This is a genomic window from Epibacterium sp. ABV4_022, assembly GCF_056159345.1.
On the sequence record NZ_JBSWVA010000001.1, the window covers coordinates 412501 to 470171 of the forward strand.

Annotated in this window: 49 protein-coding genes, 2 tRNA genes and 2 rRNA genes (2 of these 53 only partly in view); 24 read left to right on the top strand and 29 right to left on the bottom strand. The window is 61.3% G+C overall.

From position 1 onward, the window contains the following. The 5 genes from ACXAF5_RS01965 to ACXAF5_RS01985 form a co-directional block, all read left to right on the top strand. Positions 1–2178: ribosomal RNA gene (locus ACXAF5_RS01965) — 23S ribosomal RNA — on the top strand; it begins 653 nt to the left of the window's first position. Between the two features lie 239 nt (positions 2179–2417). Then, positions 2418–2532: ribosomal RNA gene (rrf, locus tag ACXAF5_RS01970) — 5S ribosomal RNA — on the top strand. 55 nt (positions 2533–2587) lie between these two features. Next, positions 2588–2664 (top strand) — tRNA-Met (locus tag ACXAF5_RS01975). A 484-nt stretch (positions 2665–3148) separates the two neighbouring features. Further along, the gene (locus ACXAF5_RS01980) at positions 3149–4261 is read left to right on the top strand and encodes an aminotransferase class I/II-fold pyridoxal phosphate-dependent enzyme (protein ID WP_474945341.1); all 1113 of its coding nucleotides are present in this window, start codon (positions 3149–3151) and stop codon (positions 4259–4261) included. 56 nt (positions 4262–4317) lie between these two features. Next, positions 4318–4926 carry an acyltransferase gene (locus ACXAF5_RS01985; protein WP_474945342.1) on the top strand — a complete coding sequence of 203 codons (609 nt, stop codon included), beginning with the start codon at positions 4318–4320 and terminating at the stop codon, positions 4924–4926. A gap of 581 nt (positions 4927–5507) precedes the next feature. Here the strand turns inward: ACXAF5_RS01985 and ACXAF5_RS01990 are convergent. From ACXAF5_RS01990 to murA, 8 genes are all read right to left on the bottom strand, one after another. Then, positions 5508–6107 carry a GNAT family N-acetyltransferase gene (locus tag ACXAF5_RS01990; protein ID WP_474945343.1) on the bottom strand — a complete coding sequence of 200 codons (600 nt, stop codon included), beginning with the start codon at positions 6105–6107 and terminating at the stop codon, positions 5508–5510. Continuing rightward, positions 6107–6502 carry a ketosteroid isomerase-related protein gene (locus ACXAF5_RS01995; protein WP_474945344.1) on the bottom strand — a complete coding sequence of 132 codons (396 nt, stop codon included), beginning with the start codon at positions 6500–6502 and terminating at the stop codon, positions 6107–6109. The genes ACXAF5_RS01990 and ACXAF5_RS01995 overlap by 1 nt, the downstream gene beginning before the upstream one ends. Beyond that, complete coding sequence (locus tag ACXAF5_RS02000) at positions 6503–6958, bottom strand: arsenate-mycothiol transferase ArsC (protein ID WP_239325634.1); 456 nt, start codon at positions 6956–6958, stop codon at positions 6503–6505. It lies immediately after the preceding gene. Positions 6959–6961: 3 nt separating this feature from the next. Then, entirely contained in the window at positions 6962–7441 is a 480-nt protein-coding gene (locus ACXAF5_RS02005) for a UPF0262 family protein (RefSeq protein ID WP_239325636.1), read from the bottom strand. A 281-nt stretch (positions 7442–7722) separates the two neighbouring features. Next, complete coding sequence (gene hisD / locus ACXAF5_RS02010) at positions 7723–9027, bottom strand: histidinol dehydrogenase (RefSeq protein WP_474945345.1); 1305 nt, start codon at positions 9025–9027, stop codon at positions 7723–7725. A gap of 73 nt (positions 9028–9100) precedes the next feature. Beyond that, on the bottom strand, positions 9101–9643 hold the full coding sequence (locus ACXAF5_RS02015) for an N-acetyltransferase family protein (RefSeq protein WP_474945346.1): 543 nt from the start codon (positions 9641–9643) through the stop codon (positions 9101–9103). Continuing rightward, positions 9640–10116, bottom strand: a complete 477-nt coding sequence (locus tag ACXAF5_RS02020; protein ID WP_474945347.1) for a DUF2948 family protein — start codon at positions 10114–10116, stop codon at positions 9640–9642. The genes ACXAF5_RS02015 and ACXAF5_RS02020 overlap by 4 nt, the downstream gene beginning before the upstream one ends. Next, positions 10116–11387, bottom strand: coding sequence for a UDP-N-acetylglucosamine 1-carboxyvinyltransferase (murA, locus tag ACXAF5_RS02025; protein ID WP_474945348.1), 1272 nt, complete (start codon positions 11385–11387; stop codon positions 10116–10118). Before murA ends, ACXAF5_RS02020 begins: the two co-directional genes overlap by 1 nt. Before the next feature lie 244 nt (positions 11388–11631). Here murA and ACXAF5_RS02030 point away from each other — a divergent pair. Beyond that, positions 11632–11706: transfer RNA gene (locus ACXAF5_RS02030), tRNA-Thr, on the top strand. Positions 11707–11838: 132 nt separating this feature from the next. After that, entirely contained in the window at positions 11839–14214 is a 2376-nt protein-coding gene (locus tag ACXAF5_RS02035) for a methyl-accepting chemotaxis protein (RefSeq protein ID WP_474945349.1), read from the top strand. Positions 14215–14241: 27 nt separating this feature from the next. Here ACXAF5_RS02035 and betI read toward each other — a convergent pair whose 3' ends face one another. The 8 genes from betI to ACXAF5_RS02075 all read right to left on the bottom strand — a co-directional run bounded on the left by betI (position 14242) and on the right by ACXAF5_RS02075 (position 22828). Next, positions 14242–14823 carry a choline-binding transcriptional repressor BetI gene (gene betI, locus ACXAF5_RS02040; protein ID WP_474945350.1) on the bottom strand — a complete coding sequence of 194 codons (582 nt, stop codon included), beginning with the start codon at positions 14821–14823 and terminating at the stop codon, positions 14242–14244. Positions 14824–14926: 103 nt separating this feature from the next. Next, positions 14927–16441 carry a choline-sulfatase gene (gene betC / locus ACXAF5_RS02045; RefSeq protein ID WP_474945352.1) on the bottom strand — a complete coding sequence of 505 codons (1515 nt, stop codon included), beginning with the start codon at positions 16439–16441 and terminating at the stop codon, positions 14927–14929. Positions 16442–16605: 164 nt separating this feature from the next. Further along, positions 16606–17601, bottom strand: coding sequence for an ABC transporter ATP-binding protein (locus tag ACXAF5_RS02050; RefSeq protein WP_474945353.1), 996 nt, complete (start codon positions 17599–17601; stop codon positions 16606–16608). After that, on the bottom strand, positions 17598–18632 hold the full coding sequence (locus ACXAF5_RS02055) for a Gfo/Idh/MocA family protein (protein ID WP_474945354.1): 1035 nt from the start codon (positions 18630–18632) through the stop codon (positions 17598–17600). Before ACXAF5_RS02055 ends, ACXAF5_RS02050 begins: the two co-directional genes overlap by 4 nt. A 160-nt stretch (positions 18633–18792) precedes the next feature. Beyond that, a complete protein-coding gene (locus ACXAF5_RS02060; RefSeq protein WP_009175934.1) occupies positions 18793–19632 on the bottom strand; it encodes a carbohydrate ABC transporter permease in 840 nt (279 codons plus the stop codon). 12 nt (positions 19633–19644) lie between these two features. Further along, positions 19645–20559 carry a carbohydrate ABC transporter permease gene (locus tag ACXAF5_RS02065; RefSeq protein WP_474945355.1) on the bottom strand — a complete coding sequence of 305 codons (915 nt, stop codon included), beginning with the start codon at positions 20557–20559 and terminating at the stop codon, positions 19645–19647. Between the two features lie 84 nt (positions 20560–20643). After that, positions 20644–21897, bottom strand: coding sequence for an ABC transporter substrate-binding protein (locus ACXAF5_RS02070; RefSeq protein ID WP_474945356.1), 1254 nt, complete (start codon positions 21895–21897; stop codon positions 20644–20646). 40 nt (positions 21898–21937) lie between these two features. After that, complete coding sequence (locus ACXAF5_RS02075) at positions 21938–22828, bottom strand: N-acetylmuramic acid 6-phosphate etherase (protein WP_474945357.1); 891 nt, start codon at positions 22826–22828, stop codon at positions 21938–21940. A 191-nt stretch (positions 22829–23019) separates the two neighbouring features. Between ACXAF5_RS02075 and ACXAF5_RS02080 the strand changes: the two genes are divergently transcribed. The 4 genes from ACXAF5_RS02080 (at position 23020) to nagA (ending at position 26891) form a co-directional block, all read left to right on the top strand. Beyond that, positions 23020–23907: a glucosamine kinase nucleotide-binding domain-containing protein gene (locus tag ACXAF5_RS02080; protein ID WP_474945358.1), complete on the top strand. Its 888-nt coding sequence runs from the start codon at positions 23020–23022 to the stop codon at positions 23905–23907. Continuing rightward, complete coding sequence (locus tag ACXAF5_RS02085; RefSeq protein WP_474945359.1) at positions 23894–24649, top strand: GntR family transcriptional regulator; 756 nt, start codon at positions 23894–23896, stop codon at positions 24647–24649. The genes ACXAF5_RS02080 and ACXAF5_RS02085 overlap by 14 nt, the downstream gene beginning before the upstream one ends. Positions 24650–24723: 74 nt before the next feature. Further along, on the top strand, positions 24724–25752 hold the full coding sequence (locus ACXAF5_RS02090) for an SIS domain-containing protein (RefSeq protein WP_474945360.1): 1029 nt from the start codon (positions 24724–24726) through the stop codon (positions 25750–25752). Continuing rightward, positions 25749–26891 carry an N-acetylglucosamine-6-phosphate deacetylase gene (gene nagA, locus ACXAF5_RS02095; RefSeq protein WP_474945361.1) on the top strand — a complete coding sequence of 381 codons (1143 nt, stop codon included), beginning with the start codon at positions 25749–25751 and terminating at the stop codon, positions 26889–26891. Before ACXAF5_RS02090 ends, nagA begins: the two co-directional genes overlap by 4 nt. A gap of 83 nt (positions 26892–26974) precedes the next feature. Here the strand turns inward: nagA and fdhD are convergent, their stop codons facing one another. From fdhD to ACXAF5_RS02110, 3 genes are read right to left on the bottom strand one after another with little or no spacing between them, the layout of a single operon-like run. Beyond that, a complete protein-coding gene (gene fdhD / locus ACXAF5_RS02100; protein WP_474945362.1) occupies positions 26975–27808 on the bottom strand; it encodes a formate dehydrogenase accessory sulfurtransferase FdhD in 834 nt (277 codons plus the stop codon). Beyond that, positions 27805–28140 (bottom strand): hypothetical protein, encoded by a 336-nt coding sequence (locus ACXAF5_RS02105; protein WP_474945363.1) that lies wholly within the window; start codon positions 28138–28140, stop codon positions 27805–27807. Before ACXAF5_RS02105 ends, fdhD begins: the two co-directional genes overlap by 4 nt. Further along, positions 28137–30440, bottom strand: coding sequence for an FdhF/YdeP family oxidoreductase (locus ACXAF5_RS02110; RefSeq protein ID WP_474945364.1), 2304 nt, complete (start codon positions 30438–30440; stop codon positions 28137–28139). Before ACXAF5_RS02110 ends, ACXAF5_RS02105 begins: the two co-directional genes overlap by 4 nt. A 351-nt stretch (positions 30441–30791) precedes the next feature. Here ACXAF5_RS02110 and ACXAF5_RS02115 point away from each other — a divergent pair, with 351 nt between their 5' ends. From ACXAF5_RS02115 to ACXAF5_RS02160, 10 genes are all read left to right on the top strand, one after another. Next, the gene (locus tag ACXAF5_RS02115; protein ID WP_474945365.1) at positions 30792–31250 is read left to right on the top strand and encodes a (2Fe-2S)-binding protein; all 459 of its coding nucleotides are present in this window, start codon (positions 30792–30794) and stop codon (positions 31248–31250) included. Positions 31251–31253: 3 nt separating this feature from the next. Then, the gene (locus ACXAF5_RS02120; protein WP_474945366.1) at positions 31254–33506 is read left to right on the top strand and encodes a xanthine dehydrogenase family protein molybdopterin-binding subunit; all 2253 of its coding nucleotides are present in this window, start codon (positions 31254–31256) and stop codon (positions 33504–33506) included. Positions 33507–33519: 13 nt separating this feature from the next. After that, positions 33520–34134 carry a hypothetical protein gene (locus ACXAF5_RS02125; RefSeq protein WP_474945367.1) on the top strand — a complete coding sequence of 205 codons (615 nt, stop codon included), beginning with the start codon at positions 33520–33522 and terminating at the stop codon, positions 34132–34134. Between the two features lie 412 nt (positions 34135–34546). Continuing rightward, positions 34547–36127: an ABC transporter substrate-binding protein gene (locus tag ACXAF5_RS02130; RefSeq protein ID WP_474945368.1), complete on the top strand. Its 1581-nt coding sequence runs from the start codon at positions 34547–34549 to the stop codon at positions 36125–36127. A gap of 108 nt (positions 36128–36235) precedes the next feature. Then, a complete protein-coding gene (locus tag ACXAF5_RS02135; protein WP_474945369.1) occupies positions 36236–37813 on the top strand; it encodes an ABC transporter substrate-binding protein in 1578 nt (525 codons plus the stop codon). A gap of 63 nt (positions 37814–37876) precedes the next feature. Beyond that, positions 37877–38857: an ABC transporter permease gene (locus tag ACXAF5_RS02140; RefSeq protein ID WP_474945370.1), complete on the top strand. Its 981-nt coding sequence runs from the start codon at positions 37877–37879 to the stop codon at positions 38855–38857. Further along, positions 38857–39798 (top strand): ABC transporter permease, encoded by a 942-nt coding sequence (locus tag ACXAF5_RS02145; RefSeq protein WP_065323262.1) that lies wholly within the window; start codon positions 38857–38859, stop codon positions 39796–39798. Before ACXAF5_RS02140 ends, ACXAF5_RS02145 begins: the two co-directional genes overlap by 1 nt. Continuing rightward, positions 39798–40772, top strand: coding sequence for an ABC transporter ATP-binding protein (locus ACXAF5_RS02150; protein WP_046002536.1), 975 nt, complete (start codon positions 39798–39800; stop codon positions 40770–40772). The genes ACXAF5_RS02145 and ACXAF5_RS02150 overlap by 1 nt, the downstream gene beginning before the upstream one ends. Continuing rightward, positions 40772–41737 (top strand): ABC transporter ATP-binding protein, encoded by a 966-nt coding sequence (locus ACXAF5_RS02155; RefSeq protein WP_239318406.1) that lies wholly within the window; start codon positions 40772–40774, stop codon positions 41735–41737. Before ACXAF5_RS02150 ends, ACXAF5_RS02155 begins: the two co-directional genes overlap by 1 nt. 24 nt (positions 41738–41761) lie before the next feature. Next, positions 41762–42553, top strand: coding sequence for a pyrroline-5-carboxylate reductase family protein (locus tag ACXAF5_RS02160; protein ID WP_474945371.1), 792 nt, complete (start codon positions 41762–41764; stop codon positions 42551–42553). On the opposite strand, the gene ACXAF5_RS02165 is transcribed toward ACXAF5_RS02160, so the two are convergent. Then, on the bottom strand, positions 42550–43170 hold the full coding sequence (locus tag ACXAF5_RS02165) for a TetR/AcrR family transcriptional regulator (protein WP_474945372.1): 621 nt from the start codon (positions 43168–43170) through the stop codon (positions 42550–42552). The two genes, ACXAF5_RS02160 and ACXAF5_RS02165, sit on opposite strands and share 4 nt — an antisense overlap. 93 nt (positions 43171–43263) lie before the next feature. Between ACXAF5_RS02165 and ACXAF5_RS02170 the strand changes: the two genes are divergently transcribed. After that, entirely contained in the window at positions 43264–45309 is a 2046-nt protein-coding gene (locus ACXAF5_RS02170) for an FAD-dependent oxidoreductase (RefSeq protein WP_474945373.1), read from the top strand. 23 nt (positions 45310–45332) lie between these two features. On the opposite strand, the gene ACXAF5_RS02175 is transcribed toward ACXAF5_RS02170, so the two are convergent. Together ACXAF5_RS02175 and ACXAF5_RS02180 are read right to left on the bottom strand one after the other, a co-directional pair. After that, entirely contained in the window at positions 45333–47435 is a 2103-nt protein-coding gene (locus ACXAF5_RS02175) for a putative bifunctional diguanylate cyclase/phosphodiesterase (RefSeq protein ID WP_474945374.1), read from the bottom strand. Between the two features lie 10 nt (positions 47436–47445). Beyond that, positions 47446–48438, bottom strand: a complete 993-nt coding sequence (locus ACXAF5_RS02180; protein WP_474945375.1) for a cytochrome-c peroxidase — start codon at positions 48436–48438, stop codon at positions 47446–47448. A 558-nt stretch (positions 48439–48996) separates the two neighbouring features. Between ACXAF5_RS02180 and ACXAF5_RS02185 the strand changes: the two genes are divergently transcribed. Continuing rightward, positions 48997–49842, top strand: coding sequence for a flagellin N-terminal helical domain-containing protein (locus ACXAF5_RS02185; RefSeq protein ID WP_239318415.1), 846 nt, complete (start codon positions 48997–48999; stop codon positions 49840–49842). A gap of 94 nt (positions 49843–49936) precedes the next feature. Here ACXAF5_RS02185 and ACXAF5_RS02190 read toward each other — a convergent pair whose 3' ends face one another. From ACXAF5_RS02190 to ACXAF5_RS02220, 7 genes are all read right to left on the bottom strand, one after another. Continuing rightward, positions 49937–50326: a RidA family protein gene (locus ACXAF5_RS02190; RefSeq protein ID WP_239318417.1), complete on the bottom strand. Its 390-nt coding sequence runs from the start codon at positions 50324–50326 to the stop codon at positions 49937–49939. A 26-nt stretch (positions 50327–50352) separates the two neighbouring features. Continuing rightward, positions 50353–51279, bottom strand: a complete 927-nt coding sequence (locus ACXAF5_RS02195; RefSeq protein ID WP_474945376.1) for a sugar kinase — start codon at positions 51277–51279, stop codon at positions 50353–50355. Next, positions 51276–52331, bottom strand: a complete 1056-nt coding sequence (locus ACXAF5_RS02200; protein WP_474945377.1) for a D-TA family PLP-dependent enzyme — start codon at positions 52329–52331, stop codon at positions 51276–51278. Before ACXAF5_RS02200 ends, ACXAF5_RS02195 begins: the two co-directional genes overlap by 4 nt. Then, positions 52331–53797: a M81 family metallopeptidase gene (locus ACXAF5_RS02205; RefSeq protein ID WP_474945378.1), complete on the bottom strand. Its 1467-nt coding sequence runs from the start codon at positions 53795–53797 to the stop codon at positions 52331–52333. The genes ACXAF5_RS02200 and ACXAF5_RS02205 overlap by 1 nt, the downstream gene beginning before the upstream one ends. A 63-nt stretch (positions 53798–53860) precedes the next feature. Continuing rightward, complete coding sequence (locus ACXAF5_RS02210; protein ID WP_474945379.1) at positions 53861–54904, bottom strand: TRAP transporter substrate-binding protein; 1044 nt, start codon at positions 54902–54904, stop codon at positions 53861–53863. Positions 54905–54954: 50 nt separating this feature from the next. Further along, a complete protein-coding gene (locus tag ACXAF5_RS02215; protein WP_474945380.1) occupies positions 54955–56241 on the bottom strand; it encodes a TRAP transporter large permease in 1287 nt (428 codons plus the stop codon). Beyond that, entirely contained in the window at positions 56238–56759 is a 522-nt protein-coding gene (locus tag ACXAF5_RS02220; RefSeq protein WP_065325328.1) for a TRAP transporter small permease, read from the bottom strand. Before ACXAF5_RS02220 ends, ACXAF5_RS02215 begins: the two co-directional genes overlap by 4 nt. A 175-nt stretch (positions 56760–56934) precedes the next feature. On the opposite strand from ACXAF5_RS02220, the gene ACXAF5_RS02225 reads away from it, so the two are divergent. After that, a protein-coding gene (locus ACXAF5_RS02225; RefSeq protein ID WP_474945381.1) for a MurR/RpiR family transcriptional regulator crosses the window boundary here: on the top strand, positions 56935–57671 show its 5' portion. The gene runs 169 nt beyond the window's last position; the window shows 737 of its 906 coding nt (coding positions 1–737); it begins with the start codon at positions 56935–56937; its stop codon lies beyond the right edge, outside the window.

The following is a 57671-nucleotide window of genomic DNA, read 5'->3' on the forward strand; positions in this document are numbered from 1 at the left end:
GAAAGCGAGTCTTAATAGGGCGCATGAGTTCGTGGGATCAGACCCGAAACCGAGTGATCTAGGCATGACCAGGATGAAGGTGCGGTAACACGCACTGGAGGTCCGAACCCACACCTGTTGAAAAAGGTCGGGATGAGTTGTGCCTAGGGGTGAAAGGCCAATCAAACTCGGAGATAGCTGGTTCTCTGCGAAATCTATTTAGGTAGAGCGTCATCCGAATACCCCGGGGGGTAGAGCACTGGATGGGTAATGGGGCCCCACAGGCTTACTGATCCTAACCAAACTCCGAATACCCGGGAGTACTAGATGGCAGACACACTGCGGATGCTAACGTCCGTAGTGGAGAGGGAAACAACCCTGACCTCCGGCTAAGGCCCCTAATTCATGGCTAAGTGGGAAAGCAGGTGGGATGTCCAAAACAACCAGGAGGTTGGCTTAGAAGCAGCCATCCTTTAAAGATAGCGTAACAGCTCACTGGTCTAAATAAGACGTCCTGCGGCGAAGATGTAACGGGGCTCAAGCCATGAGCCGAAGCCGAGGATGCACATAGTGCATGGTAGCAGAGCGTAGTGTGACATAGAACAGCTCCTCCTTAACGCCTTCGGGCGTATTGGAGGAACAGTTCTTTCGATGAAGCGGGCGCGTGAGCGATCCCGTGGAGAGATCACTAGCGAGAATGATGACATGAGTAGCGACAAAGAGTGTGAGAGACACTCTCGCCGAAAGTCCAAGGGTTCCTGCTTAAAGCTAATCTGAGCAGGGTAAGCCGGCCCCTAAGCCGAGGCCGAAAGGCGTAGGCGATGGGAACCAGGTTAATATTCCTGGGCCAGGAGGATGTGACGGATTGCGAAGGTAGTTTGCTCTTATCGGATTGAGCAGGCTGCTGAGCAGTCCCTGGAAATAGCCCTCCATCAGACCGTACCCTAAACCGACACAGGTGGACTGGTAGAGAATACCAAGGCGCTTGAGAGAACGATGTTGAAGGAACTCGGCAAAATACCTCCGTAAGTTCGCGAGAAGGAGGCCCGGGTTCAAGGCAACTTGGATCCGGGGGCACAAACCAGGGGGTGGCGACTGTTTATTAAAAACACAGGGCTCTGCGAAGTCGCAAGACGACGTATAGGGTCTGACGCCTGCCCGGTGCCTGAAGGTTAAAAGGAGGGGTGAGAGCTCCGAATTGAAGCCCAGGTAAACGGCGGCCGTAACTATAACGGTCCTAAGGTAGCGAAATTCCTTGTCGGGTAAGTTCCGACCTGCACGAATGGCGTAACGACTTCCCCGCTGTCTCCAACATCGACTCAGCGAAATTGAATTGCCTGTCAAGATGCAGGCTTCCCGCGGTTAGACGGAAAGACCCCGTGCACCTTTACTACAGCTTCGCACTGGCATCAGGATTGTGATGTGCAGGATAGGTGGTAGGCATCGAAACTGAAACGCAAGTATCAGTGGAGCCAACCTTGAGATACCACCCTTCGCACTCTTGATGTCTAACCGCGGTCCCTCAACGGGATCCGGGACCCTGCGTGGCGGGTAGTTTGACTGGGGCGGTCGCCTCCTAAAGCGTAACGGAGGCGCGCGAAGGTGGGCTCAGAGCGGTCGGAAATCGCTCGTTGAGTGCAATGGCAAAAGCCTGCCTGACTGCGAGACTGACAAGTCGAGCAGAGACGAAAGTCGGCCATAGTGATCCGGTGGTCCCGAGTGGAAGGGCCATCGCTCAACGGATAAAAGGTACGCCGGGGATAACAGGCTGATACTGCCCAAGAGTCCATATCGACGGCAGTGTTTGGCACCTCGATGTCGGCTCATCTCATCCTGGGGCTGGAGCAGGTCCCAAGGGTACGGCTGTTCGCCGTTTAAAGAGGTACGTGAGCTGGGTTTAGAACGTCGTGAGACAGTTCGGTCCCTATCTGCCGTGGGTGTAGGATACTTGAGAGGAGTTGCCCCTAGTACGAGAGGACCGGGGTGAACGATCCACTGGTGGACCTGTTATCGTGCCAACGGTAGTGCAGGGTAGCTATGATCGGAAAGGATAACCGCTGAAGGCATCTAAGCGGGAAGCCCCCCTCAAAACAAGGTATCCCTGAGGGCCGTGGAAGACCACCACGTCAATAGGCCGGAGATGTAAGCGCTGCAAGGCGTTCAGTTGACCGGTACTAATCGCCCGATTGGCTTGATCTGATCCAGTAAAAGACAGCCAAAACCAAAAACGCATACAATAAACTTGGACAACACGTTGATGATAAAATCGTCAACCCGTTGATCTCCTGAAAAGGACGATCAACACGTTGATGATCTCGATCCTGGAGTGCGCCATAAACCGGCAAGCCATCCGGAGGCTTACGAGACTTGATACTCAAGTCTCTCACAGCCGACCGAATAACCTCCTCAGGATCGAAGATTATGGGATGATTATTCGGTTTGGTGGCCAGAGCACAAGCGAAACACCCGGTCCCTTCCCGAACCCGGAAGTTAAGCGCTGTTGCGCCGATGGTACTGCGTCTTAAGGCGTGGGAGAGTAGGGCACCGCCAAACCTAATAATCACCCCAAAAACAAAATCCTCTCTAAACAAAACACAAAAACAAACACCGCGGGATGGAGCAGCCAGGTAGCTCGTCAGGCTCATAACCTGAAGGTCGTAGGTTCAAATCCTACTCCCGCAACCAAACATACATATAAATATAAAGACGTTACAGCCGCCCAATGGGCGGCTTCTTTAGTTCGCGACCGCCTCAACCCCCAAAACACAGCGACAGAATAAGCCCGGCCGAATGCCGCCGGAAACCCGCGGCACAGGTCGATTGCCGAATTGTATAAAATCACGCCGGAAGCGGTGGTCAATTCGAGTTGAATCACCTTCAAGCTGCGGACATTTCAGCGGAGTACGTTAAAAGGACATGGGCATCCAGCCGAAGGTGAGATCGTCCAATTGAACGGTTCAAGTCTTTTTAACCAACTCTGCGTTAAGTTTGCTATGGCCAAGGAGAAACTTGGCTAACTCTGGGCCAGTCGCCCAGCGAGAGCGAGACATAGCTGATGACGCGAAAGATAATCCGCACAGAGACCGATCTGGCCGTAAATGGAGCGCCCCCTGCGCTAGAGCACCCAACCCATGTCGGGCGCCCAAATATCGCCGACCGGGACAAGTTCATGTGGTATGTCGATGATATTCTGGAGCGGAACTGGCTGACGAACAATGGCCCGCTGGTGTGTGAACTGGAGCGCAGGATCGCCGAATATCTAGGCGTCCGGCACTGTGTAGCCATGTGTAACGGAACCATCGCGCTGGAGGTGGCAATTCGCGCGGTTGGAATGTCTGGCCAGGTGATCGTTCCCTCCTACACCTTTGTTGCCACCGCGCACGCCGTATCCTGGCAAGGGTTGCACCCGGTTTTTGCTGACGTTCGTCGGCAGGATCATTGCATCGACCCCGAGGCCGTGCGCAGGGCGATCACGCCGCGCACAACCGGAATCGTTGCCACGCACCTCTGGGGCGGAACCTGCGACATTGCCGCGTTGCAAGAGATTGCACATGAGCATGGCCTGAAGCTTGTCTTTGATGCGGCGCATGCCTTTGGCTGTTCATATAATGGTCAGCGTATCGGCGGCTTTGGCGACGCCGAGGTCTTCAGTTTCCATGCCACCAAGTTTTTTAACACGATAGAGGGCGGGGCGGTCACCACCAATGATGACGCGCTTGCAGATCAGCTCCGCCTGATGCGCAACTTTGGATTTGCCGGTCAGGATAAGGTGATCCACCCAGGAACCAACGGCAAAATGACGGAAGTGAACGCCGCAATGGGATTGGTCAATCTGGATGCCGTGGACGCCGTCATGGCCACCAATAAGGCACGTCACGCTGCATATTCGAATGCGCTGGAGAGTATTGCCGGGCTCCGGTTGACCCCGGTTACGCCAGATGAAGAGCGCAATCACCAGTATGTGGTGCTGGAGGTCGACGCCAGCTTTCCCCGCACCCGGGATGAGGTCCTGGATGCGCTCACTGCAGAAAACATCCTTGCGCGTAAGTACTTCTGGCCGGGCTGCCATCGCATGGAGCCATATCGCTCACTGCAGCCCAACGCCGGGCGCTCTTTGCCGGTTACGGAGGATCTTGCCGAACGGGTGATTGTTTTGCCCACCGGTCCGAATATGCCACGCGAGGCGATCAGCGTGGTGCGTGAGGTATGCCAGGTGTTGTCAGGGCAGGTCATTGGCCGGACATCGCCCTATGTGAGTCCACAGATGCGGAGCGTGTCATGAACTGGGATAGTCATGGGCGCGGCAGTTCCCGGTTTAGATTGGCAGGATGAAGAACTGTGACAAAGGCCAACCCATTTAATCCAGGATTCTACTCTTCCAGTGAACTCCAAGGTATGGGGTTCAAACATGTTGGTCAGGATGTACAGATCGCCAAAAACTGCACGATCCTTGGTCTGGAAAACATCTCTATCGGAGACAATGTACGCATAGATGGTGGGGCCACCCTGGCTTGTGCAACCGGCGACCTTACCATCGGCAGTTACATCCACATCGGAGGGTACTGCCACCTCACGTGCTCCGGCGGTATCAGGTTGGGCGACTTCAGCGGGCTGTCTCAGGGCGTGCGCATCTATTCTGTGAGTGACGACTACTCCGGAGACTGCCTCACCAACCCGACAGTCCCACGTGCTTTCCTGAATGTCACAACCGCAGCTGTCGACATCGGAAAACATGTTATCATTGGCTCAGGAAGCGTCGTGCTGCCTGGTGCATCAATCGGCGACGGCGCATCCGTTGGTGCGCTGTCTTTGGTCAACAAGCCCTTGGAACCTTGGGGGGTTTACTGCGGTGCACCTGCACGCAGGCTAAAAGCACGCAGCAAGGCCTTGCTGCAGCAGGAAGAAGAGCTTTTGCAAGCAAGAGGGCGCGCGCTGCCGGTTCTGTAGAGGCAATCAGGCGCTTCGGCATTCAGGCAAAGACCGGAAGATCAAACAGGCCTCCTTAGGCCTAAGGGGGGACGCAATAACTGACGCCGTCTGCCCGGTGCGCTGAACACATCACAATGTCAGAATGACACATATATCCCTACCGGGGCAAGAGATCGACCTCTGCATTTTCGAAACTGATCCTCAGAACGGTCTTGTCAACGGCCATCCCTGTATCAGCGAAGCTGACTTTCTTGACCTGGATTGTGATGAGAGCTTCTACCACATTGCCATAGGAACAACGGTGGCGCGCAGAGACATTCACCAGCGTGTTCAGGGCGGGAATTGTACGCTATTTGCCAGTTTTGCTCTGACGTCTATCATATATGACGCCAATACCATCTGCGCTGGGACTGTGGTTGGTATGGGGGCGGTCGTCACCAAGAGCGTGCCCCCGAATACGACAGTTGTCGGAAATCCGGCAGCAGAGTTGAAACGTCGGACCTGAAATGTTGACTGCCAGACCACGGCGAGCCTGGTCTGGCGGGCTTCGAGGCACATCTCGGGATCTGGAGTGTCGCGACTTGACGCGCGGGCGAGGGTTATGCGCGCGCCGGCAGGTCTCGTATCCAGAATTGCAGATCCTTTTTTGTCTCGTCGGCCTGATCTATGTCTTTCCAGGAGAATTCCGCCCTGACGCCGGGCAGGGGCACGTATCCGCGTTTCTGCCAGAATGGATCAAGCGGCGCATAGTTGCGTGGGCGCAGCGGATGGGTGTCGGGGCGCAGGACGCTACAGAACGCCGATTTGGAAAACCCGAGCGCGAGAGCATGCGCCTCGCGCAGGTCAAAGAACCCATGCCCTGCGCCCTGACCACGATAGGCCGGAAGCAGAACCGACTCTGCGCAATAGAAGATCTCCCTCAGATCCAGCCCGCTGCCTGCAAAAGCGGCGGCAAAGTCATCCGCGTGATCGGTCAAGGGGGTTCCGGTTGCCGCTCCGACCAGGCGATCCCCATCAAATGCGCCGACAACCACCGCGCCTGCGCTGTCGCGATAGCTCTGCAGGTACTCACGTTCGTAAGCGAGATCGCCATCATAGAGATAGGGCCAGGCGCGAAACACCTCGATCCGCAGGCGCGCCACATCGTCCAGCGCGGCTGCAAGTGCCGCGCCGGTCAGGGTCTCAATCCGCAGGACCATCAGGCAGAGACCTGTTTGATCCAGTCAGAGAGGTTGTAATAGGTGGTGACGCGGGTGATGAGGCCGTTGCGCAGGTCAAAAAATGATCCCGCGGGCAGTTTGTAGGTTTGCTGATGCGCCTCCGGCAGGCCCTCGTCTGTCTGCAAATAGGTGCCATTTACGGAGTATTCCGCTGCCGCCCGTGTCGCGTCCGGGGTGGCAAAGATGACCATGTCGGTCAGCTTTTCACGGTAGCAGTGGCTCATATGCGCGCAGAACTCGGCGAATTTTTCCTTGCCGACGCGGATATTCCCCTCGTTGACGTGATGGGCCACATCATCGGCGAGGCAGGCAAGCATGCCATCGGTGTCACCGGCGTTGAAGGCGTTGAAGTAGCGCGCGATCGTGTCGTTCATTTATGTCTCCGTCGGATTGCCCCAGCGTGCAATCAGCCGCTCGAGGATCTGGTCTCGGGTTTGCCTGTAGCTCTCTAACTTGGCATTCCGTGACTCGCCGAGCCCAGTTGGGTCCATAATTGGCCAATATTCGACATCGAGGTGAAAAAAACGGGTGAGTTCCAGCGCGCGGCGCTGGCTCGCCGGCGAAAGCGCAATCACCAGATCATACGAAGAGATGTCATCGCCCCACTGCTCCATCTCGTCAAAGGAGCGCGAGCGATGCCGGGACAGTTCCACGTCGATCTCCTGACAGACTGCGATGCAAAACCCGTCAATCTCCAGGTCGTTCTTGACCCCGGCGGATTGCACATAGGTTCCGGTGCCATAGAGTTTTTTCATGATCCCCTCGGCCATCGGGGATCTGACCGCGTTGTGGTCACAGCAGAACAAAATGGACTGCGGCAGCTCCGTCACGCATCAGCCTCCGAAGTGCAGAACGCAGATCAGGGTGAACAGGCGACGGGCGGTATCCGTATCCACCTCCGCCTTGCCTTCAAGGCGTTCCTGCAGGACGCGGCTGCCTTCGTTGTGAATGCCCCGGCGGGCCATATCGATGGTCTCGATCTGGCTCGGAGGCAGGGTTTTGACGGCGGTGAAGTAGCTTTCGCAGATCTGGTAGTAATCCTTGACCACCTGACGAAACGGCGACAGCGACAGGTGGAACTCCGCCGCCTTGTCGCCGCCTTCGGTCTGGACGTCAAACACCAGACGCTTTTCGCGGATCGACAATGCGAGGTGATAGGGCCCCTCCGGCGTGTCGCGCTCTTCGCGGTTGGGCAGCACAAAGCTATTGTCCTCGATCAAATCGAATATCGCGACTTTGCGTTCCTGCTCGATCTCCGGCGTTGGCGGCGGCAGGTTGCGATCGTCTAGTTCAATTTGGCTGATCCGGCTCATGGCTCTGGTCCCAGTACTGTCTCCCTTCATGACCTAGCGGATCGCTTCCCGTCGCACAATCGCGCGGAGGGGCTGACCCTGCGCAATCATTTCGCAAGTGTGACGTCATCGCTGCGTTAATTCAGGCGGGGAAGAGCAAAAGGCGTGCTGTCGCGCCTTGGCGTCAATATTCTGTTAACCCTGAGTGGGTTTCATAGTGACATGCTCGAAACTCAAGGGTTTCGGCCAGCAACAGGCTCAGCGCGGCGGAGGGCAGCCCTCCGCGCTGAGCCTTAGCTGTTTTATTGGTTGAGTGCCTCAAGCCGCGCTAGCACCGACAATCCATGCGCTTCGAGGCTTTCGCTCTCTGCAAGCGTCGCAGCCGCGGGGCCGATCGCGCGCAGCGCATCCGGAGTCATCTGGCTGAGCGTGGTGCGCTTGATGAAATCCATCACCGACAGGCCGGAGGAAAACCGGGCGGAACGGGCGGTGGGCAGGACGTGGTTGGGGCCGCCGACATAGTCGCCGATAGCCTCTGGAGTATACTGCCCCATAAAGATCGCACCGGCGTGGATGGTTTTCTCGCTCAGATCTTGGGGATCGGCGACGCACAGCTCCAGATGCTCCGGTGCAATCCGGTTGGACAGCGCGGCCGCCTCATCCAGATCCCGCACCACGATGACGGCACCAAAATCGCGCCAGCTCGCCCCCGCGATGGCGCGGCGATCCAGCGTCTCCAGCCGTTTGTCCACCGCAGCCGCGACGGCCTTGCCGAAGTCTGCATCATCCGTGATCAGAATGGATTGTGCGCTCTCGTCATGCTCCGCCTGGCTCAGGAGGTCGAGCGCGATCCAGTCGGGGTTGTTGTCCTTGTCGGCAATCACAAGGATTTCCGAAGGCCCCGCAATCATATCGATGCCCACTTTACCGAACACACGGCGCTTGGCCGCCGCGACAAAGGCATTGCCGGGGCCGGTGATCTTGTCGACAGGCGCGATGGTTTTGGTGCCATAGGCCAGCGCGGCCACGGCCTGCGCGCCCCCCACGCGGTAGATTTCGTCCACGCCAGAGATGCGGCAGGCCAACAGAACCAGCGGATTGATTTGCCCGTCCGGGGTCGGCACGGTCACCGCAAGGCGCGCGACACCTGCGACCTTGGCCGGAATGGCGTTCATCAACACGGACGACGGGTAGCTTGCCAGACCTCCGGGCACATAGAGCCCCGCCGCAGACACCGCCGACCAGCGCCAGCCCAGCGTTGCACCGCTCGCATCGGTCCAGGTCTTGTTCTCGGGCATCTGCTCGGCATGATAGGCGCGAATGCGGTCTGCCGCGAGTTCGAGTGCGCTGCGTTCCTCGTCTGATACAGTTGCGATGGCCGCATCGACCTCCGCAGCCGAGATCCGCAGCGCGTTTGCATCCTTGAGGGCGAGCCGGTCGAATTTTTCCGTCAATTCCAGCAGCGCGGCATCCCCCCGGTGGCGCACGTCAGCAATGATATCTGCAACAATTGCGTCCACATCCGGGCTGTCCTCACGCTTTGCGCCCAGCAGCGCGGTGAAGGACTGTTCGAAGTCGGCATCGGAAGAGGTCAGAAATACGGGCATTACGGCACTCCTTTGTGCGGAGCCTTACCCTGCCTGTGCGTCTGCCTCAAGTTTGATTGGCAGCAGGTTGAATTCAGTCAACAGCGGCGCGCGCCATTTGCGCAATCCGTTCGGGGTCAATGGCCGCATCCAGCATTCGGATCATGAGAAGATCGTGGCGTGCTTCGCCGTCGAGTATCACCGATCGTGGGCGCATCCCAAAAGGCACAAAACCGCAAGCGCGATAAAGCCTGATCGCTGCTGCATTCTGTTGATCTACGCACAGCTCCATCTGTTTCAGATCCAGTGATTGCGCGTGTTGAATGACTGCAGACATGAGTGCGCGCGCAATGCCCTTGCCTTGATATTCCGGAGCGACATAGAGCGGGCCGAGATCACACGTGTGGCGCAATCGCTCCGGCCCACCCTGGTGGATCTTTGCAAATCCCGCAAGTTCCGTTCCGATAAAGGCTCCCCAGTACTGCCCCGCCTCGCATCCGGTTGCCAATGCGGCATCAGAGGTTGCGCGCGCTTCTGCGGGCGTCAGCAGGAACGCGCTTGGGAAGCGCTCAAGCCCATCCAGCCACAGGCGGCGAAGGGCGACGACATCCCCCTTCGAGAGTGCGCGTGGCTTCATGTATCGTGCTGTGGCATGTGTTTGGACGGTGCGCGGTAGGGGCGTGTCACGTCCTTGAGCGTGACCTCAAGTGCCTCCACGGACAGGCGGATCGCTCCGTCCCCCGCGAGCGTCAGCAACAGATGCCCGGCGCCATCTTCGCCCGGCTCAAAAGTAACCGACAGCACCGACAGGATCATGTCCTTCTCGGTGCGATCAATCCCCTGAGAGGCCACGTTCAGGACGTTTTCGGCAACCAGCACAGATTGTACCCGCTCATAGGCACGCCCGCGACGCTCGGCTGCGACGCGGTCTTCCCAGCGAAACCGGTTCAAGAGAATGGCGAAGCGGCGCGCAGAGGCGCGCCAGCTCATTTCCGTGACAGGAAACACGGCATCCTGAACAAGCGAGGAGATGACCTCAAGATCCTCAGCCTCATAGGCGCCGAGGTTCAGGGGGCGTTCGCGGCCGTCTTCAAAGCTGGCATCGGACATCAGTCTTCCTTGATGCGTTCGATCTTGGCGCCAACAGCAGAGAGCTTGCGCACCACATGTTCATAGCCGCGATCCAGGTGATAGACCCGGCTGACGCGCGTCTCGCCTTCTGCCGCCAGCCCTGCAAGGATCAGCGACACGGAGGCGCGCAGATCCGTCGCCATCACGGGCGCACCCTTGAGGCGCTCAACGCCGGTGACCTTGGCGGTGCCGCCATGGACATCGATCTGTGCCCCCATCCGCATCAGCTCCGGGGCGTGCATAAAGCGGTTCTCGAAGATCTTTTCTTCCAGCACCGATTCACCCTCGGCGGTGCACATCAATGCCATCATCTGCGCCTGGAGGTCGGTCGGAAAGCCGGGGAAGGGCTCCGTGACCACATCGACGGCTTTGACGCGGCCGGATTTATGGCTCACTTTCAGGCCCGCATCGGTTTCCGAGATCTCCACGCCGGCCTCTTCGAGCTTGGCGCAGAAGGCCCCCAAAAGATTGCGCCGACCGCCCAGCAGTTCCACCTCGCCGCCGCAGATCGCGGGCGCCAACATATAAGTGCCCAGTTCAATCCGGTCGGTGACCACCGGGTGCGTTGCCCCGTTCAGCCGATCAACGCCCTGAATGGTAATGGTGCTGGTGCCGTGGCCCTCGATCTGGGCGCCCATCTTGATGAGGCATTCGGCCAGGTCGATGATTTCGGGTTCCCGAGCGGCATTCTTCAGAACCGTGGTCCCCTTGGCCAGGGTCGCGGCCAGCAGCGCGTTTTCGGTCGCCCCGACCGAGACGATGGGGAAGTCGACGGTGCCGCCCTTGAGCCGCCCACCGGGGGCCTTGGCGTGCACGTAGCCATCACGCAGATCCATTTCCGCGCCAAGCGCTTCGAGTGCCTTGAGGTGCAGATCAACGGGGCGCGCGCCAATTGCACAGCCGCCCGGCAGTGAGACGACCGCGTGACCTTCACGCGCCAGCATCGGCCCCAGCACGAGGATCGAAGCGCGCATCTTGCGCACGATATCGTAATGCGCCGTGTGATTGTCGAGACCATGGCTCGACATCGCCAACACCTGGCCCTCCTGCAACGCGGACACCTCAGCGCCCAGCGATTGCAGCAGTGCGGTCATGGTGCGGATGTCGCTGAGGCGTGGCGCGTTGGTCAGCGTCAGCGGGTCTTCGCTCAACAATGTGGCCGGCATCAGCGTCAGGCACGCGTTCTTGGCCCCGGCAATCGGAATCACTCCGTTCAGCGGGCCGTTGCCAGTTACCAGAATCGAATCCATCTGCTCTATCCTTTTGCGTCGCCCGGGGCGTCGTCTTTTTGTGCGGACCGTGCCTTGGCTTGCGCCTTGCGCCGGGCCATATTCGCTTTCAGGGCCGCTTTCAGGCGGTCCTCGCGAGCGGCCTCGGATCGGTTGCCGGAGGGTTTCTTTTTGTCTGCCATAGAGAGTGTCTAACTTAGTCCAAAAAAACCGTCCAGATCCTCTTGCGCTCTTCAGCGAATATGCATAGAAGCCCCTTCACGGCGCTGCTGTAGCTCAGAGGTAGAGCACTCCCTTGGTAAGGGAGAGGTCGAGAGTTCAATTCTCTCCAGCAGCACCATTTTCCAGCATTTTGCGCCAAGCAACCAACCACACCATCAGTGTTAAGCGTTGCTCAAGCAATTTTCGGCAAGCTTTCCTGCGTTCGGCGATCTGCGCCGTGATTCCAATTGTTGGAAAAGGAATGCGCCTGATGCCCGTGTTTAGCCGCCTCTGGAAAACCACTGCGATGAGTCTCAAGTTGCCGGTGATCATCGCGATCCCGGCTATTGTCCTGTTGCTTGCGGCGGGCAGCGTTGTCACGTTTCGGGCGGTCACGGAGTTCGGCAATGAGCGCAAGGCGGCGTATGAGACCCTGCTGCGCGAACGTTCAAACGCGTTGGAAACCTGGCTGGACGATGTCGCAGCCGAGGTCAGTGCGCTAGCTTTGAACGGATCAGTCGCGCTTGGGGTCAAGGACTTCGGCCGCGGGTGGATGCCGGTCAAGGACGAAGAGCCCGGCGACTATCTGCGCCGTCTATACCTGGATGAGAACCCGCATCCGGTTGGTCAGAAAGACGAATTGCTAAGCGCGGGCGACAAATCTGTCTGGACCCTGCGCCACAAGAAATACCACGAGGGATTTCGCGCCTATCAGCGGGCGCGCGGCTTTTATGACATGTTCCTGTTCGATCCGAGTGGGAACATGATCTACTCGGTGTTCAAGGAAGACGACTTTGCCACCAACTTTGTCGACGGGCCGTACAAGGACAGCGGCTTGGGGGAAGCCTTTCGGGCCGCGGTCGATCTGGAGGCCGGGCAGGTCTATATGACCCGGCTGTCACCCTATGCGCCAAGTCAGGACGCCCCCGCGATTTTTGTGGCTGCGCCGGTCTACAATGGCATGTCGGTCTTTGGTGTTGTGGCGGTGCAGGTTCCGATCAATCGTCTCAACGAGATTTTGGCGCAGTCGGATCTTCTGGGTGAAACCGGGCTTGTCTATACCGTGGCGTCTGATGGGTCCGCGACATCCTCTTCGCCGCATGAGGAAGGGCATCGCGTTTTTGACCAGTTGGCCTCGACCGCAGCGATATCGGCCGCCCTCGGTGGTGAACGCCAGTATTTTGAACATACAACAGGCCTGGAAGGTGGGGATGTCATTGCGGTGACGGACAGCATCCAGGTGCCCAACGGGGAAACCTGGGGCATCGTGCTGGAAATCGACCACGCCGAAGCCTCTGCCAACAGTGCAGAACTGGTGCGCAACTCCCTGATTACCGCTGTGGTCGTGTCGATCGGCGTACTGCTGTTCTCCTGGCTTGCGGCGCGCACAGTGACGGGACGTGTGCAAGTTCTGAGCGAAGACATGGGGGCGGTGGCGGATCGTCAATATGATACCGATGTGCGGGGCACGGACTACCGTGACGAGATCGGCGGGATTGCCCGCGCGCTGGAAGTCTTCCGCGGCGATCTCAAATCTGCCGAACTGGCCGAGCAGGATCGCATGCGCAAGCAGGAAGAGCAGAACCTCGTTGTGAGCGCGTTGAGCCGCGGCCTGGTGCAGCTTGCCAAGGGGGATCTGACACATGAGATCTCCGAGCCATTCCCGGAGCCGCACGAGCATTTGCGGCAGGATTTCAACACTGCGATCTCCCAACTGAGAACGCTGGTCACAGATGTGGTCGAGGCCGCGCAGAGCATTCGCAACGGTGCCTCGGAAATCAGTACCTCCTCGGGGGACCTCTCACAGCGGACCGAGGCACAGGCGGCCACGTTGGAGCAAACGGTCGCCGCGCTTGATGAATTGACGGCCAGCGTCAAATCCTCGGCCGATGGGGCGCAGAGTGTCGAAACCATCGTCAAGGAAGCGCGGGCGGAGGCCGAATCGAGCGGCACAGTGGTGCAGAATGCGGTGTCGGCGATGTCCGAGATCGAACAGTCCTCGCAGCAAATCGGCCAGATCATTTCCGTGATCGATGACATTGCCTTCCAGACCAATCTACTGGCGTTGAATGCGGGGGTGGAAGCCGCGCGCGCCGGTGAGGCCGGTCGCGGGTTTGCTGTCGTGGCCAGCGAAGTTCAGTCCCTCGCACAACGATCAGCGGGGGCGGCGAGCGAGATCAAGACGTTGATCGGAAACTCTGGCGAACATGTTGAGCGTGGCGTTGATCTGGTCGGCAAGGCCGGCGCGGCGCTGTCCAGCATCGTCGAGCGGGTGACCCATATTTCCACCTTGGTGTCGGAGATTGCCGAGGGTGCTGCGGAGCAGTCCACCGGGATCTCTGAAATCAATACCGGGATGACGCAACTGGATCAGGTGACCCAGCAGAATGCCGCCATGGTCGAACAAGCCACCGCAGCCAGCCAGCTGCTGAATGGCGATGCCGACAACCTCGCCGCTCTGGTGACCCGGTTCGAGACCGGCTCTGCTCACTCCGCCGCGGCACCGGCGGCCCCGAGCACGTCTGAGAGGCAAGATGCCGGACCGGCGGCAACGGCGCATGGAGAGGACTGGCACGACATCACGCCGGTGGCGGCGCAGGCCGCCACGGATGGAAATGCCGCCAAGGCGCTTTGGGACGACTTCTGATCCGCACAAGCGCGCGGTGCAGATGGATCAGCCCGGTTGAGACTGGTCCAGAAACACCGCAAGGGCATGGGAGACCGTGCCAAAGGCCGCGTCACTGCGCGCCCCGTCCGTCAGCGCTGCGCGCAAATAGACCCCATCGATCAGCGCCGCCAGGGTGTCGGCCACCCGCTCGGCGTCGGGGCTCAGTTTGCGGAGGTCAAACAGCAGATTGCTTCTCAGGCGGCGCTGGTAGACTTGCATCAGATGAGAGGCGTCCGATTTCGACTGCGCAAGGGCGTAGAAGCTGAGCCAGGCAGAGGTCTTGCGCGGATCAAATACATGTGGCGCAAAGTTTGCACGCAGGATGGCCTCCAGGCGGGCACGTGGCCCTTCGGCGTCGTGCAGGCCGGCCCGAACCTTGGTGGAAAATTCCGACAGGATGTGCCGCATGGCGGCGATCAGCATCTGTTCCTTGCTGCCGAAATAATGATGTGCAAGGCCGCTGCTCATGCCGGCCCGACGCGCGATCTGCGCAACCGTCACGTCGAGAGAGCGGGTCTCGCCAATCTCGTCGATCACGGCCGATACCAGCGCCGCCCGGCGCTTGGGCTCCATCCCCAGTTTGGGCATTGCTCTCTCCTGTCTTGCGCCCCTTGGCTCATGGCAAGCAGGGGGAGGCGGGTCAACTGAATTCGCCGGCCCGCTGATCGCAGGCCGGCCTGAGGGAAGTGTACTACTCGCCCCGGGGGAACCGCGCCTGTTCCTCGACGATGTTGAGATCCATGTGGTTTCGCATGTATCGCTCAGAGGCCTTTTGCAGCGGCTGGTAATCCCAGGGGAAATAGCCGCCCTGGCGCAGGGCCTCGTAGACCACCCAGCGGCGGGCCTGGCTGGCGCGCACCTCGGCGTCGAAACGGTCCAGATCCCAGCGCGCGGCGGCGATCGCCTTCAGCGCCGCATAGCCCTCGGCATGGGCGGGATCCCCGGCCAGGTTGGTCAGCTCGTGCGGGTCGGCCTCCAGATCGAACAGCTGATCGGGGTCCAGCGCGCAGAGGTTGAGCTTGTAGCGCCCCTGCCGCAGCGACACCATCGGCGCATAGGAGGCCTCGGCGGCGTATTCCATCGCCACCGGGCTCTGCCGCTCTGCGCCCTGGCCCAGCGGCACCACGCTCTCGCCCGCGGTCCAGGGCATCACCTCGTCCATGCTGACCCCGGCCAGATCGCAGAGCGTCGGGCAGACATCGATGTTGGAAACCGGATCGGTGACCAGCCCCGGCGCCATCTGCGGCGCCGACACCATCATCGGCACCCGCGACGAGCCCTCGTAAAAGCTCATCTTGAACCACAGCCCGCGCTCGCCCAGCATGTCGCCGTGATCGGCCACAAACAGGATGATGGTGTCCTGATCCTGACGGGTGCCGCGCAGCGCCTCCATCACCTCGCCGATCTTGTCGTCGAGATAGGAGATATTGCCGAAGTAGGCCCGGCGGGAGCGGCGCACGTCCTCTTCGGAAATGTCGAAGTTGCGCCAGTCGTTGGCGTCGAAGATCCGTTTGGAATGGGCGTCCTGATTGTCATAGCCCAGATCGCCCACCTCGGGCAGCAGATGGTCGCAGTCCTCGTAGAGATCCCAGTATTTCCTGCGGGTCACATAGGGGTCATGCGGGTGGGTGAAGCTGACGGTGAGGCACCAGGGCCGGTCGTCCTTGCCGCGCGCCAGATCATAGATCTTCTGGGTGGCGTGAAAGGCGACCTCGTCGTCGAATTCCATCTGGTTGGAGATCTCGGCCACCCCGGCGCCGGTGACCGAGCCCATGTTGTGATACCACCAGTCGATGCGCTCGCCCGGTTTGCGATAGTCGGGCGTCCAGCCGAAATCGGGCGGGTAGATGTCGGTGGTGAGCCGGTCCTCAAAGCCGTGCAGCTGGTCGGGGCCGACGAAATGCATCTTGCCGGAGAGGCAGGTGTAATAGCCGGCGCGGCGCAGGTGGTGGGCGTAGGTCGGGATCGAGGAGGCGAATTCGGCGGCATTGTCATAGACGCCGGTGGCGGAGGGCAGCTGTCCGGACATGAAGCTGGCCCGCCCCGGCGCGCAGAGGGGGCTGGCGGTGTAGCAGTTGCGGAACCGGGTCGAGCGCTCCGCCAGCGCCTTCATGTTCGGCGCGTGCAGCCAGTCTGCCGGACCATCCGGAAACAGCGTCCCGTTCAACTGGTCAACCATGAATATCAATATGTTAGGCGATGTCATAAGCACTGTCCCTCACGTCGGTGCGCCGGGTCGATAGGTGAGAGCCGAATCGAGCGCCGGGTAGCTGTGCGCTAGGAGTAGTGCGTTATTGACGCGTCAGACAATAAAAAAATCGTCGCGGCTCACGGCCTCTGCGCGCCCGGGTCGGCGCGCAGAGGGGCAGGTCAGGACAGCCGCGCACCGGTGCTGTCAAAGAGGTAGGATTTGCCCGCCGAGATACTCAGATTCAGGCTTTGGCCGGAACGGATCGCGTGCTGGCCGAACAGGCGCACGGTGATCTGGTGGCCGTTGCAGTCGGCAATGACGTTGGTGTCGCCGCCCAGATGCTCCACATGTTTGGTGGTGATCTGGAGCGGGCCTGCGTCATCCAGCATGAGGTCTTCGGGGCGCACCCCCAGCGTGTTGGGGTTGCCGTCCTCCAGCAGGGCAGCGGGGAGGAAGTTCATCGCCGGAGAGCCAAGGAAGCCTGCCACAAACTGATTGGCCGGGTTGTTATACAGCTCCATCGGAGAGCCGATCTGTTCGACGCGGCCATCGCGCAGCACCACGATTTTATCCGCAAGCGTCATCGCCTCGGTCTGGTCGTGGGTGACGTAGACCATCGTTGCGCCCAGTTGTTCATGGAGATTGGCGATCTCCAACCGGGTGTTCATCCGCAGCGCCGCATCGAGGTTCGAAAGTGGCTCATCGAACAAGAACAGTTTGGGGTGGCGCACAATGGCGCGGCCAATGGCAACCCGCTGGCGCTGCCCGCCCGAGAGTTCCGACGGGAAGCGGTCGAGATAATCGCCAAGGCTCAGCATGCGGCTGGCTTCGGCCACGCGTTCCTCGATGGTTTCCTTGCTTTCCTTGGCCTGTTTCAGGGCCAAGGACATATTGCCCCGCACATTGAGGTGCGGATAAAGCGCGTAGGATTGAAATACCATGGCGATGCCGCGCTTGGAGGGCGGCGTCTGGTTGACCACATTGCCTGCGATGCAGACCTCGCCAGAGGTCACATCCTCAAGTCCCGCGATGGTGCGCAGGAGGGTGGATTTGCCACAGCCCGACGGGCCGACAAAGACGACAAACTCGCCCTCGTTCACCTCGATGTTGATGTCCTTGAGGACATGCACGTTGCCGAAGGATTTGTTCACATTGGTCAGGGTCAGCGCGGTCATGGCGTTACCTCTTTCAGTTTGACAGGGGCGCCGGTGCGGACGCTTTCATCCGCCGCAAGGCAGATGGCCAGCGACTGGACGGCGTCTCGTGCGTGGCGGGAGAGGTCGAGATCCTCACGGATGGCGCGCAGCATGTAGGCCTGCTCCGCGTCGCAAAGCTCCTGATGGCCGGGTTCGTCGGGCAGGTCGATCAGCTGGTCGCCCTCGGGGCGGTGCACCAGCAGCCCGCCGACGCGGGTGTGGCCGTCCACATCCGAGGAGCCGGATTTGTCGGCCTCGGTGATTGAGACGGAGCCTTTGGGAGAGATCACATCTTTGACGAAGAAGGCGGTCTCCGACATCATCGGCCCCCAGCCCGCCTCATACCAGCCGACAGAGCCATCATCGAATGTGACCTGAAACTGGCCGTAGTTATACATCTCGGGCGCGATCTCGTCCGAGAGGCGCAGGCCCATGGCGTTGACCTGAACAGGTTTTGCATCGGTGATCTGGCACCAGACATCCACGTAATGCACGCCGCAATCGACGATGGGCGCGGTGGTCTGCATCAGCGCCTTGTGGGTGTCCCACTCAGCGCCCTTGCTTTGTTGGTTGAGGTTCATACGGAACACGTAAGGTCCGCCAAGTGCGCGGGATTCTTCAATCAGTCGCACCCAAGAGGGGTGGTGGCGCAGGATATAGCCTACCACGAGCTTGCGTCCTGTCGCCTCGGCGGTGGCGACCACCCGGCGGGCGTCCTTCACCGTGGTGGCGAGGGGTTTTTCGACAAACACATGCGCGCCTGCCTCCATCGCGGCCACGGCATAGTCGGCGTGGCTGTCAGAGTAGGTGGCCACGACCACCAGATCCGGTTTTGTGTCCTCGAGGGCTGCGTGAAAGTCGGTGAAGACCGGATAGCCCTGAAGGTTGGGGTGGTCGACCTGGCCTGAGCGATTGACGAGGCCGACAATCTCGGCGTTGTCCTGTTTGTGATGCGCGAGCGCGTGGGAGAGGCCCATGTTTCCGAGGCCAGCGATCAGAACACGGGTCATGATGTGGCTCCTTTGCGGTTTGGGTCTTCAGACCGGGGCGTTTGCGGCCCGGTCAGCGCCGTGCCGGAGGCATACTTCCAGCATGACCCGCCCCCCCGGGCGGGCGCTTCACGCCCTCCCGCGGCCGGGCACTGACCTTCTGTGGTGAGAAGAAAAACCATCATTTCACCGCCCCCGACGTGATGCCGCGAATGAGCTGGCGGGAGAAGATCACATAGAGGATCAGCACCGGCAGGATCGCCATCGACAGCGCCGACAGAACCGCGTTCCAGTCGGTCACGAACTGGCCGATGAACACCTGACTGCCAAGCGTCAGCGTCTTGGTTTCCTCGGCCGGGGCGAGGATCAGCGGGAACCACAGGTCGTTCCAGATCGGGATCATGTTGAACACCGCCACGGTGGCCAGCGCAGGCCGCACCAAAGGCAGAACCAGCTTGAAGAAGATGGTGAATTCGCTGAGCCCATCGATACGCCCGGCGTTTTTCAGATCGTCGCTCACCTGTCGCATAAATTCATTCAGGATGAAGACCGCGAGCGGCAGGCCTTGCGCCGTATATACAAGGATCAGCGCCCAGAGCGTGTTCACAAGGCCGGTGGAGACCATCATTTCAAGGATCGCCACGGTGCCGATGCGGATCGGGATCATGATCCCGAGCGCCAGATACAGCCCCATCAGCATATTGCCGCGAAAGCGATATTCGCTGAGCGCAAAGGCGGCCATGGCGCCAAACAGCAGGATCAGCGTGAGCGAGCCGACGGTGACGATGAAGGAGTTCTGAAAGTAGAGGAAGAAATCCCCCTGTTTCATCACCGTCTGATAGCCCACGAGGGAAAAGCTGTCCGCATCCGGCAGGGCCAGCGGTTCACGGAAGATCTTTTTGCGGGTCTTGAAGCTGTTGATCAGGATCACAAAGACCGGAAACAGCGCAATCAAGGTGTAGATGATCAGCGCGCCATGCATTGCAGCCGTGTTGATCGGGTTGGAGCGTGCGGAACTCATGAGTGCCTCCCGTCAGAGCTGGTAGCGGCGCATCCGGGTCTGGATGCCGAAGAGATAAAGACAGACGCCCACAAGGATGATCGCAAACATCGCCCCTGCAATCGCGGACCCCATATGCGGATCGCCCAGTTGCAGCTGGAAGCCAAAGAACGTCCGATACATGAAGGTGCCTAAGATGTCGGTGGAGAAATCAGGCCCTGCCAGCGCGCCTTGGGAGGCGTAGATCAGGTCGAAGGCGTTGAAGTTGCCCACAAATGTCAGGATCGAGATGATCCCGATCGAGGGCAGGATCAGCGGCAGTTTGATCTTCCAGAAGGCGGCCATGCCGGTGACGCCGTCAATCTCGCCCGCCTCGAGCATTTCTTCGGGGATCGACAAGAGTGCGGCATAGATCAGCATCATCGGGATGCCGACGAATTGCCATACGGAGATCAGCGCCAGCGTGGTGAGGGCGTATTCTTCCTTGCCAAGCCAGGGCGCAAAGAGTGATTTCAGACCCACCGCATCCAGCATCGAAGGCGCGATGCCCCAGATTGGCGACAGGATCAGCTTCCACGCAAAGCCCACGATCACAAAGCTCAGGATCGTCGGGATGAAGATTGCGGAGCGATAGAGTGCCGCAAAGCGCAGGCGTGGGTGGCTCAGCAGGGCTGCGAGCGCGATCCCGATGGGGTTCTGCACCAGCATGTGAACGAGGAAGAACCAGAAGTTATTTCCCAGAGCGTTCCAGAATTGCTCCGACCAGATCGGATCAAAGAAGAGCGTGCGGAAATTCTCCAGCCCCACATAGACGCGCTCCTGATCGACCTCCTGAAAGAGGGCGAGGCGCAGCGTATTGAAGAGGGGGAAGATCATAACCGAGGTGTAGATCAGCACGGCAGGGGCCAGAAAAATGGCGATATGCCAGCGGATGCGGGGCTTTTGCATGGGAACCTCCGGTCCAGGTCCCGGACGCGCGGAATGGCGCGTCCGGAAGTGTTACAACAGTGGTCTTCGTGTCGTTTCGGGGACTTACTGTTGCGGTTCGTACCAGCTCTCAAGACCGGACTGGAGCTTTGCGCCCAGAGCTTCGGGGGTCTCGGTGCCTTTGATCGCTGCGGCGGATGCGCCCCAGGTCTCGTTTTCGAGGTTCGGCGTGCCGCGCGACAGGATCTGGTAGGTGGAGCGGATGGTGCTTTCGCACTCGCCACGCCAGCTGACGAATTCCTTCGCAAGCGGGTCGTCCAGTTCAACCGGAGCATTGGACAGCGGGAAGAAGCCCGGCAGCGCGTTGCCGAAGATGTCGGCAAACTCGGGCGAGGCCACCCATGTCAGGAACGCCTTGGCGGCTTCGGGGTGCTCGGTCGAGGCGTTCATGCCGATCCCGATGTCGGTGTGATCCGAGATGTAGCAGGTGTCGCCTGCGGATTTGACCGGAGCCTTGAAGGCACCCATCTCGAAATCAGCCTGCGTGTTGAAGCCGGAGATTTCCCAGCTGCCTGCCGGATAGATCGCCGCGCGGCCCAGTGTGAACAGGTTCTGGCTGTCGGGATAGGTCTGTGCCTCGTAGCCGTCGCCCAGATAATCCGCCCATTTGGCGAGGGTCGCATAAGGGGCAACCCACTGCTCGTCGGTCAGCTTCTGCTCGCCGTCGATCAGCGCCTTGCGGCCTTCTTCGCCTTTCCAGTAGTTCGGGCCGATGTTGTTATAGCCCATGGTGGCGGCTTCCCACTGGTCGTTGGTGCCCATCGCCATCGGGATATAGCTGCCGTCTTCCTTGATTTTCTCAAGCGCGGCAAAGAATTCGTCTTCGGTTTCGGGAACCTCAAGGCCGAGTTCTTCAAAGGCTTCTTTGTTGTAGATGAAGCCGTGGATCACAGAGGCCATCGGCACGCAGAAGCTCGCGGAGCCATCGTCGGTCTGCCACGCGGATTTCGCAACATCGGAGAAGTTGCTCATCGCGTCCATATCATCAAGCGCGGCAAGGTGGCCCGCCTCATAGAGCGCAAGGGAGGCGTCAAACGGGCGGCAGGTGATCAGATCACCGGCGGAGCCTGCGTCCAGCTTGGAGTTCAGAACCGCGTTATATTCGGTCGGCGCGCTGGGGGTGAATTTCACCTTGATGCCGGGGTGGGCCGCTTCAAACGCGGGGATGATCTTGTCCTGCCACAGGGTCAGGTCGTCGTTGCGCCAGCTTTCGACGGTGAGGGTGACGTCCTCGGCCAAAGCGGATGTGGCAACCAGAGCGGTGCCCGCAAGCGCGGCCAACATAAACTTACTTTTCATGGGTCTTCCTCCTATTGGAATGGATTTATTGTTGTTTTTCTTATGTGTTGAGCGACGAGAGCGCTGGGCGCAGCTTGCCGCCTGTCGTCTCCAGACGCGCGTTGGCGTCCGCGAGGTCTGTGGCGCCAGCCGCAATCAGGATGGCGCATTTCACATTGCCGCCTGCGGCCTCGATGGCGGCATTGGCGGTGTCGTCGATGGCACCGGTGATGCGGGTCACGATCTGGCGGGCGCGGATGCGCAGTTTGATATTATCTGCGCGCAGGTTGATCATCATGCCGTCGTGGACATGGCCAAGATCGACCGCCATCAGGGTCGACAGCATATTGAGTGCGATCTTCTGAGCGGTGCCGGCCCCCATGCGGGTGGAGCCGGAGATCACCTCTGGCGGGGTTTGCAGCAGGACCGCGTGATCGGCGATGTTCAGCAGCGCAGACCCGGCGTTGTTGGCGATGCCGATGACGCAGGCGCCGCGTGTCTTTGCAAGCTTTGCACCCGCAACCGTATAAGGCGTGGTGCCGCTGGCAGAGACGCCAATCAGCACATCATCCGGGCCGATCTCTGCGAGGGCGCGTTCCAGCTCTGCGGTTTCATCCTCTGTGCCGCCGGGCATCTCGACCCCGGTGGGCATGCCGCCGGCCAAATGGATGCGCAGTTGCGCCGCGGGGATCGAAAACGTGCCGCCCAGTTCAAGGGCGTCGGCCGCGGCCATCAGGCCCGAAGAGCCGGCGGCGGCGTAATGCAATGTGCCGCCCGCACGGATGGCCCGCGCCATGGCCAAAGCTCCGGCGCAAATGGCCTCTGTTGCGGCAAGAGGGGATTGAGACGCATCGTGTTGCGCATGGGCCAAAATCTCGGCCACCTCAGCCAGTGGGCGGGCGTCCAGATCTTTGGCGTTTTCGTGCAATTGTTCCGTGGCAGCGGTCGACACGTGATTCCCTCCAGATTTGAACCAACAATACCCATTTGATACCTTTTGTCTACCTTTGCGTTCCAGTTGCGTTCAAAGGTTTGAATTCATCACGTAAAAATCCCGATTTTGCCGATATTTATGGCCCAATCCGCAAATTTGGTACGGATTTCATCTTTCAAAGACCGCCTTGGTATCGTATTGGTATTTTCATGACGGACACATTGAAAACCTCTGTTCTGGCTCTCGATGGTGGCGGTACGCGGTGTCGGCTGGCGCTATCCGATGGGGATTCGGTGATCACGGTAGAGACCGGCTCGGCGAATATTTCCACCGATATGGCGGGGGCTGTGGCGCAGGTGCGCGACGGTCTTGACCAACTGGCTGAGGCGACAGGCCAGAGCGCCGCGGCGCTGGCCATGTGCCCGGTTTATATCGGAATTGCCGGGGTGACAGGCGCGCAGATCGCCGCGCGGTTCTCGGATGCGCTGCCTTTTCAGCTGGTGCGCGTGACCGATGATCGCCCTACCGCACTCAGCGGCGCATTGGGCGGCAGTGATGGACTCATTGCCCATTGTGGCACCGGGTCGTTCTTTGCCGCGCAGATCGAGGGGCAAAGCCGATTCGCAGGGGGCTGGGGATCGGTGCTTGGCGATCCGGCGTCGGCGCAGTGGGTGGGGCGACGCGCGCTGGCCTGCACGCTTGAGGAAGTGGATCGCCTGCGCGAGTCCTCGGACCTGGGGGCGCAGCTTCTGGAGCGGTTTGGCGGCTCGGCAGAGATTGTCGCCTTTGCGGTCAAGGCGCGGCCTGCGGATTTTGGCCGGGTGGCTCCGGATGTCACCGCCTTTGCCGCCAAGGGCGACCCGCTGGCAGTAGAGATCCTAACGGATGCTGCGCATGAGATCGCCACGACGCTGCACAAGATGGGGTGGAAGGCCGGATTGCCGTTGTGCCTGACCGGCGGGATTGCGCCGCAGTTCCTGCCCTATCTGCCACCGGCCATGCAGGAGGCCTGCATCGCGCCACGGGGCACGCCGCTCGACGGGGCGATTACGCTGGCGCATGAGTTCGCACGGGAGGTGCGGGATGACCATCACTGAATTCCTGAAACCCGACATCTGGTTCGATCAGGGCGCAGGACCGCGCTATGTGCAGCTGCGCCGCCGCCTCGAAGAAGCCATCCAGTCCGGTGTGCTGCCCCCCAACAGTTCCCTGCCGCCCGAGCGCGAGATTGCCGAAATCACCGATCTGTCACGCGTCACCGTGCGCAAGGCCATGCATGAGCTGGTGCAGCAGGGGGCGATCGAACAGCGACAGGGGTCTGGGTCTTTTGTACGCGAAAGCACCGCGCGGGTTGAACAATCGCTGCGCCATCTGACGTCCTTTACCGAGGATATGCAGCAACGCGGGTTGGAGACCACCTCGAAATGGCTGGAGCGCGGCGTCTTCCTGCCCACCGAAGAAGAGGTCTCTGTGTTGGGGCTGGGCGCCGAGGACTCGGTGGCCCGGATCTATCGTCTGCGGGAAGCGGGCGGTCAGCCCATGGCGCTGGAGCGTGCGGCCTTGCCGCTCAGTATTCTGCCGAACCCGCTGGAGGTGACCACCTCGCTTTATGCAACGCTTGGTCTGATCGGCCACCGCCCGGTGCGCGCGATCCAGAAAATCTCTGCCATCAATCTGGAATCGACGGAGGCAGACCTGTTGAACGTGGCCGAAGGCACCGCCGGGCTGCGCATTCAGCGTCTGTCTTTCCTCGAAGATGGCCGGGTCGCGGAATTGACGCGCTCGCTTTATCGCGGTGACGCCTATGACTTCGTCGCGGAGTTGCAACTGTCGGGCTGAGCCTCAGCCGTTGCGACCTGCCTTACTCCTACTTTCCCTCAATGACTGATCTGCCCAGTGAAAGGTTTTGAACCATGAACGCTCCTCAAACGCAGATGCGCCGTGAAATCAACGAAATCCCCGACGCGGTCGAACGCCTTCTGAGCGAAGGCACGGGCGCGGTGACGGCCACCGCCGCTGAAATCCGTGACCTCGCCCCGAGCTATCTGTTGTCGGTGGCGCGCGGCTCCTCGGATCACGCCTCGACCTATCTGAAATACGCCAGCGAATTGCTCTTGGGCCTGCCGATGGCGTCGGTGGGGCCGTCGGTGAAATCCATCTACGGTGTTGATCTGAACTGCGCGGGTGCGCTGAGCATTTCGGTGTCGCAGTCGGGCAAAAGCCCGGACATCGTGCAACTGACCTCCGCCTTCCGAGACAAGGGGGCCTATACGGTTGCGATCACCAATGACGCGACCTCGCCACTGGCGGAGGCCTCGGCGGCGGTGCTGCCCATCCACGCGGGCCCTGAGCTGAGTGTTGCGGCCACCAAGACGTTTGTCACCTCGTTGGTGGCGGGTCTTTGGCTGCTGGCTGAAATCAAACAGGACGCAGAGTTGTTGGATGCGATCCGCAAACTGCCCGGATATCTGGCCAAGGCAAAGGATTGCGATTGGAGCGCGGCGGTTGAGGCCATCGACGGTCAGTCGCTTTACACGCTGGGGCGTGGGCCAAGCTGGGCGATCTCCAACGAGGCGGCGCTGAAGTTCAAGGAGACCTGCCAGATCCACGCCGAGAGCTATTCTGCGGCGGAGGTGCTGCATGGTCCGGTGTCGATCGTGGGTGAAAATTTCCCGGTGATCGCCTTTGCCGCGGCTGACGCCGCCGAGGAAAGCGTTGGGGATATGGTGCAGGCGCTGGCCGATAAGGGCGCGCGTGTCTTTGCCACCACCGATAAGGCCAAAGGCGCAGACGTTCTGCCGCATGTGCGCACCGATCACTGGATAACCGATCCGATTTCGTCGATTGTCTCGTTTTACGGCATGGTCGAAGCCGTGGCTGCGCGTCGCGGCGTGAACCCGGATGCACCGCGCCACCTCAACAAGGTTACGGAAACCGTATGATGCAGCGGCTGATTACCTTTCTGGGTGGGCCGATCTTTGACGGCAAACGTCTGCGGCAAGGCTATGCAGCACAGTTTCGCGCAGGTCAGCTCGCGAAGATGGTGCCGCTGACGGAGTTGGGAGAGCGCGGTGATATGATCGATCTGGGCGGCGATATCCTGTCGCCCGGCTATGTCGACCTGCAGGTGAATGGCGGCGGTGGTGTGATGTTGGGCGATGCGCCGAACGTCGAGACGATTGCGACAATTTGCGATGCGCATCGCAGTCTGGGGGCGACCACGATCCTGCCAACGCTGATCACGGATACCGCCGAGAAGACCCGCGCGACGCTGACGGCTGGGATTGATGCCCATGAGGCCGGGGTGCGTGGCTTTGGCGGTTTGCATCTGGAAGGGCCGCATCTGTCGGTCGCGCGCAAGGGGGCGCATGACGCAGCCTTGATCCGTCCGATGGATGAAATCGACCTGAGCGCGATCTGCGAGGCGGCGGCCCTGCTGCCCAAGCTCAAGGTCACGATTGCACCGGAGAATGTCACACCTGAACAGGTGACGCGGATGGTGGAGGCGGGCGTTCTGGTCTCGCTTGGCCATACGGATGCGCCCTTTGACACCTGTGTCGCCTATGCCAAGGCGGGCGCGGGTTGTGCGACCCATTTGTTCAACGCCATGAGCCAGTTGGGCAATCGCGCGCCGGGTCTGGTGGGGGCGGTGCTGGACACCGCAGAGCTGTCGGCGGGTTTGATTGCGGATGGCATCCATGTGCACCCCGCCAGCCTCCGCGCGGCGTGGCTGGCCAAACGGCGCGGGCCGGGGCGGATTTTCCTTGTGTCTGACGCCATGGCCGTTGCGGGCACGGCGGATAGCGAGTTCCGTCTGGAAGGACGCCGGATCACCCGAAGCGAAGGGCGGTTGTGCTTGTCTGATGGCACTTTGGCCGGGGCGGATCTGGATCTGACCACGGCGCTCAGGGTGCTGACCAGCCAATGCGGTGTGTCCCTGGATGAGGCGTTGGAGGCGGCGACCTCGATCCCGGCGGCGCTGATCGATGCGCCGGTGGATTTGAAGCAGCCAGGGCAGATGTTGACGGATATGATCCGCATCAAATCCGATCTGAGCGCGGCGTCACCCGTGATTGGCTAAAGGTTTGCCAAAGGGCATGGCCGGGCGCATGGGCGTGCGGCTGTGCCACCCCTTTGCAATCACCCGGTTATGCGCATACCCGGTTATGCGACGACCCGGTGCGGATGCGTATAGAGGGCAAAGCGCCCACCGCGTGTTGACGCGGCAAGGGTCATGCCTGCGCGATCTGCCAACCGCACCGCATGCGAGGTCGGTGCGGAGACGGCGATCATCATGCCTGACCCCACTTCTGCCGCCTTTTGCACCAGATCCACCGAGATCCGCGAGGTCATCACAAAGGCACCGCTGGCCGGGTTGATCCCTTGTCGCAGCAGCGCGCCGATGAGTTTGTCGAGCGCATTGTGACGTCCCACATCCTCGCGCACTGCAATCAGGCCATGATCGGGGCAGAGAAACCCTGCCGCATGTACCGCGCGGCATTGATCGTGCAAGGGCTGGTGGCGGGCGAGGTCACTGGGCGCGGCGGCAATCGCAGCAGCCCGAAACCGCAGCGCCACATCCGACACATCACGCGGATGGCGCAGCGCTTGTTCCAGACTGTCGATGCCGCAGAGGCCACAGCCAATGGGACCCGCCATGGCACGGCGGCGGTTGGCAATCGCGGCACCGCGATCCTCGCGCAGCCAGAACCGTGCCTCGATGCCACTGTCATGCGCAACCTGTTCAAACTCGCGCACATCGTCAAAGCTGGTGATGAACCCTTCGGTGCGGGCAAAGCCAAAGGCGAAATCCTCAATGTCGGAGGGGCTGGCCATCATCACGGCGGCGCTGGAGCCGTCAAACACCATGGCAACTGGCGTTTCTTCGGCCAGATCGCGGTTGTGGGGCGCGACCTCATCCGCCGAGACGATCAGCCCTTCGTGGCGATGCGCGGTGAAATGCGCAGGGGCCGTGGGATGGCGCAGCGGCGCGGTCATGAGGCGTACTCCTTGGCTGAGCCTGCCGCGCTCAGGTGGGCGGTGTTGTCAGTGTCATCGCAGGCCCGCTCCACCGTGGCGCGGCCGGTATCGCTGAGTTGGTAGAACAGGCGCTGGGATTTATCGCCCCGACTCTCGACCGTCAGCAGATCGTGTTCATGGGCCAAAAGCGTGCATTCACGCAGCACCAGCGCATGGGCAAGGCCGAACTTGCGCGCAAAACTGCGGCTGTCATGCGCGATCCCCAGATGCGCCGCTGTCATCAGACCGGCCCCGAGGGGAGAGAGCGCCTCCGGGTGGTCGGCGACCAGAGCCTCGATGAGCGCCATCATGCGGGCGTCTCGCTGGGGCGAAAGGTGACGGGCACGGATTTGGACGCAGGCGTAAAGCTCTTGTCGCCAAAGACCTGATGCGGCACCAGCACGTTAAGCTCTGGATAGTAGCCCGCAACACAGCCCTTGGGGATGTCATAGGCCACCAGACGGAACCCCGGCGCGATGCGGTCCACGTCATCCTCGTGCAGGCCCACCACATCCATGACATCACCGGGTTCGGCCCCCAGTGCGGCGATGTCATCGGGGTGCATAAAGACCACGTTGCGTTCGCCGTAAACGCCGCGATAGCGGTCATCCATGCCGTAGACGGTGGTGTTGTACTGATCGTGCGAGCGGAAGGTTTGCAGCACAAATCGCCGGTTTTCGCCACGCAGGTTCTGCCATTCGGTCTGCTCGGGCAGCGGATCGGCAGAGAAGGTTGCGCGCCCGGCGGGGGTATTCCATTCACGCTCTGATGCGCCATTGCGCAGACGGAAGCCGCGCGGTTTGCGCACCTCGGTGTTGAAATCGCCAAAGATCGGCAGCACGCGGGCGATCAGGTCACGGATCTTGTCGTTGTCTTGTGCAAGCGCGTCCCAGTCCACGGTGGTATTGCCCAGTGTGGCGCGGGCAATGCCTGCAACGATCTGCACCTCGGATTTCAGGGTCTTGGCGGCGGGCGGGTTGATCCCGCCGGAGCCATGCACCATCGACATGGAATCCTCGACGGTTACGATCTGGCGCACGCCTGCGGCGTTCTTGTCAATTTCGGTGCGGCCCAGACAGGGCAGGATGTAGCTGTGCGTGCCCGGCAGCAAATGCCCGTGGTTGAGCTTGGTGGCGATATTCACCGTCAGATCAAGGTTCTGCATCGCTTGTGCAATCAGCGCGCTGTCGGGGGTGGCGCGGGCAAAATTGCCGCCAAGCGCGATAAAGGCGCGCGCGTCGCCGGACAGCATCGCACCGATCGCCTGCAAGACGTTGTGGCCACGGTCACGCGGCATCGCCACGCCCAGCTCGCGCTCCATCGCATCCAGAAGGGCTGCCGGGGCTTTTTCATTGATGCCGACGGTGCGGTCGCCTTGCACGTTGGAATGGCCCCGCACCGGGCACAGACCCGCGCCCGGACGTCCGACATTGCCGCGCAGGAACATGAAGTTGGCAATCTCGCGGATCATCGGCACCGAATGGCGGTGCTGCGTGATCCCCATCGCCCATGTGGTGATGACGCGATCAGAGGCCAGATAGATCTCTGCCGCCTCTGTGATCTGGTCGCGGCTGAGGCCGGATTGGTCTTCGATCTCGTCCCAAGAGGTGGCGTTCACCGCGTCGCGGTAGGCCTCGAACGCTTCGGTGTGCGCGCTCAGGAAGGCGTGATCCAGCACTGCGGGCTGGCCGGTGGCCTGTGCGGCCTCCTCGGCGGCCAGAACGACTTTGGCCATGCCGCGAAACACCGCCATGTCGCCGCCAAGGCGCGGGCGGTAATAGTCGGTCGAGGTTGCCTCGGAGCCGCCGCGGATCATCTCCAGCTTGTTTTGCGGGTCGGCAAAACGGTGCAGGCCCTTTTCCTTGAGGGTGTTGAACACCACCACCCGTGCCCCGCGCTGGGTGGCGGCGCGCAGATCAGCAAGCATGCGCGGGTGGTTGGTGCCGGGGTTCTGACCGACCACAAAGATCGCATCGGCCTTCTCGAAATCCTCCAAAAGCACGGTGCCTTTGCCGATGCCGATGGCCTCGGTAAGGGCAACGCCGCTGGCCTCGTGACACATATTGGAGCAATCTGGGAAGTTGTTGGTGCCATAAAGGCGCACGAACATCTGATAAAGAAACGCCGCCTCGTTGCTGGCGCGACCGGAGGTGTAGAACTCCGCCCGGTTGGGATCATCCAGCGCATTGAGGCGCGCGGCGATCCCGGCAAAAGCGTCGTCCCATGTGACCTCGACATAGCGGTCGCTGTCGGCGTCATAGCGCATGGGGTGGGTCAGGCGGCCCTGTTTTTCCAGCGCGTAGTCTGACCATGTGCGCAGCTCGCTCACGCTGTGTTCGGCAAAGAATGCGGGCGTCACCCGGTCGCGGGTGGCTTCCCATGCGACGGCCTTGACCCCGTTTTCGCAAAACTCGAAGGAGGAGCCATGTTCGGGGTCGCCCCACGCGCAGCCGGGGCAGTCAAACCCATCGGGTTGGTTGGCCTTCAGCATGGTGCGCGCACCGGACAGGGGCTTGCCGCTGCCCATCAACTGACGTCCGACGCTCTTGAGGGCGCCCCAGCCACCGGCGGCTGCGGAAGGTGCTTTTTCGGATCCGTTGTTCTGGGTCATGGCTGGGGCCTTGTGACAGGCTCTGGCCGCACCGAACCGGTCGCCAGCACCGGATGTGCTGCACGATCCGCGTCGGAGCCGGGCGGAGCAGTGGGTGGGTCAGTGGTGGTGCGCGCGCCGAGACTGTCTGCGCGAGGATCGTTCGCACCTTAGATGCGCCGCCGCGGGATTTCTGTCAACGTATTGAAACGCCGTTTGAATTCGTAATTTTTGAAGTCGTGATAAGCAGTGCGGATCACGCGGCACTTGCTCTGGGTGACGCCAAGTCGTGAGGATTGGCACGATGTGCCACTGTTTCTGCGTCCCGGTTGCTTTAGGGTGGGCCTTAAGCGGCTGCCACGGAGAAAGATCATGAAGCTGACCGTCAACGGAACCGAGCATGAGGTCGATGTCGAACCCGAGATGCCCCTGTTGTGGGTGCTGCGGGACGAGCTGGACATCAAGGGGCCGAAATACGGCTGCGGCATCGCCCAATGCGGGGCCTGCACGGTGCATGTGGACGGGATGGCGGTGCGTTCGTGTCAGTTGCCGGTTGGCGATCTTGAGGGCGAGGTCACCACCATCGAGGGGCTGGGCACCCCCGAGAGCCTGCATGCGGTACAGGCCGCATGGGTGGCGCATCAGGTGGCGCAGTGCGGGTACTGCCAATCGGGCCAGATCATGCAGGCGGCAGCTTTGCTCGACCTGAACCCAGCGCCTACGGATGCAGAGATTGATGCGGTGATGTCGGGGAACCTCTGCCGCTGTGGCACCTATCCCCGTATCCGGGCGGCGATCCATGACGCTGCGCAGAAATTGAGCGAGGCCTGAGCCATGAGTCGTGCTGGAAAAATTGCCCGTCGTACATTCCTGATTGGGTCTGCTGCCATCGCCGGGGGCGTGGCCTTTGGTGTCTATATGGCGAAAAAGTCGATCCCCAATCCGCTGCTTGATGATCTCAAAGACGGTGAGGCGGCGATCACACCCTTTGTGAAAATCGACGCCAATGGCATCACCCTGATCACGCCGCGCGCGGACAAGGGGCAGGGCGCCTATTCCATCCAAGCCTATCTGATCGCTGAGGAGCTGGACATCGATCCAGCCACCGCCACCATCACACCGGGGATGCCGGGGCAGGCCTATTACAACGCCACGGTGCTGGGCGAAGGGGTGCCAATCCCAGCCTATAAGGAAGGATTTGTGGCCGACACCCTGCGTGACTTCATGTCGGTCCCGGCAAAACTGTTGTCGATCCAGATGACTGGCGGGTCGTCCACCGTGCCGGATGGGTTTGACCGGATGCGCATGGCGGGGGCGACAGCGCGTGAAACCCTGAAAGAGGCCGCGGCCCGTCGGGTTGGCGTGGCCCGTGGGGATCTGCGGACCGAGAATGGCGCGGTGATCCTGCCGGATGGCTCTTCCATCGCCTATACGGATCTGGCGGCAGAGGCGGCAGAGATTGACCCGGTCACGGATGTGACCCTGCGCCCCGCCTCTGCGTGGCGCTATCTGGGCAAGCCCGATCTGCCGCGTCTGGATATGCTGCGCAAATGCACCGGAACTGAGGTCTACGGCATCGACATGGAATTTCAGGACATGCTGCATGCCACCGTGCGCGCCAACCCTGCCGTTGGCACCGCGGGCGCGCGTGTTGATGCCTCGGCGGCAGAGGGGATGCGCGGGGTGGAGAAAATCCTGCCGGTCAGCAACGGTGTCGGTGTGATTGCCAACAATACCTGGCGTGCGTTTCAGGCGGCAGAGGCGCTAGAGATCGCGTGGAGCGCGCCGGACTATCCCGGCACCTCGGACGGGATATTTGCCGCGCTTGAACAGGCGCTGGGCGATCCCGACAGCTATGACCACTGCCAGCGCGATGAGGGCGATGTGGACGCCGCACTGGAGGCGGGCGAGATTATCGACGCGCGCTATCGCATTCCCTACCTCGCCCATGCGCCGATGGAGCCGATGAACGCGGTGGTGCGGGTGCTGGACGGGCAGGTGGAAATCTGGACCGGAACCCAGATCCCGCTGTTCATCCGCGACCGCGCCGCCACTATTGCGGGCGTCGCGCCTGAGGCCGTGAAAGTCTATGTGCTGCCCATGGGCGGCAGCTTTGGTCATCGGCTGGAGATGACCCATGTGGAGCAGGCGGTGGAACTGGCGCTGACGGTGCCGGGGCGGCATCTGAAACTCACATGGAGCCGCGAAGAGGATATGAGCCACGACTACCCGCGCCCGGCCTCGGTTGCCGCAGGGCGCGGCAAGGTCGCAGATGGCAAGGTGGTGGCCTTTGACCTCTCGGTCAGTCAATCGGCCATGGCCCCGGAGTGGTTCGGCCGCCTGAGCGGGATGAGTCTGCCGGGCCCCGATGCGACGATCACCACCGGGTCGTGGGATCAGCCATTTGATATTCCCGACTACCGTGTCACCGGCTATCGCGCGCCGAGCATGGTGCCAGTGTCGTCCTGGCGGTCGGTCGGGGCGTCGGGCAACGGGTTTTACCACGATAGCTTCCTGGATGAGTTGATCCACGCCGCCGGGGCCGATCCGCTGGCCGAACGCATCCGCCTGTGTCTGCATGAGCCTGCGCGCAAGGTGCTGGAGGCCGTGGGCGAGATGTCGGGCTGGGATGGTCCCTCTATCGGTAAGGGGCGCGGACGTGGCGTAGGGTTTTGCATGTCCTTTGGGGTGCCCTGCGCACAAGTCATCGAGGTCACGCAGACGGAGGCGGGCATTCGCATCGATCAGGTCTATGTGGCGGTGGATGTGGGCGAGGTGCTTGATCCCACAAACCTGGAGGCGCAGGTCTTTGGCGGGGTGATCTTTGGGCTGGGGCACGCGATGAACTGCGCGCTGACTTATGAGGATCACGCCCCGCTTGAGACCAACTATCACGCCTATGAGGGGATGCGGCTCTATCAGGCCCCTCAGATTGAGGTGCGCGCGCTGAGCAACGGCAGCCGCATCCGGGGGGTGGGCGAGCCGGCTGTGCCGCCTGCTGCCCCGGCGCTGGCCAATGCGATCTTTGCCGCCACCGGGCAACGCATCCGCGAATTGCCGCTGAACAAACATATCGATTTCGTCTGAGGAGGGCCGGGACATGCAAAAGAGCGTTGTCATCCTTGCCGCGGTTTCTATCGCGGGCGCAGCCCTTGCCGAAGGTGCGCTGACCCTGCCAGACGAGGGCAGCATTAGTCGCGCAGACGGGCAGGCGGCATTTGAACGCATCTATGAGGTGGTGACCCATCCCAGATGCGCCAATTGCCACGTGGGCGCGGACAATATCCCGATGTGGTCCGGGCCAAGCTACGGTGAGGCGCGCCCGCATGGGATGCACATCAATGCCGGTGAGAGCCGGATCGGGGCGGAGTTCCTGCCCTGTCAGACCTGCCATGTGACTTCGGATGATTTCGACACCGCACCACACGCCGCGCCGCGCTTTGGTATTGCGTGGCAGCTGGCCCCGGTGGAGTTCGAATGGTTCGGCAAATCGCGCGCCGAGATCTGTGCGCAGCTCAAGGACCCGGAGCGCAACGGCGGACGCGACTGGCGCGAACTCGTTGAGCATCTGGAACATGACGCCAGCCTCAACGGGCCAGTGGCCTGGGGGTGGTCGCCGGGTGGAGACCGTGAACCCGCGCCCCGCACATTGGAAGAGCATGTCGAGGATATGGCGCTTTGGGGCGCTGCGGGTCAGCCCTGCCCGGCAGACTGACCCGGGGGATTTGGCGCGCGCGGGGCGACGGGTGTTGCCCCGGCAATGATTCTTGTTTGCGCGGCCAGGTCTGGCAGATCTGCGCCGCGCCAATGGAAATCGTGCCGCAAGCCACCACGCGGCACGCATCACAGGAAGCATAGGCAGGGTCGCGCTGCGCCTGTCAGACTTCGACGGTTGTCGGCCCTGATCCGGGGTCGGGAACCCGGGATCACCACGCGATTTTCCAGCTTTTTCGGGAGGCTGATGGCTTGACCATCGCCTAAAATATATTCACCAAATATATTTTATCCAATCTGGCGTTGCGGTCTTGTCAAACCCTGGGTGTTCGCCAAGACTGCGCCGTATGGGCCGGGGGCCGCAAGGTCGGACCGGCTGACAGACATTGATAAAAAACGACGAGGGGGGTCCCATGAAGACCACTACTGCACTGACACTGACGTCGCTTCTCTTGGCGTCGGCCGCGCCGTTGAGCGCGGAAACCTTGCGCTGGGCGCGCTCCGGCGACGCGCTGACGCTGGACCCGCACGCCCAGAACGAAGGGCCGACGCATACCATCCGCCACCAGATGTATGAACCGCTCATCATCCGTGATGTGACCGGCGCGTTCGAACCTGCACTGGCGACCGAATGGGCCCCCAAAGAGGGCGATCCGAACGTCTGGGTGTTCAAGCTGCGCGAAGGTGTGAAATTCCACGGCGGCGAAGACTTCACCGCAGAGGATGTGGTGTTCTCCTTCACCCGCGCCAAGCAGGAAAACTCCGACATGAAGGAGCTCATCGGCTCCATCACCGAGGTGCGCGCGGTTGACGATCTGACCGTTGAGATTGTCACCGACGGGCCGAACCCGATCCTGCCGTCTAACCTCACCAACCTGTTCATCATGGACAAGGGCTGGACCGAGGCCAACGACACCGTCAACGTGCAGGACTTTGAGGGTGGCGAGATCACCTATGCCACCACCAATGCGAACGGCACCGGCCCCTATGTGCTGCAAAGCCGCGAGCCGGACGTCAAAACCGTGATGACCCTCAACGAGAACTACTGGGGCAAGGACCAGTTCCCGCTTGAGGTAACCGAAATCGTCTATACGCCGATCCAGAACCCCGCGACCCGTGTTGCGGCGCTTCTGTCGGGCGAAGTTGATTTCCTTCAGGACATGCCGGTGCAGGATCTGGACCGCGTCAATGGCGCCGATGGCCTGATGGTGCGCCAGGCACCGCAGAACCGGGTGATCTTCTTTGGCATGAACATGGGCGCCGATGACATCGAGGCCGACAATGTGGACGGCAAGAACCCGCTGGCGGACGTGCGCGTGCGCAAGGCGATGTCGATGGCGATCAACCGCGATGCGATCCAGAAGGTCGTGATGCGCGGCCAGTCCCAGCCTGCGGGCATGATCGCACCGCCGTTCGTCAACGGCTGGACCGAAGAGATGGACGCGGAATCCAAGACCGACATCGAAGGTGCCAAGGCGCTGATGGCTGAGGCGGGGTACGGCGATGGTTTCTCGATCCGTCTGGACTGCCCCAACGACCGCTATGTCAACGACGAGCCGATCTGTCAGGCCGCCGTTGGCATGCTCGGTCAGATCGGCATCACCGTGAACCTCGACGCCAAACCCAAGGCGCAGCACTTCCCGCTGATCACCGATGGCAAGACCGACTTCTACATGCTGGGTTGGGGCGTGCCGACATACGATTCCGAGTATGTGTTCAACTTCCTTGTGCACGGTCGTGAGAGCGACATCGGCACCTGGAACGGCACCGGCTACGACAATGACGAGCTGGACGCGAAGATCAAATCGCTGGCCTCGAACACTGATCTGGACGCGCGCAATCAGGACATTGCCGACATCTGGCGGGTGGTTCAGGACGAGCAGCTCTACATCCCGATCCACCATCAGGTGCTGAACTGGGGCATGTCCGAAAAGGTCGATATCGCGGTTGATCCCGAAGATCAGCCGAAGGTCAAATACTTCAAGATGAACTGATCTCTGTCGCAGCGGACCGGCATGCCCGGTGTGCTGCATGACATGCCAATGTCGCCGGGGCGCATATGCATCCCGGCGACACGCGCATTGACCGGAAAGGACTTCCCGATGCTCCGTCTCTTACGCACCGCTGCCTGCGCGGCAGCCTGTCTCCCCGCAGCCCTAGTGCCTGCCGCTCAGGCCAAGGAGTTTTCATGGGCGGTGACCACCGATCCGCAGACGATGGACCCGCACGCGGTCAACTCCACCCCCGTTTTGGGGTTTTTGAACAACGTCTATGAAGGACTCGTGCGGCGCGGCAGGGACATGAGCATCGAGCCTGCGCTGGCCACCGGCTGGGAGCCGATCGGCGAGGGCGAAGGCTGGCGGTTTTTCCTGCGCGAGGGGGTGACGTTTCAGGACGGCAGCACCTTTGACGCAGAGGATGTTGTGTTCTCTTATGAGCGCGCATCCAGCCCGGAATCGGACACGGCCAGCTGGTTTGCGCCGGTCTCGGATGTGGTGAGGGTCGATGACTACACCGTTGATTTCCTGACCCATTCTCCCAACCCGATCTTTCCCGACAGCATCGCCAACTGGATGATCATGGACAGCGGCTGGGCCGAGGCCAATGCCGCCAGCCGCCCCGACAAGGAAAGCGGCAACTTTGCCACGCTCAATGCCAATGGGACCGGCGCGTTTCGTGTGACAACCCGCGAGCCGGGCCTGCGCACAGTGTTGGAGCCTTTTGCGGATTGGTGGGGTGAGCCCGAACACAACATCACCCGCGCAGAAATGACGCCGATCCAGAACCCGGCCACAGCGCTTGCGGCGCTGCTGTCGGGGGATGTTGACATGATCAACCCGGTGCCCATTCAGGACGTTCAGCGCCTGCAAGGCAACCCGGATGTGAAAGTCGTGCAGGGCATCGAGGCGCGTGTGATAATGCTGGGCTTCCCGCATCAGGCGGAGGCGTTGAACTATTCCGCCGAAACCGAGGGCAACCCGTTCGCTGATGCGCGCGTGCGCAAGGCCGTGGCCCATGCCATCAATGTGCCCGCGATCCTGCGCACCATCATGCGTGGCAATGCCGAGCCAGTGAACCAATTGGTGAGCAGCGCCATGCGGGGCTATTCCGAGGTGCTTGCGGATGCGCCTGCCTATGATCCGGAGGCCGCCAAGGCTCTGCTGGCCGAGGCAGGCTATCCGGGTGGGTTCTCCTTTGGTCTGAAATGCCCCAACAACCGCTATCTCAATGATGAGGCGGTCTGTCAGGCTGTGACTGCCATGCTGGCGCAGGTGGGACTGAAGGCAACGCTGGATGCGATGCCGGTTCAGAATTACTGGCCAGAACTGCGGGCCGGAAACTATGACATGTACCTTCTGGGCTGGTCGCCGGGCACCTTTGATGCGGAACACCCGATCCGCTTCCTTGCGGCAACCCCCAATGAGGAAAAGAAGCTCGGTTCGTGGAACTTTGGCGGCTATTCCAACGCGCGCGTGGACGCGCTCTTGCCCAAGATCCAGTCCGAGATCGACGAGCCGACCCGGCAGGGGATGCTCGATGAGGTGGCGCAGGTCTTGCAGGACGAGACCGCCTATGTGCCGCTTTATGTGCAACCGCTGGTCTGGGGCACCGGCAGCAACGTCACCCTGACCCAAAGGCCGGATAACTTCTTTATTCTGCGCTGGGTCTCCGTTAACTAACGCCGCTCATCAAGGCAGACGGGGGTCTCGGCCCCCTTCATCCACCCACAGGAGAGCACGGATATGCTCGCTTATATCATCCGGCGCGTGGCCCAATCCGCGCTGGTTCTTCTTATCGTCGGACTCGTGGCCTTTGCCATGTTCCGCTTTGTCGGTGACCCGATCGACAACATGCTGGGCCAGGAACGCACCGCCGAGGACATCGAACGGCTGCGCGGACAACTTGGCCTCGATCAGCCCTTTGTGGTGCAATACTACCGGTTTCTGGAAAACGCCGTGCAGGGCAATTTCGGGGTCAGCTACCGGCAGGGGCGCCCGGTTATCGACATCCTGATGGAACGCGCGCCTGCGACACTGGAACTGGCGGCGGTCTCTGGCATTCTTGCAATCATATTCGGCATCGCGCTTGGGGTCTTTACCGCCATCAAGCGAAACGGGATCACGGCCAATCTGATCATGTCCGGCTCCCTCATCGGGGTGTCATTGCCGACCTTCCTGATTGGTATCCTGCTGATCTATCTGTTTTCTGTGGAACTTGGCTGGCTGCCGAGTTTCGGGCGCGGCGAGGTGGTCGACCTTGGCGGCTGGAGCACGGGGATCCTGACCGCAAGCGGCCTCAAGGCGCTGATCCTGCCGTCGATCACTCTGGGGCTATATCAGATGACGCTCATCATGCGGCTGGTGCGCTCGGAAATGCTGGAGGTGCTCCGGCAGGATTATATCCGCTTTGCCCGTGCCCGAGGCCTGCGGGATCGCACCGTGCATTTCCGTCATGCGCTGAAGAATACGATGGTGCCGGTGATCACCGTGATCGGCCTGCAAGTGGGCGCGATCATCGCATTCGCCATCATCACCGAGACGGTGTTCCAGTGGCCCGGTGTCGGCCTGTTGTTCATCAACGCGATCCAGTTCGTCGATATCCCGGTGATGGCAGCCTATCTGATGCTGATCTCGGTGATGTTCGTCGGCATCAACCTGATCGTCGATATCCTCTATTTCTTTATCGATCCGCGTCTGCGCGTTGATCGCAAGGGAGGTCACTAATGTCCGAGACATCTACCCCCGCCCAGAAATCGCGCCTGCGCACCGCGCTGGAAAGCGATCTGTTCTATACCTTCAAACGCTCGCCCGTGGCGGTGGTCTCCACCGTGGTGGTTCTGGTTCTGGTGCTCTCGGCGGTCTTTGCGCCGCTGATCGCGCCCACCAACCCGTTTGATCCGGCCTCGCTCAACCTGATGAACGGCTTCACGCCGCCGATGTCGCCCAATGACTTCACCGGCGAGACGTTCTTTATGGGGACCGACGATCAGGGCCGCGATGTATTCTCGACCATCCTTTATGGTATGCGGATTTCGCTGTTCGTTGGCGTCGCCGCCGTTCTGTTCGCCATGGTGCTTGGGATCACGCTGGGCCTGTTGTCCGGCTACCTCGGTGGCTGGGTTGAGACGGTGATCATGCGGATTGCCGATGTGCAGCTGACCTTTCCGTCGATCCTTGTGGCGATGCTGATCTTTGGTGTCGCCAAGGGCATCACCCCGGTGGAATACCGCGATCAGATGGCGATCTGGGTGCTGATCCTTGCGATTGGCCTGTCGGACTGGGTGCAGTTTGCCCGTGTGGTGCGGGGCGCGACCCTTGTTGAGAAAAACAAGGAATACGTCGAGGCCGCCCGGCTGATCGGACGACGCTCCGGTGCGATCATGTTGCGGCACATCCTGCCCAATGTGCTGTCGCCGGTCTTGGTCATCGCCACCATCTCGCTGGCGCTGGCGATCATTGCCGAGGCGACGCTGTCGTTCCTCGGGGTGGGCGCGCCACCGACCCAGCCGTCTCTTGGTACACTCATTCGCATCGGGCAGGGCTTCCTGTTCTCTGGCGAATGGTGGATTCTTCTCTTCCCTGCGATCACGCTGTTGGGACTGGCGCTCAGCGTCAACCTGCTGGGCGACTGGCTGCGTGACGCCCTGAACCCGAGGCTTCGCTAATGGCTGACCCTGTTCTGTCCATCCGCAACCTTTGTGTGGAAATCCCAACCCGCCACGGCATTCTGAAACCGGTCGATGGCGTCTCTTATGACATTGCCAAGGGCGAGATCCTCGGCATCGTTGGCGAAAGTGGCGCCGGCAAGTCGATGGCGGGCAATGCCGTCATTGGCCTGCTCAATCCGCCGGCGCATGTCTCCTCTGGTGAGATCTGGCTCAATGGCAAACGCATCGACACCCTGAAAGGTGACGCGCTGCGCCGCTTGCGGGGCAAGGAAATCGGCATGGTGTTTCAGGACCCGCTGACCTCGCTCAATCCGCTGTTGCGGATCGGGGATCAACTGGTTGAGACCATGCTGACCCATCTGCCGATCAGCAAGTCCGAGGCCGAGAAACGTGCCGTGGCCGCGCTTGAGGAAGTCGGTATTCCCGGTGCCGCCAAACGTGTAAACAGCTACCCGCACGAATTTTCCGGCGGCATGCGCCAGCGGGTGGTGATCGCGCTGGCGCTCTGTGCCGAGCCGTCCTTGGTGATTGCGGATGAGCCGACAACCGCGCTTGATGTGTCCGTACAGGCGCAGATCATCGCGCTGCTCAAACGGCTCTGTCGTGAGCGGGGCACGGCGGTGATGTTGATTACGCACGACATGGGTGTGATTGCCGAGGCCGCAGATCGTGTGGCGGTGATGTATGCCGGGCGGCTGGCCGAGCTTGGCCCGGTGCGCGATGTGATCACCGCGCCGGAACATCCCTACACCCATGGGTTGATGGCCTCGACACCGCTCGCATCGCGTGGCCAGAAACGTCTGCACCAGATCCCCGGCGCCATGCCGCGTCTGGATGCGGTGCCCGATGGCTGTGCCTTCAATCCGCGCTGTCCGCGCGTGGCCGACAAATGCCGACAGGCACCTGCGCCCAAGGTCGATGGCGCGGCTGCCGCCTGCTGGTTCCCGCTACAACATGAGGAGGCCTCCTGATGGCGCTTGTCTCCGTCAAGAACCTGAGCCGTGTGTTTGACGTGTCCAAACCCTGGCTGAACCGGGTGATCGAACGTGAACCCAAGGCCTTTCTGACCGCTGTGTCAGATGTGGATTTCGAGGTCGAGCCGCAGACCACCTATGCGCTGGTCGGCGAATCCGGGTCCGGCAAATCCACCATTGGCCGCATGCTGGTGGGGCTTTTGAATCCCTCAGACGGCAATGTGGAGATCGAGGGTGTTGATCTGGCGAACGAGACAGACGCCGCCAAGGTCGATGCGATCCGTTCTGACATCCAGATGATCTTTCAGGACCCCTATGCCTCGCTCAACCCGCGCTGGCGGGTGCGTGACATCATCGTCGAACCCGTGGCGGCGCGTGGTGGCAAGACTGATGGGCTGGCCGAACGCCTGCTGGAACAGGTGGGTCTCTCGGTGAAGGACGCGGGCAAGTTTCCGCATGAGTTCTCCGGCGGGCAGCGGCAGCGGATCTGTATTGCCCGCGCGCTGGCCTCCGAGCCGCGTTTGATCGTCTGTGACGAGCCCACCTCGGCGCTGGATGTGTCGGTGCAGTCGCAGGTGCTGAACCTGATGAGCGACCTCAAGGACAACTTTGGCCTGACCTATGTGCTGATCACCCACGACCTGACGGTGGTGCAGCATATGGCGGACCGGATCGGGGTGCTCTACCTCGGGCGTCTTGTTGAGGAGGGCGCGCCGGACGAGCTGTTTGAGCGCCCCAAACACCCCTATACGCAGATGCTGCTGGAAGCCGCGCCGCGTATGGATGGGTTTGGCCGCGAGGTGGCCCCGCCCGAGGGCGAGATCCCCGATCCGATCAACCCGCCGCCCGGCTGCGCCTTTCACCCGCGCTGCCCGCTGGCCGGTGACATCTGTCGACAAGAACGCCCCGAGATGCGCAGGATTGGCACAACCCGAGTCGCCTGTCACATGGCGGAGGGCTGACACAGACAACAGGAGCGCAGTGCCATGGCAGACCAGACATTCGGTATCATCGGAGGGACGGGCATGCTGGGCAGTGCGATCCTGCGTGCGGTTGTGCAGGCGCAGATGATCGCCGAGGAGCGGATCTGGGTGGCGTCGCGGTCCGGGCAGCTCGACGGGTTCTCGGGTCATCCGGGGCTGAGCATCACCACGGACACGGCAGCCCTGATTGCGGCCTCGGATGTGGTGCTGTTGTGCGTGCCACCTGCGGCGATGGGCACGCTGTCGCTGGACCTCAGAGACAAGCTGGTGATCTCCGTCATGGCGGGGATCACGATCGACCGGATCTCCGAGATGACCGGGGCCACGCGGGTCATTCGCGCCATGAGCAGCCCGGCGGCGGCAGAGCGGCTTGCCTATTCGCCCTGGGTTGCGACAGAGGCCACGTCGGACGCGGATCGCGCCTTTGCCACGGCGCTGTTCGAGGCCTGCGGCAGCACGGACCGGATCACGCAGGAGGCGCATCTGGACGTTTTCACCGCGATGACCGGGCCGGTGCCGGGGTTTGTTGCCTATTTTGCCGAAGTGATGGCGGATTATGCCGAGGCCAAGGGCCTGCCGCCCGAGGTCGCCGACAAGGCGGTGCGGCAGTTGTTCCTCGGTGCCGGGCAGATGATGGCGACGGGTACGGCCCGTCCCAGCGATCATGTGCAGGAGATGATCGACTACGCAGGCACCACGGCTGCGGGGCTGGAGGTGCTGCGGGCATCAGACATTGGCGCAGAGCTGGCAAAAGGGCTGGACGCCGCCGTCGCCCGCTGCCGCACCATTGGCTAGCCCGACGTGTGGCGGGCCATGAACTCCGTGATTTCCGCCTGTGTCGGGGGCTGGCCCGAGAACATCTCCACGTAATGCGGTACGCGGTTCAGGCGCGCGACGGGTTCCTCTTCGACCTCCATCGAGATATAGCCCACCTGCGTGTAGATGACCGTAAGGCTTCTGACATCGGCCTGTTCCCTGCTGTAGCCAAAGCGCAGGAACATGTCGTGCACGGCGGCGATGCGGGCATTATCCGCCGCATCAAGCCGCGCCGCCAATGTGGCGTCGTTGCGCGCCCAGTTGCGGATCGCCAGATCGAGGCGCGCATCAAACAGTGCCGGGTCCAGCCAGCAATCCATCAGGTTGAACAGGGCGGTGTTGACGGTCTGCGCCGGGGCCTCGCAGCGGGCCTGTATCTGGCCGGTGTTGCGGGCCTCCCATGTCTCAACCATGGCGTCATGCAGCGCGCCGAGATCCTTGAAATACCAGTAAAACCCGGTGCGCGTCTGATCCACGGCGCGCGCCAGCGGCATGATTTTCACCGCGTCGATCCCGCTTGAGACCAAGAGGTCAAGCGCGGCATCGAGCCAGAGGTCGCGCGAGCCGCGCGGGCGAGGGGAGGCGGGTTTGGACATGCGGGCACTTTAAAACAATTGACACATGTGTCAATTGCGATGCAGGCTGACTTTACACTTGTGTCAAGTCACCTGATTCCATGAGGCAGCGCCATGTCACACGATCCGCTTTTGCAGCCGTTTCAGCTGAAGCATCTGACCCTTCGCAACCGCATTATGACCACCAGTCATGAACCGGCCTATCCGGAGGACGGCATGCCCAAGGCGCGCTACCGCGCCTATCATGCGGAGCGCGCAAAGGCCGGGGTGGCGCTGGCGATGACAGCGGGGTCTGCGGCGGTCTCAAAGGACAGCCCGCCGGTGTTCAACAATATCCTCGCTTACAAGGACGAGGTGGTGCCGTGGATCAGCGACCTGACCGAAGGCTGCCATGAACACGGCTGCGCGGTGATGATCCAGCTCACGCATCTGGGTCGACGCACGGGGTGGAACAAAGGCGACTGGCTGCCGTCGGTGTCCTCGTCACGGCACCGCGAACCGGCGCACCGGGCCTTTCCCAAGCTTGTCGAGGACTGGGACATCGAGCGTATCATCACGGATTTCGCCGATGCCGCCGAACGCATGAAGGCAGGCGGCATGGATGGGATCGAGTTGCAGGCCTATGGTCATCTGATCGACCAGTTCTGGTCGCCGCTGACCAATGACCTGAGCGGCCCCTATGGGGCGGATACTCTGGAGAACCGTTTGCGGTTTCCGATGGATGTGCTCTCAGCCATTCGCAAGCGGGTGGGGGACGCGTTCATCGTGGGTATGCGGTTCACCGCGGATGAGGTGCAAAAAGGCGGCATCACCGCAGAGGAAGGGCTGGAAATCACCCGGCAGCTCAGTGCCACGGGGCAGGTGGATTTCCTCAATGTGATCCGGGGGCGCATCCATACCGATCCGGCGATGACCGATGTGATCCCGGTGCAGGGGATGAAATCCGCGCCGCATCTGGATTTTGCAGGCCGGGTCAAACAGGAAACCGACCTGCCGGTGTTTCACGCTGCGCGAATCCCGGATGTCGCCACCGCGCGCCATGCGGTGCAGGCGGGGCTGTTGGATATGGTGGGGATGACGCGGGCGCATATGGCTGACCCGCATGTGGTGCGCAAAATCCGCGAGGGGCGCGAGGACGACATCCGCCCCTGCGTGGGGGCGACCTATTGTCTGGACCGAATCTATCAGGCGGGCGATGCGCTGTGCATTCACAACGCCGCCACCGGGCGTGAATTGACGATGCCGCACGAGATCACAGCCGCCGAGACCTCAAAGAAAGTGGTGATCGTCGGTGCAGGTCCGGCGGGGCTGGAGGCGGCGCGCGTCGCAGCCGAGCGCGGGCATAAGGTGGTGGTCTTTGAGGCCCAGCCCGACCCCGGCGGCCAGATCCGCCTGACCGCGCAATCTCCGCGCCGCCGCGAGATGATCTCCATCATCGACTGGCGCATGGCGCAATGTGCGGCGCGGGATGTGCAGTTTCACTTTAATACTTGGGCCGAGGAAGCCGACGTGCTGGCGGAGACCCCGGATGTGGTCATCATCGCCACCGGGGGGCTGCCCAATCTGGAGCTGTTCGAGACCGGGCAAGAGGCGGCGCATGTGGTGAGCGCTTGGGATTTGATCGCGGGGGATGTGAAACCGGCAGGCCGTGTGTTGATCTATGACGAAAGCGGCGACCACCCGGGCTTGCAGGCGGCAGAGGTGGCCGCAGAGGCGGGCGCCGAGGTTGAGGTGATGACCCCGGACCGCACCTTTGCGCCCGAGATCATGGCGATGAACCTCGTGCCCTATATGCGGTCCCTGCAAGACAAGGATGTGACCTTCACCGTCACCCGCCGTTTGCTAGGCGTGGCCAAAAAGGGCAACGAACTGGTTGCCACGATCGGCACCGACTATAGCGATTTCACCCACGATCAGACCTACGATCAGGTGGTGGTGAACTACGGCACCTTGCCCAATGATGACCTGTATCAGGAGTTGCGCCCCGCGAGCGTGAACCATGGCGAAGTCGACCATGAGGCGCTTATTGCCGGTCAGCCACAGACGGTCAGCCGCAACCCGGAAGGCGCGTTTCAGCTGTTTCGGATTGGCGACGCGGTCTCCGCGCGCAACACCCACGCGGCGATCTACGATGCGCTGCGCCTGATGAAAGACATCTGAGCACGCAGCCTTCTCCCTTTCTGTCAGACCGCCCTGGCGGTGGTCTGGCGCCCCTCGCGGGCCTCAAGCCATTCGGTCACCGCTTGCTGCGGCATCGGGCGTGCGATGCCGTAGCCCTGAAAGCGGCTGCACCCCAGCGCCAGCAGCTTGTCCTGCTCCACCTCGGTTTCGACACCTTCGGCCAGGCACTCGATGCCAAGGTTGCGGCACAGGTCGATCATCGTGCGCAGGATCATTTCCTGTTCGGCGTCCTGATCGACGCCCGATACAAAGTCACGATCCACCTTGACCCCGTCGACCTTGAAGCGGCGCAGGTTGGAGATCGAGGCATGTCCGGTGCCAAAGTCGTCCAGTTCGATCCGATAGCCGCGTGCCTGGAGCTGTGAAATGGTGTTCAGGGCCGGGTCCACACCGTCGCTGAACAACACGCTTTCCAGAACTTCGATGGCTATGTCCTTGGGCTGGAGGTTCGCCGCAAAGAGCGCATCGTCGAGATATTCCACCAGACCACCATCGCGCAGCTGCTTGGCCGAGAAATTGACGCTGACACAAGGCGCGGGCAGGCCGCGGCGCCGCCAGTCCTGCAGGGCGGCAATGGCATCTGACACGATCCGCTCCGTCAACCGGTCCCCGAGGCCATGTTCGAAGGCCAGCGTGATGAAGACCCCGGGATCGAGCATGCCACGTTCGGGGTGATGCCAGCGCGCCAGCGCTTCGAACCCGATGACCTCATCCGTGTGGCCATCGATCTGGGGTTGGAAGAACGCGGTGATCTCGCCCTGTTCCAATCCATGCCGCAGATCCTTGAGCAGCGCCATGTTGCCCTCGAATTTGGCACGCGTGGCATCGTTGTAGAACGACGCCCGCCCGCGGCCCTTGCTCTTGGCGACATAGAGCGCGATGTCGGCATTGGACAGGATGCGAGCGGGATCTTCTTCGCTGTCGTCGGCAAAGGCGATGCCGATACTGGCCCCGACGTTGATGAACTCACCCCAGACCTCGATCGGCTGCGACACCGCTTCGATCACGGATTGGGCAAAGCTCCGCAAGGTGCCCTCGTCGCCGGGGTTCTGCAGAACAATGACAAACTCGTCTCCGCCAACGCGCGCAGTCAGATCCTCCGGGCCGACCTGTCGCTGCATCGCCCGGGCGGCATGACGCAGGATTTCGTCGCCGGCGGCGTGGCCCATCAGATCGTTGATCTGCTTGAACCGGTCCAGATCGACATGCAGGATCGCTGCCGGCCGGGTGCTGTCCGGCGCCTCCGCCAGACGGCGTTGCAGGTATTCCTGCAGAGCCCGGCGATTGGGCAGGTTGGTCAGTTGATCGTGCAGCGCCAGGTGTTCAATGCGTGATTTTGCGGCACTCAGATCCTGCAGCGTATGAGAGAAGGCCGCCACACCGCGCGCAATCTGCCCGACCTCGTCCTCGCGCGTCAGGTCGCGGACGGTGGTGTCATAGTTGCCGTTGCGAATGCTTTCCATGGCGGCGGCCAGCCGCGTGAGGGAGGACACGAGGTGGCTGCCGAACCCGAGAAACATGGACCCGGAAATCAGAAACACCACGATCATCGCCGCAAAGACGATCACAACCTGACGGGCGTATTTGCGGCGCTCGCTGCGATTGGTCTGGAGGGCGCTGGCCCGCACTTCCTGCTCCAGCGCCACAAGGTCCAGTTCCAGCCTCCGGGCCAGGCGTTCGAGGCGGCTGTGCGAGGGCACATGGGTATCGGCAATCAGGCCAAGCGCGATCGAGGCTTCGGTGTTCCAGGCGTCAAACTGTTGTGCCACGCGTTGGGTCATGGCCTTCTGGCGCTGCGACCCCTCGCTGGTCTCCAGAATGGACCATACGGCCTGAAACCCGTCTACGAACTGCGCATGACGGCGGGAAACCCGGGCGGAGGGGGGAACGGTGTTGAACTCAAGAAAGCGGGACAGCTGCGTTTCGATTTCTTCCCGGATGCGTTGGGCGCGTTCGGTGGCTTGTAGCGTCTTCAGCGTTGTGCTGTCGGATTTCTGGATGGCGTTCTGCGTCTGGATCGCAGCAAGCGACAGGCAGGACGCGGCAACGATGCCGATGAGGATCAGCAACACGATCGGTCCCAGAATACGGCGTTTGATCGACATAGGGGGTCCTTCAATCCACCGGCAGCGAGGGTGCCGAGACATGCGGGTCATACGCCGTCAGTGTTTCAAGGAAGGCGAGCAGGTCATTGACATTGCGGTCCGTCAACCCGTCCAGCGGCGCGATGTCGTTCTGCCGGTCCGGATGCGGAACACCGCCGCTGCGGTAATGCGCGATCACGTCGCGCAGCGTGGTCAGGCTGCCGTCATGCATGTAGGGGGCCCGCAGCGCGATATTGCGCAGCCCCGGGGTCTTGAAGTGATACTGCATCTCCGGATCCAGGAGGCCGCGGCCACTGTCGTCGCTGGCCAGTCCGATCGTGTGAAACCCGTGATCGGTGAAGGCCCAGCTCTGGTGGCAGCTGCTGCACCGCCCGACACCGGTAAAGACCTCAAAGCCGCGTTTGGCGGAGGTGGAAATCGCCTCCTCGTCCCCTTCGATCCAATCGTCGAAGGGCGACCATCCGGACCGCAGGGTGCGGAGATAGGTGGCCAGGGCAGCCACTATGTTGTCCTGGGTCAGGCCGTCTTCGGGAAATGCGATCTCGAAATAGCGGCGATACCCGGAAATCGCCTCCAGCCGCCGCACCACCTGCCGCATGCTTGAATTCATCTTGAGCGGATGGGTGATCGGCCCAACGACCTGCTGTTCGAGGCTGCCGACCCGTCCGTCCCAGAAGAAATGGTCTGACTCTGCCAGATTCTCGATCGTGGGTGTGTGCCGTTCCAGCGCCTGATTCATCGCACCCACCGCCCGCGACGCCGGGGTTTCCCACCCGAAGGAGGGGTTGTGACAGGTGGCACAGCTGAGATTCTGCGCGCCCGAAAGCCTCGTATCAAAGAACAGCATTTTGCCAAGCGCCGCTTTTTGCGGGGAATAGGGATTGGTCTCGGGAAAGGCGATGCGGGTGGGGCGCTCAAACCCGACTCGCATGTCGTGAAAGGTGGCCGCTGCCAGCAGGAGGACGCTGCACAGCAAAAAAGAGAGGGTCTTGATGAGATGCACGGCTGCTTTCCCCGGAGCCTTGAACAGCGTTGAATTGCCGTTCAGCGTGAGGTTGCGCCCGTGAAAAAACAGTTTATTCCAACCGCGAGAACCCGGTTAGTTCTTTGAAAAACAAATTAAATCCTCGGTCTAATTTATCTCTTCTCGACTTCTATCGCCTGATTGACGGCTGCTGAAACACCCGGATCTGGTGCCCGTGGCGTGGCGGATGCACCGGTTTCAGAAGCCATGACGCATTCGGGAAAAGACTATCTGAAACAGTCGGTTGAAGGGTGTTTGCGCACCACGCCAAAGCGGCCAGGTGGTGCTGGAGATCGGTGCTGAAGGGGGGCGCCTGAACACGGCGCTCTTTTGCAATTTGACTCGCATTTTAGATATATACGCCGACATTTTAGCTCTTCATTAGCATCCTCACGGCAAGAGTTGGCCTGCATCTTATTGAGTTTGTTGTGGTGGCCAAAGCGCCCCGCACGTTCAGAAAGACGAGAGAGAAACCCCATAACGGGGCAAGGAAATACATCGGGGCCAAAGTGCTCCTTGCTCAAAGGAACTCATGCTATGTCCAGCATTTTGACAAACAATGGTGCAATGGTCGCCCTGCAGACGCTGAAGTCTGTGAATATGAACCTCACCGACACACAGAACGCGATTTCCACCGGTAAGGAAATCGGCACCGCCAAGGATAACGCCGCGGTTTGGGCGATTTCCAAGACCATGGAATCCGACATCGCGAGTTTTGAAGCGATCGAGGAAGGTCTGGCCATGGGCGATGCGACCGTTGCGGTTGCTTCGGCAGGGGCCGAGCAGATCGTTGAAAAGCTTGTGGAAATCAAGGAACTGATCGTTTCTGCCCAGGCTGAGAACGTCGACCACGACAAGATCCAGACCGATATTGATTCCAAGGTGGATCAGATCGAATCGATCATTTCCGCGGCGCAGTTCAACGGCGCCAACCTGCTGGCCAACACGATTGACGGCACGGCAACCGAAATGGGTGTTCTGGCCTCGCTGGATCGCGTCGGCGCCGGCGGCACCGTGACCTCGGTGGATATTACCATCGCGGCACAGGGCTTCGAATCCAGTCTGAACCTGTCCACCAGCCTGACCACGATCACCGATACCGCAACCGCCGAATCCGCTCTGGCAGAGATCGAGGTCTATCTCCAGACCGCCATCTCCGGTGCTGCTGCCCTCGGGGCCGCCTCTGCGCGGATCGACGATCAGTCCCAGTTCGTGACCGACCTTGTCGACTCCATGACCCTCGGGGTCTCGACAATGACGGATACCGATATGGAAGAAGCATCGGCCCGATTGTCGGCGCTACAGACCCAACAGGAGCTGGCGGTGCAATCGCTCGGCATTGCCAACGAGGCGCCACAGGCCCTGCTACAGTTGTTCAACTAACCGTCTGAACCATACGATGAAGGTCACACTTCAGGGGCGCGTTTCGCGCCCCTTTTTTGCATGAGGCAGCGCCTCGCGCATCTTCGATCCGGCATCAGGCGACCGGTTTATACGCCGTCACATCGATTTCGATCTTGGCATCGACCATCAATTGCGAGCGCACCGTCGAGCGTGCCGGAGCGCCGTTGGGGAAATAGCTCGCGTAGACCCGGTTGAAGGTCCAGAAATCACGCGGATCATCAAGCCAGACATTGACCTTGGCCACATCATCCAGCGTGCAGCCCGCCTGCGCCAGCACCGCGATCACGTTCTCCATGGTGCGCTTGGTCTGTGCCTCAATGCCGCCGGGCTCAATCTCGCCCCGTTCATTCATCGCGACCTGACCGGAAATAAAGACAAAATCGCCTGCGCGGGTGGCCGGGGAAAACGGCAGGTTCTGCCCACCTGCACCAGTGCGCTCTGCGCCGATACGTTCAATTGTCATGAGGAGTCTCCTGATAGTTTGGGAGTTTAGCCCCGCACCGCCTGTTCAAGGGCGTTGCGGGTTTGGGAAAGGGTCGGGATTGGTGTCACGGCCCCAAAACCGGTGGTCGAGAGCGCGGCGGCCATATTGGCATGCTCGGTGGCGGCGAATGGATCGTCGGTTGTCAGAAGGCGCGCGAGGAAGGCGCCGTTGAAACAGTCACCTGCGCCGGTGGCGTCTTTGGCCGCAACGGAATGCCCGGACATCCTGCGTTGCGCACCGTCGACCGAGATCAGCACGCCCTCAGCCCCCAGCGTCAGGGCCACGATGCGCGGGCCGAGGTCGTGATAGTACCTGGCAATATCTTCAGCCGTGTTCAGGCCCGTCAATTGCCGTGCGTCATCCAGACCCGGCAGCGCAATGTCACAGGTCGCCATGCAGCGATGTGTCGTCTCGCGGGCCACGTCCATTGACCAGAGCGCAAGGCGCAGGTTCGGATCAAAGGCAAACATGCCGCCTGCGGCGCGCGTGAGTGCTGCGGCCTCAGTCACGGCGTCCTGCATGCTGGGGGACACAGCAAGGCTGATGCCAGAGGCATAAAAGATCGGGCCGTTCTGCAAGGCTGCGCGCGGCAGATCCGCCGGGGCGAGGCGTGAGGCGGCTGATCCTTTACGCCGATAGGTGAAGTGATGACCGTCCGCATCGTGGGTCACGAAATAGACGCCGGTTTCTTCTCCGGTGGCGCGGATGACATGCGCGGTCGACACGCCCTCGTCAGACCACAGTTCGCCAAGGGCCGCCCCAAAGGGATCTTCGCCGACGCGGGTGATCATTCCTGCGCGCGCGCCCTGTCGGGCAGCGGCGATGGCGACGTTTGACACATCACCGCCAAAGCCCATCGCAAAGGAACCGTCAGGCGTCTGGTTGAACTCCACCAGTGGCTCGCCAAGGCATAGGATCTGAGGACTGCTCACCAGACTTGCCCCCGGGCGGCGACGGGTTCGGTGCCGATGATCTCATCGCCGCGCATCAGCGTGACGTGGTCGAGCATATTCGACACCACGCAGGCATGATTGGGCACGATGCGGAGTTGGTCGCCAACCCGAAGCCCGGTTGGCTGATCCGAGGTGATCCGGCCATGCTCTTCGCTCAGTTGATCGATGTTCAGATCGGGGTGCCCCAGAACGTGACCAAAGCCATCGAGACCAAGCAAATCCGAGGTCAGTACCTTGGACCCAGCGTCAATGATCGCGCGGGTCTTTGACGGGGTGGAAACCACTGTCGCCAGGACCGTCAGGGCGCAATCGTCCCAGTCGCAGGTACCACGTGTCACCAAGGAGCGGTCGTTGTAGATATAGGTCCCGATCCGGTATTCGGTGGCGAGTGGCATATGGTGGGCGCGCCACATATCGGGTGATCCGCCAGAGGAAATCACGTCGACTGTCAGGTCCGTGGCCTCAATCAGATCCTTGGCTTCGGCGAGCCATGTGGTGACCTGCGTTGCGCCCCCCGTCGGCGGGTAGGTCATCAGCCCCGCAAAGCGCAGACCGGGGGCGGCATTGATCGCCAACGCCAGCTCCAACGCCTCTGCCGGAGTTTCCACACCGCAGCGATCCGCGCCGGTATTGCACTCGACCAGCACCGGGAGCGGGGTTTTTGCATCCATAAACCCTGCACTCAGCCCTTCGACAACGGCGGCATTATCCGCCACGACCGACAGGCGCACCTGTTCCGACAGGGCGCGCAGCCGTGCGACCTTGTCCTGTCCGAGAATATTATAGCTGATCAGAATATCACGCATATCGCCACCCGCGATCATGGCCTCGGCTTCGGTGATTTTCTGACAGGTAATGCCGATGGCACCCTGTTCGATTTGATATTCTGCCAGACGCGGCAGTTTGTGCGTTTTAATATGCGGACGAAGCTGCAGTCCGTGGCTGTCGCAATAGTCCTGAAAGGCGCGGACATTGGCCTCTGCGATGTTCAGATCAACGAGGACAGCGGGGGTGTCGATGGGCAAGGTCATCAGGCGGTTTCCTCAGCATGCGGCGTTTCAACACGCGGCCAGATCGCACGGGTCAGGCGGGTGTAGTCGGTGCGCGCCGGGTCGTTTGGATAGGGGCCATCAACAGCAGCGTAGAGGATCTCTCCGGCCACTGACGCAAAGGCCCCGTGAAAGTGGTTGGTGGATTTCACCACCACGATGCGTTTCTGGGCGAGATCAATGCCGAGGTTGCTGAAGAGATCGGGTGAGAACGTCTGGCTGCGGTTGGTGTTCAACACAATGTCCAGATCCCCGATCCGGATCACCGCGCAATCGCCAAGCGGCACCACCGAAGTGCCAAAGCTCTGCACTGCATCACGTTGAAGCCGCATCACCGTGACCCGCGCATCCACCGGTGCGCCCGCATGGGCAGAGGTCTTGCCGCCAAAGCGCAGATCCAGCGCGGCACCCTCTCCGGCGGCGAAGCACAGGCGCACCGCCATCGGATCCCAAATGGTGCCAAAGGCCACACCATCCAGCTGTTGGGTCAGCACCTCGCGCAGCAAAATCGTGGAATCGCCCGCAACACCGCCGCCCGGATTGTCCCAGACGTCCGCGACCACAACGGGGGTCTTGGTGCTGGTATCTGCACGCCGCAGGGCCTCGGCCGCGGGTAGGAAATCGGGTTTGGTGCGGCCACGAAAGCCAAATAGCTCCATCCCGAGGTCACGGGACAGGCGCTCGCCTTTGGCGGCATCGCCATCGGTGATCACGACGATCTTGGCGCCAAGGTCGGGGCTGTCGCCTGCCATGAACCCGTGAATGACAGAGCCTGAGAGGATCTCGCCGCGCGCTTCCAGCCCCATGATCTTATCCACGAACCCGCGCATCGGCTGAATGCTGGTCGGCAGCACATCCATCATGCGCACGTCAAAGACTGATATTTCGGGCGCGATCTCACCGCGCACGGCGCGCAGGGTCAGATCCACGCAAGCCTCGCCCGCCTCGACAAAATCCGTATGTGGAAATTCCTTGAACACGGTGATGATGTCGGCGTTCTCGACCCGTTTGGCGCTCAGATGGCTGTGGGGGTCAAAGCTCACGCCGATCTTGGCCTTCGGCCCCGCCAGCGCACGGGCGGAGGCGATCAATTCGCCCTCGCAGTCAACGCAGTCATCCGCAATCATCGCACCATGCAGGCCCAGCACCACCGCATCCACCGGCAGGGCGGCCTTCAACTGGCTCAGCACCTCATCGCGCAGATGCTCCCAGGTTGCCGCACTCACCAGCCCGCCGGGTTCCGCCCATGTGGCGGTGCCTTCGATCAGGGTGAACCCTTCTTCTTTTGCGCGCCGCCGCAAGGCCGGGAACACGGCGGAACACAGCGTCGGAGTGTCTGGGTGTTCGCCCGGAGGGGCGTAAAAGCTCTGCGCAAAGTCGGAAAAATCCGTGCGCAGCGGCGAGAAGGTATTGGTTTCGGTGGCAAGAGAAGCGCAGAAGACGCGCATGAGGCAAATCCTTGAAATTGAGGTTCCGGGGCGAGAGCGTACCCACGCCCCGGACGGGGACCGTTAGTCGAGGTAAGAGGCGTCGTTGGCCTTCCCGACTTCGGATTTGAAGAGCGTCAGCAACTCGCCCGCCTTGGCGTCGAGGTTCTCGGCCACATGGGACTCAAACGCGGGCTGGGTTGCACCGGCCATCGCAGCGCGCTGCTCGGCGGACAGGGCGGTCACTTCGATCTTGTCCATCAGACCCGCCAGACCACGATCCGAGGCCTCAATGATCCGCGAAAGGCCCCGGCTGGCGGTGACGCAGCTTTCGGCGGCGGTGTGCAGGGTGTTCTGCTCCGCCTCGGTCAGACCATCGTAAAACGCCTTGTTGATCATGAAAGTGTAGGGCGAAAACAGGTGGTTGGTGAGCGTCATGTGCTTTTGCACCTCTGCGAAATTCGCAAAAGAGATGATCGGCACCGGGTTCATCTGACCGTCGATCACGCCGGTCTGCAGACCGGAATAGACTTCGCCCCAGCTGAGCGGATAGGCCTCCGCCCCCAGCGCCTGCACGATTTTCTGGTGGCTCGGCAGGGTCATGGTGCGGATGCGGATCCCGTCGAAATCCTCAAGGTTGGCGATCTGGCGCTGCGAGTTGGTGACGGCAAAGAACCCGCCCGTATCCGGGAAGCCCAGCACCACGACGTCACCCAGTTCCGCCTCGATATCTGCCGCCAGTGCCTCGCCAAATTCGCCGTCAAAGACCGAGTAGGTCGATGCGTTGTTGGCGAATGCAAACGGCAGGTTCAGCACGTCGATACGCGGATAATAGCTCGCCAGTGCGCCGGTGGAGGTGAGTGTCGCCTGAATGACGCCGTCACGCACTTGCTGGACATGTTCGGCAGCGGTGCCAAGCTGGTTGGAGCCAAAGACCTCAACCGTGACGCTGCCATTGGTGTCGGCGGTGACGATGTTTTGAAACACAGCCGTGCAGGCATGCGCCGGGTTTTCAAACGGGTCTGTCTTGTTGTCATGGCCGAAGCGGATGGTGCCACCGGCCATGGCGGAGCTGGCGGTCAGGGCCGCGATCGCGCCAACGACAGCAGTTTTCAGGACTGTTTTCATTTTGATTTCCTCACTGTTGGTTTTTTTGATGGTTGGTTTGGTGGCCCCGATCAGGGGGCAAATCCGAGCGCACGCGGCAGCATCAGGGCCGCGTCCTCCCAGAATGCGAATAGGAAGAGGATGATCACTTCGGCGATCAGGAAGGGGGCGAGCTTGACCGAGATCCGCTCCAGCTTCTCGCCCGTGACCGAGGACAGCACGAACAGGCAGGCCCCCACCGGCGGCGTCATCAAAGAGATGTTGAGCGCCAGCACAAAGATGATGCCTGCATGGATCGGCTCCAGTCCGATCTGTTCGGTGAGCGGCACAAGCACCGGGCCGAGGATGATCAGGATCGCGGTGATATCCATCACCATGCCGACCACCAACAGGATGCAGATGATGATGGCGATCACCGCATAAGGGTTTTCCGACAGGCCCAACACGCTGCCCGCAATGGCCTGCGGGATGCGCTCGAAACTCATCCACCAGCCCAAGATCCCGGCAAAGGCGATGATGACAAAGATCACACCGGTGATGCGCGCGGTGCGCACCAACATTGCGTAGAGGTCGGGAAAGGTCAGTGTGCGGTAGACGAAGAAGCCGATGAACAGCGCATAGGCCACAGCGATAGAGGCCGCCTCGGTCGGTGTGACGATGCCGCCAAGGATGCCGCCAAGGATGATGATCGGCATCAGGAGCGCGGTGATCGACGAGAGGAACGTCCGCCAGACCTCTCCCAATGTGGCACCGCGGTCGGCCTTGGGCAGGTTCTCGCGTTTGCCGCCAATGGCGATCACGCCCATGCAGACCGCACAGATCACCAATCCCGGCAGCAGCCCTGCTGCAAACAGCCCGCCGATGGAGACCCCCATCAAGGAGCCATAGACCACCATCAGCCCCGATGGCGGAATGGTCGGTCCGATGATTGACCCCGCAGCCGTGACCGCGCAGGCGTAATCGCGTTTGTACCCCTGTTTGACCATGGCAGGCACCAACGTGCGGCCAAAGGCTGCGGCGTCGGCGGTGGCAGACCCGGTGAGCCCGGCAAAGAACACCGAGGCCAGCATATTGGTATGGGCAAGGCCACCGCGAAAGCGACCCACCAGCACCTCCGCCAGCTTCACCAGCCGCCCAGTGATGCCGGTGCTGTTCATGATCTCGCCCGCGAGGATGAAGAAGGGCATCGCAAGAAACGGAAAGATATTGAGCCCGTTGAAGATCTTGCTCGGTCCGATGGCGAGGAACGTGACGCCGCCGCCCATGCTGAAAATACCGATGACACCCGCAAGCCCGATGGCAAAGCCGATCGGCATGCCGACGGCAAGCAGGACCACAAAACAGATGCCGACGATCATGCGCCTGCTCCTTCTTCGCTATCGGTTTCGGGCAGATCAAGCTGTCGTCCGGCATCGCGGACCATCACCAGCACCACCTGCACGCAGGCCAGCGCGGCGGCGGCGGGGATTGCGGCATAGAAGGGCTGCAACGTCGCGCCAAGGATCATCGCTTGGCGCTTGGCACCGCTTTCGGCAAAACCGATGCCGAACCACAGCACGTAGAAAAACAGGGCGAATGTCATCAGGTCGATGGCGATCAGCATGGCGCGGCGCAGCGGAGCGGGCAGGTTCAGCAAGACCGCCGTCAGCCCGATATGTTCGCGCCGCGCAATCCCCGAAGAGACCGCCAGCATCGCGGCCCAGATCATCAGGTAGCGCGCCAGCACTTCGGGCCATGGCAATTGCCAGTGAAAGAAGTAGCGATCCACAACGCCGATCCAGACGTCGAGCACCAGAGCCACCATCAGCGCGGCAAGGATGACCTCGGTCCCGCGATTGATCTGGTGGCTCAGCCGACCTGCAAAATCCCCGATCATGATGACTCCCCGTTTTGTAATTAAGGTACATATTCAGGAGGTATCGTGGGTTCCGTCAAGTCATTTTTGTTACTTAGCTACAAATACGGATGTATAAAGGAAGAATTCGATGGCGATTTGACCTGAAAATGTATCTTAGGTACAGAATCGCTTGATCAAATGACCGGAGAGACAGATGCCGACACCTGACAACGGCCCCGCACAGGGCGCAGTGGATCTGATCTCCAACCTCCGCCAGTTGAACGGCACCTTTGCCGCGCGTGAGCAGAAGGTGGCAGACTTCGTGTCGGCACATCTTGAGGAGATTTCGGGCATGACCATCGCCGAACTTGCGGGCGCGGTGGGGGTCAGCACGCCCACGGTTGTGCGCTTTTGCCGGAGCATGGGTTGTGACGGGTTTCGAGAGTTCAAATTGCGTCTGGCACAGAACCTCGCGGTCAGCCTGCAGTACCTCTCGCCCAGTCAGCGCGACGTGTCCGAGGGGGGCGCGGGCGCGGTCGATCAGGTGTTGGGCGCGCTCTACGCGACCGTGAATGTGATGCGTCAGCAGATCGTGCCAGAACGGCTCGATGCGGCGGTGCAGGCGCTGACGGAGGCCGGGCAGATCGTGGTCGCCGGGGTTGGCGGCGGATCAACCATGGTGGCGCAGGAGGCGGCCAACCGGATGTTTCGGCTTGGAATTCCGGCAGTTGCGGTCTCCGACAGCTATCTGTTGCAGATGCGCGCGGCGACCTTGGGGGCGAATGATGTGCTGCTGTTGGTCTCCACCAGCGGCGCGGCGGATGAAATCGTCAGCGCGGCGGGGATCGCCGGCGGCTACGGCGCAACGGTCGTGGCCATCACGCGCCCCGGCAGTCGGTTGGCGCAGGAAGCGACCATCGCGATCGAGGCCGACCTGCCCGAAGATCCGGA

Excerpts from the sequence above, each read along its gene's own strand:
- ACXAF5_RS01980 (WP_474945341.1), top strand. The coding sequence starts at position 3,149 with ATGTGGTATGTCGATGATATTCTGGAGCGGAACTGGCTGACGAACAAT.
- ACXAF5_RS01990 (WP_474945343.1), bottom strand. The coding sequence starts at position 6,107 with ATGGTCCTGCGGATTGAGACCCTGACCGGCGCGGCACTTGCAGCCGCG.
- ACXAF5_RS01995 (WP_474945344.1), bottom strand. The coding sequence starts at position 6,502 with ATGAACGACACGATCGCGCGCTACTTCAACGCCTTCAACGCCGGTGAC.
- ACXAF5_RS02005 (WP_239325636.1), bottom strand. The coding sequence starts at position 7,441 with ATGAGCCGGATCAGCCAAATTGAACTAGACGATCGCAACCTGCCGCCG.
- hisD (WP_474945345.1), bottom strand. The coding sequence starts at position 9,027 with ATGCCCGTATTTCTGACCTCTTCCGATGCCGACTTCGAACAGTCCTTC.
- ACXAF5_RS02015 (WP_474945346.1), bottom strand. The coding sequence starts at position 9,643 with ATGAAGCCACGCGCACTCTCGAAGGGGGATGTCGTCGCCCTTCGCCGC.
- ACXAF5_RS02020 (WP_474945347.1), bottom strand. The coding sequence starts at position 10,116 with ATGTCCGATGCCAGCTTTGAAGACGGCCGCGAACGCCCCCTGAACCTC.
- murA (WP_474945348.1), bottom strand. The coding sequence starts at position 11,387 with ATGGATTCGATTCTGGTAACTGGCAACGGCCCGCTGAACGGAGTGATT.
- ACXAF5_RS02035 (WP_474945349.1), top strand. The coding sequence starts at position 11,839 with ATGCCCGTGTTTAGCCGCCTCTGGAAAACCACTGCGATGAGTCTCAAG.
- betI (WP_474945350.1), bottom strand. The coding sequence starts at position 14,823 with ATGCCCAAACTGGGGATGGAGCCCAAGCGCCGGGCGGCGCTGGTATCG.
- betC (WP_474945352.1), bottom strand. The coding sequence starts at position 16,441 with ATGACATCGCCTAACATATTGATATTCATGGTTGACCAGTTGAACGGG.
- ACXAF5_RS02050 (WP_474945353.1), bottom strand. The coding sequence starts at position 17,601 with ATGACCGCGCTGACCCTGACCAATGTGAACAAATCCTTCGGCAACGTG.
- ACXAF5_RS02055 (WP_474945354.1), bottom strand. The coding sequence starts at position 18,632 with ATGACCCGTGTTCTGATCGCTGGCCTCGGAAACATGGGCCTCTCCCAC.
- ACXAF5_RS02060 (WP_009175934.1), bottom strand. The coding sequence starts at position 19,632 with ATGAGTTCCGCACGCTCCAACCCGATCAACACGGCTGCAATGCATGGC.
- ACXAF5_RS02065 (WP_474945355.1), bottom strand. The coding sequence starts at position 20,559 with ATGCAAAAGCCCCGCATCCGCTGGCATATCGCCATTTTTCTGGCCCCT.
- ACXAF5_RS02070 (WP_474945356.1), bottom strand. The coding sequence starts at position 21,897 with ATGAAAAGTAAGTTTATGTTGGCCGCGCTTGCGGGCACCGCTCTGGTT.
- ACXAF5_RS02080 (WP_474945358.1), top strand. The coding sequence starts at position 23,020 with ATGACGGACACATTGAAAACCTCTGTTCTGGCTCTCGATGGTGGCGGT.
- ACXAF5_RS02085 (WP_474945359.1), top strand. The coding sequence starts at position 23,894 with ATGACCATCACTGAATTCCTGAAACCCGACATCTGGTTCGATCAGGGC.
- ACXAF5_RS02090 (WP_474945360.1), top strand. The coding sequence starts at position 24,724 with ATGAACGCTCCTCAAACGCAGATGCGCCGTGAAATCAACGAAATCCCC.
- nagA (WP_474945361.1), top strand. The coding sequence starts at position 25,749 with ATGATGCAGCGGCTGATTACCTTTCTGGGTGGGCCGATCTTTGACGGC.
- fdhD (WP_474945362.1), bottom strand. The coding sequence starts at position 27,808 with ATGACCGCGCCGCTGCGCCATCCCACGGCCCCTGCGCATTTCACCGCG.
- ACXAF5_RS02105 (WP_474945363.1), bottom strand. The coding sequence starts at position 28,140 with ATGATGGCGCTCATCGAGGCTCTGGTCGCCGACCACCCGGAGGCGCTC.
- ACXAF5_RS02110 (WP_474945364.1), bottom strand. The coding sequence starts at position 30,440 with ATGACCCAGAACAACGGATCCGAAAAAGCACCTTCCGCAGCCGCCGGT.
- ACXAF5_RS02115 (WP_474945365.1), top strand. The coding sequence starts at position 30,792 with ATGAAGCTGACCGTCAACGGAACCGAGCATGAGGTCGATGTCGAACCC.
- ACXAF5_RS02120 (WP_474945366.1), top strand. The coding sequence starts at position 31,254 with ATGAGTCGTGCTGGAAAAATTGCCCGTCGTACATTCCTGATTGGGTCT.
- ACXAF5_RS02125 (WP_474945367.1), top strand. The coding sequence starts at position 33,520 with ATGCAAAAGAGCGTTGTCATCCTTGCCGCGGTTTCTATCGCGGGCGCA.
- ACXAF5_RS02130 (WP_474945368.1), top strand. The coding sequence starts at position 34,547 with ATGAAGACCACTACTGCACTGACACTGACGTCGCTTCTCTTGGCGTCG.
- ACXAF5_RS02135 (WP_474945369.1), top strand. The coding sequence starts at position 36,236 with ATGCTCCGTCTCTTACGCACCGCTGCCTGCGCGGCAGCCTGTCTCCCC.
- ACXAF5_RS02140 (WP_474945370.1), top strand. The coding sequence starts at position 37,877 with ATGCTCGCTTATATCATCCGGCGCGTGGCCCAATCCGCGCTGGTTCTT.
- ACXAF5_RS02145 (WP_065323262.1), top strand. The coding sequence starts at position 38,857 with ATGTCCGAGACATCTACCCCCGCCCAGAAATCGCGCCTGCGCACCGCG.
- ACXAF5_RS02150 (WP_046002536.1), top strand. The coding sequence starts at position 39,798 with ATGGCTGACCCTGTTCTGTCCATCCGCAACCTTTGTGTGGAAATCCCA.
- ACXAF5_RS02155 (WP_239318406.1), top strand. The coding sequence starts at position 40,772 with ATGGCGCTTGTCTCCGTCAAGAACCTGAGCCGTGTGTTTGACGTGTCC.
- ACXAF5_RS02160 (WP_474945371.1), top strand. The coding sequence starts at position 41,762 with ATGGCAGACCAGACATTCGGTATCATCGGAGGGACGGGCATGCTGGGC.
- ACXAF5_RS02165 (WP_474945372.1), bottom strand. The coding sequence starts at position 43,170 with ATGTCCAAACCCGCCTCCCCTCGCCCGCGCGGCTCGCGCGACCTCTGG.
- ACXAF5_RS02170 (WP_474945373.1), top strand. The coding sequence starts at position 43,264 with ATGTCACACGATCCGCTTTTGCAGCCGTTTCAGCTGAAGCATCTGACC.
- ACXAF5_RS02175 (WP_474945374.1), bottom strand. The coding sequence starts at position 47,435 with ATGTCGATCAAACGCCGTATTCTGGGACCGATCGTGTTGCTGATCCTC.
- ACXAF5_RS02185 (WP_239318415.1), top strand. The coding sequence starts at position 48,997 with ATGTCCAGCATTTTGACAAACAATGGTGCAATGGTCGCCCTGCAGACG.
- ACXAF5_RS02190 (WP_239318417.1), bottom strand. The coding sequence starts at position 50,326 with ATGACAATTGAACGTATCGGCGCAGAGCGCACTGGTGCAGGTGGGCAG.
- ACXAF5_RS02200 (WP_474945377.1), bottom strand. The coding sequence starts at position 52,331 with ATGACCTTGCCCATCGACACCCCCGCTGTCCTCGTTGATCTGAACATC.
- ACXAF5_RS02205 (WP_474945378.1), bottom strand. The coding sequence starts at position 53,797 with ATGCGCGTCTTCTGCGCTTCTCTTGCCACCGAAACCAATACCTTCTCG.
- ACXAF5_RS02210 (WP_474945379.1), bottom strand. The coding sequence starts at position 54,904 with ATGAAAACAGTCCTGAAAACTGCTGTCGTTGGCGCGATCGCGGCCCTG.
- ACXAF5_RS02215 (WP_474945380.1), bottom strand. The coding sequence starts at position 56,241 with ATGATCGTCGGCATCTGTTTTGTGGTCCTGCTTGCCGTCGGCATGCCG.
- ACXAF5_RS02220 (WP_065325328.1), bottom strand. The coding sequence starts at position 56,759 with ATGATCGGGGATTTTGCAGGTCGGCTGAGCCACCAGATCAATCGCGGG.